Origin of the sequence: Dongia deserti, from assembly GCF_003574735.1 — a bacterium.
Lineage (GTDB): Bacteria > Pseudomonadota > Alphaproteobacteria > Dongiales > Dongiaceae > Dongia_A > Dongia_A deserti.
Genome location: NZ_QORW01000024.1, coordinates 1 through 56,525, shown reverse-complemented (window position 1 = coordinate 56,525; position 56,525 = coordinate 1). Strand labels below are relative to the sequence as shown.

The 56,525-nt window shown below is 64.2% G+C and carries 54 protein-coding genes and 1 riboswitch (1 of these 55 running past the window's edge); of the genes, 31 read left to right on the top strand and 23 right to left on the bottom strand.

The features are described from left to right. Both DTX69_RS26480 and DTX69_RS26475 read left to right on the top strand, forming a co-directional pair. Positions 1 to 161, top strand: the 3' end of a protein-coding gene (locus tag DTX69_RS26480) for a response regulator (RefSeq protein ID WP_119304594.1). 445 nt of this gene lie to the left of the window's left edge; only the last 161 of its 606 coding nucleotides appear in the window; its start codon lies off the left edge, out of view; the stop codon is at positions 159 to 161. After that, entirely contained in the window at positions 158 to 595 is a 438-nt protein-coding gene (locus DTX69_RS26475; protein WP_119304593.1) for a hypothetical protein, read from the top strand. Before DTX69_RS26480 ends, DTX69_RS26475 begins: the two co-directional genes overlap by 4 nt. A gap of 62 nt (positions 596 to 657) precedes the next feature. Here DTX69_RS26475 and DTX69_RS26470 read toward each other — a convergent pair whose 3' ends face one another. From DTX69_RS26470 to metC, 5 genes are all read right to left on the bottom strand, one after another. Continuing rightward, entirely contained in the window at positions 658 to 1,872 is a 1,215-nt protein-coding gene (locus DTX69_RS26470; protein ID WP_119304592.1) for an ABC transporter substrate-binding protein, read from the bottom strand. Positions 1,873 to 1,900: 28 nt separating this feature from the next. Next, on the bottom strand, positions 1,901 to 2,143 hold the full coding sequence (locus DTX69_RS26465) for an Lrp/AsnC ligand binding domain-containing protein (protein WP_119304591.1): 243 nt from the start codon (positions 2,141 to 2,143) through the stop codon (positions 1,901 to 1,903). Positions 2,144 to 2,231: 88 nt separating this feature from the next. Then, positions 2,232 to 3,470 (bottom strand): kynureninase, encoded by a 1,239-nt coding sequence (kynU, locus tag DTX69_RS26460; protein ID WP_284736090.1) that lies wholly within the window; start codon positions 3,468 to 3,470, stop codon positions 2,232 to 2,234. Further along, positions 3,467 to 3,862, bottom strand: coding sequence for a phosphoribosyl-AMP cyclohydrolase (hisI, locus tag DTX69_RS26455; RefSeq protein ID WP_119304590.1), 396 nt, complete (start codon positions 3,860 to 3,862; stop codon positions 3,467 to 3,469). Before hisI ends, kynU begins: the two co-directional genes overlap by 4 nt. Further along, positions 3,863 to 5,044, bottom strand: a complete 1,182-nt coding sequence (gene metC, locus DTX69_RS26450) for a cystathionine beta-lyase (protein ID WP_119304589.1) — start codon at positions 5,042 to 5,044, stop codon at positions 3,863 to 3,865. A 151-nt stretch (positions 5,045 to 5,195) separates the two neighbouring features. On the opposite strand from metC, the gene DTX69_RS26445 reads away from it, so the two are divergent. The 4 genes from DTX69_RS26445 to DTX69_RS26430 all read left to right on the top strand — a co-directional run bounded on the left by DTX69_RS26445 (position 5,196) and on the right by DTX69_RS26430 (position 9,460). Then, positions 5,196 to 6,236, top strand: a complete 1,041-nt coding sequence (locus DTX69_RS26445) for an amino acid ABC transporter substrate-binding protein (protein WP_119304588.1) — start codon at positions 5,196 to 5,198, stop codon at positions 6,234 to 6,236. An 85-nt stretch (positions 6,237 to 6,321) separates the two neighbouring features. Further along, a complete protein-coding gene (locus tag DTX69_RS26440; protein ID WP_284736089.1) occupies positions 6,322 to 7,512 on the top strand; it encodes an amino acid ABC transporter permease in 1,191 nt (396 codons plus the stop codon). 9 nt (positions 7,513 to 7,521) lie between these two features. After that, positions 7,522 to 8,658: an amino acid ABC transporter permease gene (locus DTX69_RS26435; RefSeq protein ID WP_119304587.1), complete on the top strand. Its 1,137-nt coding sequence runs from the start codon at positions 7,522 to 7,524 to the stop codon at positions 8,656 to 8,658. A 73-nt stretch (positions 8,659 to 8,731) separates the two neighbouring features. Beyond that, entirely contained in the window at positions 8,732 to 9,460 is a 729-nt protein-coding gene (locus DTX69_RS26430; protein ID WP_284736092.1) for an amino acid ABC transporter ATP-binding protein, read from the top strand. A 391-nt stretch (positions 9,461 to 9,851) separates the two neighbouring features. On the opposite strand, the gene DTX69_RS26425 is transcribed toward DTX69_RS26430, so the two are convergent. The 6 genes from DTX69_RS26425 to DTX69_RS26395 are packed head-to-tail and all read right to left on the bottom strand — an operon-like array spanning position 9,852 to position 15,357. Further along, entirely contained in the window at positions 9,852 to 11,141 is a 1,290-nt protein-coding gene (locus tag DTX69_RS26425; protein ID WP_284736088.1) for an NAD(P)/FAD-dependent oxidoreductase, read from the bottom strand. Then, complete coding sequence (locus tag DTX69_RS26420) at positions 11,138 to 12,523, bottom strand: FAD/NAD(P)-dependent oxidoreductase (protein ID WP_119304584.1); 1,386 nt, start codon at positions 12,521 to 12,523, stop codon at positions 11,138 to 11,140. The genes DTX69_RS26425 and DTX69_RS26420 overlap by 4 nt, the downstream gene beginning before the upstream one ends. After that, positions 12,496 to 12,798, bottom strand: a complete 303-nt coding sequence (locus DTX69_RS26415; protein ID WP_284736087.1) for a (2Fe-2S)-binding protein — start codon at positions 12,796 to 12,798, stop codon at positions 12,496 to 12,498. Before DTX69_RS26415 ends, DTX69_RS26420 begins: the two co-directional genes overlap by 28 nt. Next, positions 12,795 to 13,799, bottom strand: coding sequence for a GNAT family acetyltransferase (locus DTX69_RS30850; protein ID WP_284736086.1), 1,005 nt, complete (start codon positions 13,797 to 13,799; stop codon positions 12,795 to 12,797). The genes DTX69_RS26415 and DTX69_RS30850 overlap by 4 nt, the downstream gene beginning before the upstream one ends. After that, positions 13,799 to 14,644 carry a 3-mercaptopyruvate sulfurtransferase gene (gene sseA / locus DTX69_RS26400; RefSeq protein ID WP_119304583.1) on the bottom strand — a complete coding sequence of 282 codons (846 nt, stop codon included), beginning with the start codon at positions 14,642 to 14,644 and terminating at the stop codon, positions 13,799 to 13,801. Before sseA ends, DTX69_RS30850 begins: the two co-directional genes overlap by 1 nt. After that, positions 14,641 to 15,357, bottom strand: a complete 717-nt coding sequence (locus DTX69_RS26395) for an alanyl-tRNA editing protein (RefSeq protein WP_119304582.1) — start codon at positions 15,355 to 15,357, stop codon at positions 14,641 to 14,643. Before DTX69_RS26395 ends, sseA begins: the two co-directional genes overlap by 4 nt. A 107-nt stretch (positions 15,358 to 15,464) precedes the next feature. Between DTX69_RS26395 and DTX69_RS26390 the strand changes: the two genes are divergently transcribed. Beyond that, the gene (locus tag DTX69_RS26390) at positions 15,465 to 16,103 is read left to right on the top strand and encodes a glutathione S-transferase family protein (RefSeq protein ID WP_119304581.1); all 639 of its coding nucleotides are present in this window, start codon (positions 15,465 to 15,467) and stop codon (positions 16,101 to 16,103) included. Positions 16,104 to 16,110: 7 nt separating this feature from the next. Here DTX69_RS26390 and DTX69_RS26385 read toward each other — a convergent pair whose 3' ends face one another. From DTX69_RS26385 to DTX69_RS26375, 3 genes are all read right to left on the bottom strand, one after another. Continuing rightward, positions 16,111 to 16,395: a TonB C-terminal domain-containing protein gene (locus DTX69_RS26385; protein WP_162917581.1), complete on the bottom strand. Its 285-nt coding sequence runs from the start codon at positions 16,393 to 16,395 to the stop codon at positions 16,111 to 16,113. An 84-nt stretch (positions 16,396 to 16,479) separates the two neighbouring features. Then, positions 16,480 to 17,478: a cysteine synthase A gene (locus DTX69_RS26380; RefSeq protein WP_119304579.1), complete on the bottom strand. Its 999-nt coding sequence runs from the start codon at positions 17,476 to 17,478 to the stop codon at positions 16,480 to 16,482. 102 nt (positions 17,479 to 17,580) lie between these two features. Next, on the bottom strand, positions 17,581 to 19,044 hold the full coding sequence (locus DTX69_RS26375) for a M81 family metallopeptidase (protein ID WP_162917580.1): 1,464 nt from the start codon (positions 19,042 to 19,044) through the stop codon (positions 17,581 to 17,583). Between the two features lie 130 nt (positions 19,045 to 19,174). On the opposite strand from DTX69_RS26375, the gene DTX69_RS26370 reads away from it, so the two are divergent. Next, entirely contained in the window at positions 19,175 to 21,241 is a 2,067-nt protein-coding gene (locus tag DTX69_RS26370) for an oxidoreductase (protein WP_119304577.1), read from the top strand. A gap of 3 nt (positions 21,242 to 21,244) precedes the next feature. On the opposite strand, the gene DTX69_RS26365 is transcribed toward DTX69_RS26370, so the two are convergent. Genes DTX69_RS26365 through betI form a run of 3 tightly spaced genes read right to left on the bottom strand, consistent with a single transcriptional unit; the run spans position 21,245 to position 24,428 of the window. Further along, positions 21,245 to 22,519 (bottom strand): MFS transporter, encoded by a 1,275-nt coding sequence (locus DTX69_RS26365; RefSeq protein WP_119304576.1) that lies wholly within the window; start codon positions 22,517 to 22,519, stop codon positions 21,245 to 21,247. Between the two features lie 25 nt (positions 22,520 to 22,544). Continuing rightward, on the bottom strand, positions 22,545 to 23,720 hold the full coding sequence (locus DTX69_RS26360) for an acyl-CoA dehydrogenase family protein (RefSeq protein WP_119304575.1): 1,176 nt from the start codon (positions 23,718 to 23,720) through the stop codon (positions 22,545 to 22,547). A 60-nt stretch (positions 23,721 to 23,780) separates the two neighbouring features. Continuing rightward, positions 23,781 to 24,428 (bottom strand): transcriptional regulator BetI, encoded by a 648-nt coding sequence (gene betI / locus DTX69_RS26355; RefSeq protein WP_119304574.1) that lies wholly within the window; start codon positions 24,426 to 24,428, stop codon positions 23,781 to 23,783. A gap of 88 nt (positions 24,429 to 24,516) precedes the next feature. On the opposite strand from betI, the gene DTX69_RS26350 reads away from it, so the two are divergent. Further along, positions 24,517 to 25,359, top strand: coding sequence for an SDR family oxidoreductase (locus DTX69_RS26350; protein ID WP_119304573.1), 843 nt, complete (start codon positions 24,517 to 24,519; stop codon positions 25,357 to 25,359). Positions 25,360 to 25,362: 3 nt separating this feature from the next. Here DTX69_RS26350 and DTX69_RS26345 read toward each other — a convergent pair whose 3' ends face one another. Both DTX69_RS26345 and DTX69_RS26340 read right to left on the bottom strand, forming a co-directional pair. Next, positions 25,363 to 25,836: a hypothetical protein gene (locus DTX69_RS26345; RefSeq protein ID WP_162917579.1), complete on the bottom strand. Its 474-nt coding sequence runs from the start codon at positions 25,834 to 25,836 to the stop codon at positions 25,363 to 25,365. 146 nt (positions 25,837 to 25,982) lie between these two features. Continuing rightward, on the bottom strand, positions 25,983 to 26,876 hold the full coding sequence (locus DTX69_RS26340; RefSeq protein ID WP_119304571.1) for a GGDEF domain-containing protein: 894 nt from the start codon (positions 26,874 to 26,876) through the stop codon (positions 25,983 to 25,985). Here DTX69_RS26340 and DTX69_RS26335 point away from each other — a divergent pair. From DTX69_RS26335 to thiQ, 4 genes are all read left to right on the top strand, one after another. Beyond that, positions 26,827 to 27,837, top strand: coding sequence for a choline/ethanolamine kinase family protein (locus DTX69_RS26335; RefSeq protein WP_162917578.1), 1,011 nt, complete (start codon positions 26,827 to 26,829; stop codon positions 27,835 to 27,837). The two genes, DTX69_RS26340 and DTX69_RS26335, sit on opposite strands and share 50 nt — an antisense overlap. A 38-nt stretch (positions 27,838 to 27,875) precedes the next feature. Continuing rightward, a riboswitch (TPP riboswitch) is annotated at positions 27,876 to 27,983 on the top strand. Positions 27,984 to 28,027: 44 nt separating this feature from the next. After that, entirely contained in the window at positions 28,028 to 29,041 is a 1,014-nt protein-coding gene (gene thiB, locus DTX69_RS26330; protein ID WP_284736085.1) for a thiamine ABC transporter substrate binding subunit, read from the top strand. Then, a complete protein-coding gene (thiP, locus tag DTX69_RS26325) occupies positions 29,017 to 30,624 on the top strand; it encodes a thiamine/thiamine pyrophosphate ABC transporter permease (RefSeq protein WP_162917577.1) in 1,608 nt (535 codons plus the stop codon). Before thiB ends, thiP begins: the two co-directional genes overlap by 25 nt. Beyond that, positions 30,611 to 31,312, top strand: a complete 702-nt coding sequence (thiQ, locus tag DTX69_RS26320) for a thiamine ABC transporter ATP-binding protein (protein WP_284736084.1) — start codon at positions 30,611 to 30,613, stop codon at positions 31,310 to 31,312. Before thiP ends, thiQ begins: the two co-directional genes overlap by 14 nt. A 10-nt stretch (positions 31,313 to 31,322) precedes the next feature. Here thiQ and DTX69_RS26315 read toward each other — a convergent pair whose 3' ends face one another. Beyond that, entirely contained in the window at positions 31,323 to 32,630 is a 1,308-nt protein-coding gene (locus DTX69_RS26315; protein ID WP_119304568.1) for an aspartate aminotransferase family protein, read from the bottom strand. Between the two features lie 167 nt (positions 32,631 to 32,797). On the opposite strand from DTX69_RS26315, the gene DTX69_RS26310 reads away from it, so the two are divergent. The 8 genes from DTX69_RS26310 to DTX69_RS26275 all read left to right on the top strand — a co-directional run bounded on the left by DTX69_RS26310 (position 32,798) and on the right by DTX69_RS26275 (position 43,056). Next, positions 32,798 to 34,402, top strand: coding sequence for a peptide ABC transporter substrate-binding protein (locus DTX69_RS26310; protein ID WP_119304567.1), 1,605 nt, complete (start codon positions 32,798 to 32,800; stop codon positions 34,400 to 34,402). A gap of 53 nt (positions 34,403 to 34,455) precedes the next feature. Beyond that, entirely contained in the window at positions 34,456 to 35,376 is a 921-nt protein-coding gene (locus DTX69_RS26305) for an ABC transporter permease (protein ID WP_119304566.1), read from the top strand. Continuing rightward, on the top strand, positions 35,369 to 36,268 hold the full coding sequence (locus DTX69_RS26300) for an ABC transporter permease (RefSeq protein WP_284736083.1): 900 nt from the start codon (positions 35,369 to 35,371) through the stop codon (positions 36,266 to 36,268). Before DTX69_RS26305 ends, DTX69_RS26300 begins: the two co-directional genes overlap by 8 nt. Beyond that, complete coding sequence (locus DTX69_RS26295) at positions 36,243 to 37,256, top strand: ABC transporter ATP-binding protein (RefSeq protein ID WP_119304608.1); 1,014 nt, start codon at positions 36,243 to 36,245, stop codon at positions 37,254 to 37,256. The genes DTX69_RS26300 and DTX69_RS26295 overlap by 26 nt, the downstream gene beginning before the upstream one ends. Positions 37,257 to 37,262: 6 nt before the next feature. Further along, the gene (locus DTX69_RS26290) at positions 37,263 to 38,237 is read left to right on the top strand and encodes an ABC transporter ATP-binding protein (RefSeq protein WP_119304565.1); all 975 of its coding nucleotides are present in this window, start codon (positions 37,263 to 37,265) and stop codon (positions 38,235 to 38,237) included. A 12-nt stretch (positions 38,238 to 38,249) separates the two neighbouring features. Next, entirely contained in the window at positions 38,250 to 40,070 is a 1,821-nt protein-coding gene (locus tag DTX69_RS26285; protein WP_119304564.1) for a S9 family peptidase, read from the top strand. After that, positions 40,063 to 41,886: a S9 family peptidase gene (locus tag DTX69_RS26280; RefSeq protein ID WP_162917576.1), complete on the top strand. Its 1,824-nt coding sequence runs from the start codon at positions 40,063 to 40,065 to the stop codon at positions 41,884 to 41,886. The genes DTX69_RS26285 and DTX69_RS26280 overlap by 8 nt, the downstream gene beginning before the upstream one ends. Positions 41,887 to 42,060: 174 nt before the next feature. After that, a complete protein-coding gene (locus DTX69_RS26275; protein ID WP_119304562.1) occupies positions 42,061 to 43,056 on the top strand; it encodes an NAD-dependent epimerase/dehydratase family protein in 996 nt (331 codons plus the stop codon). A gap of 30 nt (positions 43,057 to 43,086) precedes the next feature. On the opposite strand, the gene DTX69_RS26270 is transcribed toward DTX69_RS26275, so the two are convergent. Both DTX69_RS26270 and DTX69_RS26265 read right to left on the bottom strand, forming a co-directional pair. After that, a complete protein-coding gene (locus tag DTX69_RS26270; protein WP_119304561.1) occupies positions 43,087 to 43,761 on the bottom strand; it encodes a Fe2+-dependent dioxygenase in 675 nt (224 codons plus the stop codon). Between the two features lie 73 nt (positions 43,762 to 43,834). Further along, the gene (locus DTX69_RS26265) at positions 43,835 to 45,070 is read right to left on the bottom strand and encodes an aminotransferase class V-fold PLP-dependent enzyme (protein WP_119304560.1); all 1,236 of its coding nucleotides are present in this window, start codon (positions 45,068 to 45,070) and stop codon (positions 43,835 to 43,837) included. 314 nt (positions 45,071 to 45,384) lie between these two features. On the opposite strand from DTX69_RS26265, the gene DTX69_RS26260 reads away from it, so the two are divergent. The 8 genes from DTX69_RS26260 to DTX69_RS26225 all read left to right on the top strand — a co-directional run bounded on the left by DTX69_RS26260 (position 45,385) and on the right by DTX69_RS26225 (position 53,589). Continuing rightward, positions 45,385 to 46,485, top strand: a complete 1,101-nt coding sequence (locus tag DTX69_RS26260; protein ID WP_119304559.1) for an ABC transporter substrate-binding protein — start codon at positions 45,385 to 45,387, stop codon at positions 46,483 to 46,485. Positions 46,486 to 46,578: 93 nt separating this feature from the next. Next, entirely contained in the window at positions 46,579 to 47,445 is an 867-nt protein-coding gene (locus DTX69_RS26255; protein ID WP_119304558.1) for an ABC transporter permease, read from the top strand. Next, positions 47,442 to 48,221, top strand: coding sequence for an ABC transporter permease (locus DTX69_RS26250; protein ID WP_119304557.1), 780 nt, complete (start codon positions 47,442 to 47,444; stop codon positions 48,219 to 48,221). Before DTX69_RS26255 ends, DTX69_RS26250 begins: the two co-directional genes overlap by 4 nt. After that, positions 48,218 to 49,285 carry an ABC transporter ATP-binding protein gene (locus DTX69_RS26245; RefSeq protein ID WP_119304556.1) on the top strand — a complete coding sequence of 356 codons (1,068 nt, stop codon included), beginning with the start codon at positions 48,218 to 48,220 and terminating at the stop codon, positions 49,283 to 49,285. The genes DTX69_RS26250 and DTX69_RS26245 overlap by 4 nt, the downstream gene beginning before the upstream one ends. Continuing rightward, positions 49,282 to 49,869, top strand: coding sequence for a cysteine hydrolase family protein (locus tag DTX69_RS26240; protein ID WP_284736082.1), 588 nt, complete (start codon positions 49,282 to 49,284; stop codon positions 49,867 to 49,869). The genes DTX69_RS26245 and DTX69_RS26240 overlap by 4 nt, the downstream gene beginning before the upstream one ends. Then, positions 49,866 to 52,121, top strand: a complete 2,256-nt coding sequence (locus DTX69_RS26235) for an MGH1-like glycoside hydrolase domain-containing protein (protein WP_119304554.1) — start codon at positions 49,866 to 49,868, stop codon at positions 52,119 to 52,121. Before DTX69_RS26240 ends, DTX69_RS26235 begins: the two co-directional genes overlap by 4 nt. Before the next feature lie 12 nt (positions 52,122 to 52,133). Further along, on the top strand, positions 52,134 to 53,060 hold the full coding sequence (locus tag DTX69_RS26230) for a ribokinase (protein ID WP_119304553.1): 927 nt from the start codon (positions 52,134 to 52,136) through the stop codon (positions 53,058 to 53,060). A 172-nt stretch (positions 53,061 to 53,232) separates the two neighbouring features. Continuing rightward, on the top strand, positions 53,233 to 53,589 hold the full coding sequence (locus DTX69_RS26225; protein WP_119304552.1) for a hypothetical protein: 357 nt from the start codon (positions 53,233 to 53,235) through the stop codon (positions 53,587 to 53,589). A 75-nt stretch (positions 53,590 to 53,664) separates the two neighbouring features. On the opposite strand, the gene DTX69_RS26220 is transcribed toward DTX69_RS26225, so the two are convergent. Then, positions 53,665 to 54,018 (bottom strand): hypothetical protein, encoded by a 354-nt coding sequence (locus DTX69_RS26220; RefSeq protein WP_119304551.1) that lies wholly within the window; start codon positions 54,016 to 54,018, stop codon positions 53,665 to 53,667. 127 nt (positions 54,019 to 54,145) lie between these two features. On the opposite strand from DTX69_RS26220, the gene DTX69_RS26215 reads away from it, so the two are divergent. Beyond that, positions 54,146 to 54,829 carry a ribbon-helix-helix domain-containing protein gene (locus DTX69_RS26215; RefSeq protein WP_119304550.1) on the top strand — a complete coding sequence of 228 codons (684 nt, stop codon included), beginning with the start codon at positions 54,146 to 54,148 and terminating at the stop codon, positions 54,827 to 54,829. A 542-nt stretch (positions 54,830 to 55,371) separates the two neighbouring features. Next, positions 55,372 to 56,525 (top strand): hypothetical protein (locus DTX69_RS26210; protein ID WP_284736081.1); only part of this gene is annotated, 1,154 nt, incomplete at its 3' end.

Genomic DNA, 56,525 nt, shown 5'->3' with positions numbered 1-56,525 from the left:
AGCCGCTCACCTTTCGGCGCCTGTACGAGGGGCTGGTGCGTGTCATCATGGACGAGCGCGCGTTCGTCGAGGGCGATGTCTATGTCGGCCCCGACCGGCGCGTACTGGTCGGCATGGCTGGCTATGACGGCGTCGAACGCCGCAAGGATCCCCAACTATGAGCCGAGCACTGCGCGACAAGGTGCGCGTCATGCCGCACGAACGTCTGCGTCGCATGGAAGCGGTGGCCAGCGTCGCAATGCTCGAGCTCAGCACCTCGTTCCGCCGTCACGTCAACCGGACGCTACGCGACATGTTCGTGCTGATGTCCGCGCCGCGGCACGATGACAACGTGTGGCGCTCCAAGCTCCACGACCTGGCGCGCGACCTGCAGAGCGTCGGCGGCTCATTCGATTACGGCCTGCTCACCACCATCGGCGAAGCCATGTGCCGCACCATCAAGGACGAAGCGTTGCCGACCGAGAGCAGCCTGCAACGCAAGCTCGCCGCCTACGCCGCCGCCTTGGACGCCATCATCCGCATCGATCTCAAGGGGGATGGCGGGGATGATGGAAGGGAGCTGCTTTCAGTTCTGAGAATCAAGCCGGCGGCTTAATGTTCAAAGAAAAAGGGCCCGGATTGGGACCGAGCCCTTTATCATCGCTCATTCACTGCTCATCAAGGCGTAACCAATCCGACTTCCTTGTAGCCAGTGCCCTCGACCACAAAGTGGCCGATCACGCCTGCGACGTCGCCTTTGTCGTCGAAGTCCATCGAGCCGGTGGCGCCTGTGTAGTCGATGTCGGTGCCGGCCTTGATGAGCTCGAGCGCCTTGGCCCAGTCGCCGGGGCCGACCGACTCGCCCGGGGGATTGGCGACCTCGCGCAGGGCGTCGCGCACCTTCTCGCGATCGGTGCCGCCGGCCTGCTGTATGGCGAGCGCGGCGAGGATCACCGAGTCATAGACCTGGCCGATGAAGATCTTGTCCTTGGTACTCTGGAACTTTGCGGCATAGAGCTGCTGGAACTTGTCTGCCGCCTCGCTCTTCGGCGAGGAGGGCGAGGTGAAGAACGAGTCCTTGAGATGCTCCGCGCCGATCTTCTCGATCAGCAGATTGTCGCGCAGACCGTCCGTGCCGATGAAGCGCTTGAACAGGCCGTTCTCGAGCGCCTCCTTCACCAGCGTCAGGCCGGAATCGCCCGCATAGGCGATGATCACAAGCGCCTCGGGTCCGCCCTTCGACAAGGTCGCCAGCTCCGTGGTGTAGGAGGGCTGCTTCTCCTCATGCTTCACCTCGGCGGTGATGGTGCCGCCGAGCGACTTGTAGTGATCGGCGAACGCCTTGGCGAGCGGCGCGGCATAGTCGTTGTTGGCGTAGGTCAGCGCGACTTTCTTCACCCCCTGGTCCATGGTCAGCTTCGCCAGCACCTGGCCCTGGTAGGCGTCCGACGGGACAACGCGAAACACCCAATCGTTGTCGGCGAAGTTGGTCATTTCGGGCGAGGTCGCGGTCGGCGAGATCTGCATGATGCCGGTCGGCACGATCACGCTGTTGGCCGCCGCGATCGTCGTGCCGGACATCAGCGCGCCGACAATGGCGGCCGCGTTCTCGATGTTCACCAGCTTGTTCGCGGCGTCGACGGCGCCTTGCGACGATCCGGTGGTGTCGCCGATCACGCTCACCATCCTGCCGCCGAGAAGGCCGCCGCCGGCATTGACCTCCTCAGTCGCCAATGTGACGGAATCGAGCATCGGCGGAATGAAGTTCGCGATCGGGCCGGTGACGTCGAAGAGGATGCCGACCTTCACGTCCGCTGCGTTGGCCGTGGAGGCTGCCATGGCGGCAGCCAGGATGGAAGTGGCGCCCAGCAGCGCCTGTTTGCGGAAACTCATGTGCCCTCCCCATTGAGATTTTTTGGGTTCAAGTGAATGCGTTGAAGGTGATGATGGTCAACGTGTCCTTGACGTTCGGCAGCGTTTGCAGCCGCCCGGTGACGAAGCGGCCGACATCCATGTCGCTCTGCAGGTTGCACTTGACCAGCAAGTCGTAGGTGCCGGAGATCGAATAGAGCTCGCTCACTTCCTCGATGGTATCGAGCGCGCGCGCGGCCACGTCATAAGCCGTGCCCGGATCGCATTTGACCATCACGAAAATCGGCCGCATGGCAAGCTCGCTTCAATTCACACTGATAACTGGCGGCATGTTGCCCCGCTTGGCGGGGAAAATCCAGCCCCGGCGGTGTTCCGAACCGTCAGGTGACAGCTGCGCGGCGGCGGAATTCCGGCCTTTGCCACTCCATTCCGGCCATTACAGCCTTGAGCTGCGCCACCGCATCCCAGATATCGACAAAGGACACGTAGAGGGGGGCGAAGCCGAAGCGCAGGATGTCCGGCGCCCGAAAGTCGCCGATCACACCGCGGGCGATCAGCGCCTGCATGATGGGATAGCCTTCCGGATGCCGAAAGGACACCTGACTACCGCGCTCGGCCGCACTGCGCGGCGAGGCAAGGACGAGGCCGCTGTCCGGCAGCTCCTGCTCCACCAACGCGATGAAGAGGTCACCCAGCGCGCCGGATTTGCGGCGCAGGGACCCAAGCTCGACATCGGCGAACAGATCGAGCCCAGCCTCCAAGGCGGTGAGGCTGAGAATCGGCGGCGTGCCGACCAGGAAGCGATCGATGCCGGGCCGCGGCCGGTAATCCAGATCGAATGCAAAGGGCGCGTCGTGGCCCATCCAGCCGAACAAGGGCTGTTCCGCGCGCTCGTGCCAGCGCTCGGCCACGAAGATGAAGGCCGGAGCACCGGGCCCGCCATTCAAATACTTGTAGCCGCAGCCGACCGCGAAATCCGCGCCGCAGCCGTTGAGATCGACCGGAAAGGCGCCAGCGGAATGCGCCAGGTCCCAAAGGGTGAGGGCGCCCGTGTCGTGTGCTGCCTTGGTAAGCGCTGCCATGTCGTGCAGCTGGCCGGTGCGGTAATCCACCTCAGTGAGCATCAGCACGGCAACGTCTTTGGTCAGCGATGCCGTGATCTGGTCGGATGAAACGATTTTGAGCTCGTGCTTGGCGCCGAGCAGTTTCGCCAGTCCCTGGGCCATGTAGAGATCGGTCGGAAAGTTCCCGTCATCGGACAGGATGATGTGCCGATCGGGCCGCAGGCGCAGGACGGCGTCCAGCGCTTTGAAGACGTTGAGCGAGGTCGAATCCGCGACCACCACTTCGTGCGGCTGGGCGCCGATCAGCCGCGCAATCTTCGCACCGACACGCTGCGGTGCGCCGATCCAATCATGTAGGTTCCAACTCTTGATCAGGTCCTGGCCCCATTGCCGGGCCATGACATCGCGCACGCGCTGCTCCGCCTGCTTGGGTAGTGCGCCCAGCGAATTGCCATCGAGATAGACGATCCGTTCCGGCAGCGCGAAGGCGTCGCGGTACCGCGCCAGCGGGTCGGCCGTATCCATCTCCCGGCAGTGCTGCAGCGAAATGCTCATGGCTTGTCGTAGAGCTTTTCCGGTGCGATCTGGACATCGGCGATGATTGTGCGCGCGCCGTCGCGGATCGCAGTGAAGAAGCAAGAGCGCCGGCCGGTGTGGCAGGCAACACCCGTCTGGTCGACCAGCAGCAGCAGGCAATCATTGTCGCAGTCGATGCGCAGCTCGATCAGCCGCTGCACCTGGCCCGAGCTCTCGCCCTTGCGCCACAGTTTGGCGCGCGAGCGCGACCAGTAGCAGACGCGGCCGGTCTCAAGCGTCTCTTTGATCGCAGCGCGGTTCATCCAGGCCATCATCAGCACTTCGCCGGTGTCGTGCTGCTGCGCGATCGCCGGCACCAGGCCGTTGGCATCGAAGGCGACGCTGTCCAGGAAGCCCTGCGGCGCACCCATTCACTCACCCCTGTAGCGCGCCAGACCATCCTCGAGATCGGCGATCAGATCCTCGGGATCCTCGAGGCCGGCATGGATGCGCAGTGTGCGGCCGACCGCGTGCCAGGGCTTGGCGGTGCGGCAGGTCTTGAGATCAGCCCGGATCATCAGGCTTTCAAAGCCGCCCCAGCTATAACCCATGCCGAACAGGCGCATGCTATCCAGCATACGCTCCACCTGCTCCGGTTTGCAGGGCTTCAGCACCACCGCGAACAGGCCGGAAGCGCCCGTGTAGTCGCGCCTCCAGAACTCATGTCCCGGCGTGCCGGGCAAGGCGGGATGCAGGACCTGCTCCACCTCGGGCCGATCGGCCAGCCAGCGCGCGAGGATCAACGCCGTCTCCTGATGCTGCACCAGGCGCGCATGCAGCGTCCGCATTCCGCGCAGTGCGTTATAGGCATCATCAGCCGAGACGGCATGGCCTATGTAGCCATGCGCCATCTTGGCGGCTGTCTTGTGCAGCGCCGCGGGGCAGGTGAGGATCCCCATCATCATGTCGGAATGCCCGCCGATATACTTGGAGGCGGAGTAGACGCCGATGTCGATGCCGTGAGCCGGCGGCTTGAAGAACAGCGGCGTGGCCCAGGTATTGTCGAGGATGGTGCGGCAGCCCGCTTGCCTGGCCGCCGCGACAATCGCCGGTATATCCTGCGTTTCGAAGGTCAGCGAGCCGGGGCTCTCCAGATAGATCGCCTTGGTGTTCGGCCGGATCAGCCCGGCGATCCCGGCGCCGATCATCGGGTCATAATAGGTGGTCTCGACCCCGATCCTGGCGAGCAGTCCATCGCAGATCTCGCGCGTCGGCTCATAGGCGCTGTCGACCATCAGCAGGCTGTCGCCTGGGCTGAGACTGATGAGCAGGGCCGTGGAAACGGCCGCTACGCCGGACGGCAGGATGATGGCCCGTTCCGACCCTTCGAGGGCCGTGAAAGCCTCCGCCAGCAGCCGGTGAGTCTGCGTGCCGTCACGGCCGTAGGTGACGGTTTCATATTTGTGCCTGTAGCGCTCGCGCAGGTCCTGGACGGACCGGAACAGGACCGTCGAAGCCCGGTAGACCGGCGGGTTAACCACTCCCTGGTGCTCGTGCGGATGGCTGCCGGCGTGGGTGGCGACCGTGCGGTCCTTTTTACCCTGTTGGGCCATGCTCTTAGGTCCCGGTTTATACGAGTAGATGCTTGTAGCACCCGGCTGGAATGTGTAAAAGTCCGGAAGGTTACGCCCGCAATGGTCGCTAACCACTGCGCGGCGAGAACAAAGAAGACTGCGCTAAAAATCAGGGAAGGACGTTACTCAAATGAAGCATGTAAAGACTTTGGTCGCCGGCATCGCTCTCGTTGCGGGCATGTCAACAGCGGCCCAGGCGGCTTCGACGCTGGAGAGCGTGAAGGCGGCGGGAAAGTTGAAGTGCGGCGTGAACACCGGCTTGGCCGGCTTCGCGGCGCCGAACGATCAGGGCGTGTGGGCAGGCCTTGACGTGGATCTGTGCAAGGCGATCGCTGCGGCCGTGCTGGGCGACTCCAGCAAGGTGGAATACAAGCCGACGAACGCGGAACAGCGTTTCCCGGCCCTGCAGTCGGGCGAGGTCGACCTGCTGTCCCGCAATACGACCTGGACGCTGTCGCGCGACAGCCAGCTTGGCTTCGACTTCCGGGCGGTCAACTACTATGACGGCCAGGGCTTCATGGTGCGCAAGGACCTTGGTGTCACGAGCGCGAAGGAGCTGAAGGGCGCCACCGTGTGCGTGCAGGAAGGCACCACGACCGAGAAGAACCTCGGCGACTTCGACAAGCAGAACAACCTCGGCACGCAGCCGGTGAAGTTCAAGGAGAGCGATCAGGCCCGCTCCGCCTACGATGAAGGCCGTTGCGACGCCTACACGACGGATGCATCCGGCTTGGCGGCAGAGCGTACGGGCCTCAAGAATCCGGCCGACCACGTCATTCTGCCGGAGATCATCTCCAAGGAGCCGCTGGGTCCGGCCGTGCGCGCCGGTGACAGCCAGTGGGGCGACATCATCTCGTGGACCCACTATGCGATGCTCATTGCCGAGGAGAAGGGCATCACCTCCGCCAACGTGGACGAGGTGAAGTCCAAGAACGCCGAGGGCACTCCTGGCGCAGATGCGGAAGTGCAGCGCCTGCTCGGCATCACCGACAAGCTTGGTCCGGGTCTGGGCCTCAGCAACGACTGGGCCTACAACGTCATCAAGCAGGTCGGCAATTACGGCGAATCCTTCGAGCGCAATGTCGGCAAGAACACGCCGCTGGGGCTCGAGCGAGGCTTGAACGCCCTTTGGACACAAGGCGGTCTGCAATACGCGCCGCCGGCCCGCTAACGGCAAGCTGAAACGACGAACGCCCGGCAACAATCGCCGGGCGTTCCCGCTTTGGGTTCCACCTCAGTCCAGGGGGAGGTGAGACGTGGCAGACATCAGCGTAGGCCGCAGGAGCCAGCGGTCATCCGTTGCGTGGTGGCGCGACGAGCGCAAGCGCGGCCTGATCTGGCAGATCCTCGTGGTGGCCGTTCTCGGCCTGGGGATCTGGCTCGTCATCCAGAACATGGTTGCGAACCTGCGCGCGATGGGAGTGCCGCTGGGCTTTGGCTTCCTTGATGCGCCGGCAGGGTTCGCGATCAGCTTCTCGCTTATCCCCACCAATCTGAACTCGAGTATCGGCCGGCTGATCTTCGCCGGTATGCTCAATACGCTGATGGCTTCCGCAATCTCGATCGTGATCGCGACCATCATCGGTGTCGTCATCGGCATCTGCCGCTTGTCGAAGAACTATCTCATCTCGCGCCTCGCCACCGCCTATGTCGAGGCGGTGCGCAACGTCCCCCTGCTGGTGCAGCTGCTCTTCTGGTACGAAGCGACCATTCAGCTGTTCCCGAACGTTCGACAGGCGGCCAGCCTGCTGGATCTCGTCTTCCTCAGCAACCGTGGCGTCTACATGCCGCGGCCGCTGCCGCAGGAGGATTTCGGCATCGTTCTGATGGCGCTGCTGGTCGGCCTCGTCATCGCCTTCATTATCGCATACTGGGCGCGCAGGCGGCAGGAAGCGACCGGCCAGCAATTCCCCAAGGTGCGGGTCGGAATCGGCATCGTGATCGGCCTGCCGCTGCTCGTCAGCTTGCTGCTCGGCAACCCTGTCGAATGGCAGATACCGGAGTTGAAGGGCTTCAACTTCCAGGGCGGCCTCGTGGTGCAGCCCGAGCTCGCCGCGCTCGTGCTCGGCATGAGCACCTACACCGCGGCCTTCATTGCGGAGATCGTGCGCGGCGGCATTCTGGCCATCAGCCACGGCCAGACCGAGGCGTCCTACGCGCTCGGCCTCAGGCCGGGCACGACGCTGCGCCTGGTCATCATTCCGCAGTCGCTGCGCATCATCGTGCCGCCGATGACCAGCCAGTATCTGAACGTCGTGAAGAACACGACACTGGCTGGCGCCATCGCATATCCGGACCTGTTCTCGATCATCGGCACCTCGCTCAATCAGACCGGGCGCGCTGTCGAGAACATCGCGATCATGATGGTCTTCTTCCTGATCATCAGCCTGCTGATCTCGCTGTTCATGAACTGGTACAACAAGCGCATTGCGCTGGTAGAGCGATAGGGGGCGGGGATGACAGAAGAGACCGTCACCGTAGCACCCAAGCCGGACTTGCCGCCGCCGAGCGCAGCGACGGGGCCGGTGGCGTGGCTGAAGGAGAACCTGTTCTCGTCTCCTCTCAACATCGCGCTCACGATCATTTCGCTCCTGCTGCTCTACCTCATCGTTCCGCCGCTGCTGAACTGGATCATCGTGGGGGCGACGTGGGTCTTCCCGACGGAGGTCATCATCGGGGACCGCTCGCCCCGATACGCCGATTGCGGGCCGGACGGAGCTTGCTGGCTGTTCGTGCGCACGCGCATCGAGCAGTTCATCTTCGGCTTCTATCCGGAGACCGAGCGCTGGCGCGTCATCCTCTCCTTCATTCTGGGAGCCGTCGGCATCTATGGACTGCTGGGCGGGCCGGAGCGCTTCCGCAGGCAGGCGGCGATCGGGTTCTTCGTCGTATTCCCGATCCTGTCATTCTGGCTGCTGCGGGGCGGGCTCGGCCTATTGCCAGTTCCGACCTCGCAGTGGGGCGGCTTCATGCTGACGCTGGTGATCGCGCTGGTCGGCATCGTGCTGTCGCTGCCGTTTGGCATCCTGCTGGCGCTGGGGCGGCGGTCCAATCTGCCGATCGTTCATCTGCTGTGCGTGATCTTCATCGAGTTCGTGCGCGGCGTGCCGCTGATCACGGTCATTTTCATGGCCAACATCATGCTGCCGCTGTTCCTGCCGCCGGGTTATGATGTCAACGTGCTGCTGCGCGTGCTGGTCGGCACGACGGCTTTCGTCTCCGCCTACATGGCGGAGGTTGTGCGTGGCGGCCTGCAGGCCATTCCCAAGGGCCAGTTCGAGGGCGCGATGGCGCTTGGCCTCGGCTACTGGCAGATGATGCGCCTGATCATCCTCCCACAGGCGCTGCGCGTATCCATCCCGAGCATCGTCAACACCTTCATTGGGTTCTTCAAGGACACCACCCTGGTTTCGATGGTCGGGCTCTACGACTTCCTGAACATGGTCAAGGCCGGTTCGAAGGACGCCAACTGGATCGGCGCCGACCTGACGGGCTATACGTTCTGCGCCATCGTCTACTGGGTGTGCTGCTTCTCCATGTCGCGCTACAGCATGCATCTGGAGCGCAAGCTGCATACCGGTCACAAGCGCTAGGCAGAAGAGGGATCAGATCATGTCCGCAGTACAGTCCAAGACGGCGAGCCAGTTCGAAGTTGGCACCGACGTGATGGTCGAGCTTAGCGGCGTCAACAAGTGGTACGGCCAGTTCCACGTCCTCAAGGACATCAACCTCACGGTCTATCGCGGCGAGCGCATCGTGGTCTGCGGACCCTCGGGCTCCGGTAAGTCCACCATGATCCGCTGCATCAACCGGCTCGAGGAACATCAACGCGGTAAGATTGTGGTCGACGGCGTGGAGCTGAGCCATGATCTTAAAAACATCGATCGGGTGCGACGCGAGGTTGGAATGGTATTCCAGCACTTCAATCTGTTCCCGCACCTGACCGTGCTGGAGAACCTGACCCTGGCGCCGATTTGGGTGCGCAAGATGCCGAAGAAGGAGGCGGAAGAGGTGGCGACGCACTACCTCGAACGTGTGAAGATCCCGGAGCAGGCACACAAGTATCCGGGCCAGCTGTCGGGCGGCCAGCAGCAGCGCGTCGCGATCGCCCGCTCCCTCTGCATGAACCCGAAGGTCATGCTGTTCGACGAGCCGACGTCCGCCCTCGATCCGGAGATGATCAAGGAAGTGCTGGAAGTGATGGTCGAGCTGGCGCGTTCCGGCATGACCATGCTGTGCGTGACGCACGAGATGGGCTTCGCACGCACCGTCGCCAACCGCGTCATATTCATGGATTTCGGCGAGATCATCGAGCAGAACACGCCGGAAGAGTTCTTCAATAACCCGAAGTCGGACCGCACCAAGCTGTTCCTGAGCCAGATCCTGCATCACTGACGCAGGCTGTCGGGGCGGGGGCGACATGGGATATTTCGACGGTCTGACGGCTGCGTCCTTCAAGAAGGATGCGGAGGGACGGGAGCTCTTCTTCCTTTGGGGCAAGCTCGGTAAAGGCCGGATCATCCCGAGCGAAGCCGATGGCGCCTGGATTCGCCACTATCTCAATATCTACTACATCTGCGTGCTCGTCGCGATCGTGCCGATGCTGATGATCAGCGGGGAGCCCTTCCGGCCGCGCTGGCTGCTGACGATCGGCATTTTCATGGCTCTGGCGCTCGTGGCGCTGACGCCGCTGTGGGCGCGCGTGCGAGCATGGTCGCTGGCGGGCGAGCGGCTGACCTATGGCGAGGCGATCTCCGCTTCCGCCAAAGCGCATGGCGCCGTCAGCCTATCGATCCTGATCGCGCTCAGCGGCGTCCTGACTATCGGCAGCCTGTTTGTGCTGGTCTACACCGACGGGACAATGGTCGGTGCTTTGGGCACCATTTTCTTCGGCGCTTGCCTCGGTCTCTTCATCTGGATGTTGGGCGCGCGCCGGCGCGGCTGATGCCTTGCGGCGTGGCCGGAAGCGGTCGATCGCCAGACCGCTGATGTCCGTTGACGTGCCGCCGTCCAGGATCAGCTCGGTCACCACCGCGCCAACCGCGGGGCCAAGCAGGAAGCCGTGGCCATTGAACCCGAAGGCATGGAACAGCCCGGGATGCGTCTCGCTGGGGCCGACAACGCAGACGCCGTCCGAGGTGTCGCCGTCGACGCCGGTCCAGGTCCGGATGATCGGCACATGGGCGAGATCGGGGATGAAGTCGATTGCGATCTGCGCACCGCGCTTCATGCTCTCCGGCAACGGCTGGCTGCGCAGAGCGTCCGCCGTCGCGCGGCCCTGGCCGGAGCCGAACAGGATGTTGCCGCGCAAGGTCTGGCGCAGATAGAAATCGCCGCCGACAAAGCCGAGGACGGGCTCGATGCGGTACGGCAGTGGCTCCGTCACCTGCACTTGGGGGATCTCGGGCACCAACGTCACCGGCTCGTCGAACCAGCCCGCGATCTTGCCGGCCCAGGCGCCCGCGCAGTTCACCAGGACGGGAGCCGCGAACGTGCGATTGTCCAAGGCCCGCAGCTGGAACGTGGCGTTGGCGTACCACCCTTCGGTGATCTCCGCATGTTCGATGATGGTCGCGCCGGATTCCTGCGCGGCGAAGGCGAAAGCGGGACCGACCAGGCGGGGATTGGCGTGGCCATCGTTCGGGCAAAGCACGCCGCGCAGTGGTTTGCCCGACAGCCAGGGGTAGCGCGCTCGTAATTCGGCGCGCTCCAGCCACACCAAGCCGAGCCCTTGCTTTGTTGCCGCGGTGAAGAAATTGTCGAGCTGTACTGCGCGGTCTTCGTCTGAAACAAGGCGCAGATTGCCGGTGGCTCGAAACTCGCCATCGAAGCCGATCAGGCTGGGCAGTTCGTCCCACATGGCGCGGGCGCGCATGGCAATGGGGAGCTCGCGCAGATCGCGGCCGTTCTGGCGCACGCCGCCGAAATTGACGCCGCTGGCGCGCACGCCGGCTTGGTCGCGCTCCAGCAGCGTAACCTTCCAGCCGCGGCGCGCGAGCTGCAGCGCGGTGGCACAGCCAGCAATGCCGCCGCCGATCACCAGCACATCGCTCTTGAGGCTCATGCGTGCGCTCATGCCTTGCGCTCCGCGACGGTGCCCACGGACACCGGCTTTATGGGTGGCTGGCCGCGCAGGCGGCCCACGCTGTCTAGGCTGACGCCGAGTTTGTCCGCCAGGATTTCCGCCGCCGCGTGGCCGCACATGCGGCCCTGGCAGCGTCCCATGCCGATGCGCGAGTAGGACTTGGCGCGGTTCATCTCCCGCGCCCCCATCAGACCGGCGATGGCGCGCAGTTCCCCGGCCGGTACCTGTTCGCAGCGGCACAGGATGGTTTCGTCCGAGACGGCGGCAAAGAAATCGGCGGGCAGATCGAAGGCGGCGCGCAGCGATGCCTGCAGCTGCGTGGCGCGCGCGATCGTCTCCAGGTCCGCTTTCGGACGATAGGTCACGTGCGAGATGTCGAGATCGGTCATCAGCGCATGCGCCGCCAGGCGCCCGCGCGCCTCCGCCGCATCGGCGCCCAGCATGCCGGCGCCATCGCCGGCGAGGTACACATCCTTGCGACCGGTCGCACGGCCCAGCGGATCGGATTCCGGAAGCCACTGGCGGCGCGCTGGGTCGAACGCGAACCTGATCCCGGTCAGATCGGCGAGCTGCGTCTCGGACTGCAGTCCGTAGCCGATCGCCACGGCATCGCACACGATCGCGCGCTCCGCACCGCGCCGGCGTACAGTGATGCCGGTCACCGTCTCCTCGCCAAGCACCTGCGCCAGGCGATGGCCGAACAGGATCGGCACGCCACGCCGCTTCAGATCCAGCAGCCAATGCAGGCCCAACGAGAACTCGCGCGGCATCTGCAGCAAGCGCAGGCCTGCGGCGGCAAAGGAGCGGAAGCGCGAGGGCACCACCACCGCCACCGGCGCCACGCCTGCCTTGGCGTACTGATGAGCGGCCAGGAACATCAGCGGACCGATCCCGACGAACGCCACGCGCTTGCCGATCGTTGCGCCCTGGTGCTTCAACGCGATCTGGGCGGCGCCTACAGTATAGACGCCGGGCAAGGTCCAGCCTGGTGCCGGCACAATGCGATCCATCGCGCCGGTCGCGAGGATCAAGGCGTCGAAGGGGACCTCCTCGCTCTTGCCCTCGCTGGCGACAATGACGCGATTGTCGATCAGGTCATAGACCAGCGAACTTGGGCGGTAATCGATCCGGTTTCGGATCCGATCGAACGTAACGAACAGGTCGCGCGCGCGTTCGGCAGCCGCGCCATAGAGCTCCGCCGCGGTGCGGGTGAAGCCAGGCACGCGCGGCGGCTGGCGATAGATCTGCCCGCCGATCCGCGGCGCCTCATCGATCAGGGTTGGGGAACAGCCGGCCTCCGCCAGCATCTCGGCGGCGCGCAGCCCGGCCGGGCCGGCGCCGATGATTAGGATGCGAGCAGATGATCTGGCCATGTGGTCCGAATACGCATGCCAGGCTCGGCATAGGTCGAGCAGGCGCGGATGCGCCGCCCGTCCTCCTGCCACACCCAACAGTCCTGGCATGCCCCCATGAGACAAAAGCCGGCCCCCACCGGCTCCCCCGGCGCGTCGCGCAAAAGCTGGCGCTGCGCCAGGATCGCGACCAGCACAGTGTCGCCTTCCATCGCGCTCATCGCCCAGCCGTCGACGATGATCTCGATCAGGCGCCGGTCCTGATCCTTAACGCGTTGCAGGCGCGCTTCGCTCACGATGCGCCCGCCGGCGGCGCGAGGCGCGGCTGCACGTCGGCCGGCACCATCCCTTCGAGGCGCGGATCGAGGATCTTGCCCCGCGTCTGCTGATAGGGGCGGAAGCCGGCCCTCTGGTAGTTCGCGAAGGCGCGCGGATGATCGAACGACCAGGTGTTGACCAGCAGGCGCTCGGGCCCATAGGTCCAGGCCTGGTCGATCGCCCAATTGAGCAGATAGCGACCGAGGCCGCGCCCAATGTAGGAGGGCGCCAGGCCGAAATAGGCGATGCGGATGTCGGGCTTCGGGCGGTGATCCAGCTCGACGTAGCCGGCCGGCTCGCCGCCGGCATAGAGCACGTAGATCTCCACGCCCTCGGCATTGATCTCGGCATCCAGCGCGTCATCGCTTAGCTTGCGCCGGTCGCTCCACATCCAGCGCTCGCCGACCAGATTGTATAGATAGCGATAGAAATGAACCGAGGGCCGCTCCAATCGCAGCACCGCGTATTGCCCGGGCGGGCAGGGCACAGTCGGGCGCGTCGGCCGCTCCGTCATCTCGAGATACGTGGTGATGACGTCGAACTCGGCTGGGCTCATATCGATCACGTCCGGCTTGAGCCAGCGTTCCATCACGGTGCGCTCGGCCACCGTGTAGCCCAGACGCTGATAGAATTCGCGAACCTTGACGTTGGTGTCTCGGATCATCAGGTTCACTTTCGGCATGCCGCGGGCGACCAGCCAGCGCTCCGCCTGGCGCACCAGATCGCGACCGTAGCCCTTGCCCTGGAACTCCGGCAGCACCGCCAGCTTGTAGAGCCAGCCGCGGTGGCCTTCATGGCCGACCATGATGGAGGCCATCACGCGATCCTCGAGGACGCCGACATAAAGCTGGCAATTGTGCGTCGCCAGCATGCGCGGGATGTCCTTCGTGGGATCGTTGTAGTGGATCGAAATGCCCGTCGCGTCCCATAAGGCCGTGACGGCCGCAAAATCGTTCGCGACGTACGGCCGGATGAGCATCAGGTCTCGACCGGCGTGTCGCCGGGCAGGCCCCATTCGGCCCAGGATCCGTCATAGACCGCGACGTCACGGTGACCGATCAGGTGCAGCCCGAACGCCAGCGAGCACGCCGTGATGCCGGAGCCGCAGGACGCGACGACCGGCTTCTTGAGGTCGATGCCGGCGCCTTCATAGAGCCCGCGCAGCGTGTCGTCGTCCTTGATCGTGCCGTCGGCATTGAACAGCTGGTTGTAGGGTAGGTTGCGCGCGCCAGGAATGTGACCGGCGCGACGCCCGGGCCATACCTCGGGCTCTTTCGCATGGAAGCGGCCGGCCGCGCGCGCATCCAGTGCCTGCTCGCGCTTCGTGTCGATATTGCGCAGCATCTGCTCCTTGCTGCGGACCTGCGTGTTGTCGAGGCGCGCGGTGAAATGGCGCTCCTGCAGCTTCATCTCGCCATCCTCGACCGGACGGTCTTCCGACAGCCATTTTGTGAGGCCGCCATCCAGGATCGCGACCTCGCGCGCGCCGAAGATGCGGAACATCCACCAGACGCGCGCCGCGCCCATGTTGTTCGCGTCATAGACCACGATGCGATTGCCGTCGCCGATGCCGAGCCTGCGGACGCGGGATGCGAACTTCTCCGGCGGCGGCAGCATGTGGGGCAGGGACGATGTGGTGTCGGAGATGTCGTCAATGTCGAAGAACACCGCGCCGGGAATATGGCGCTGCAGATACTCAGCCTTCGCGTCCTTGCCTTGCATCGGCAGGTACCAGGTCGCGTCGACGATGCGCAGGTCCGGCTGCTGCAGGTTGGTAGCCAGCCACGCGGTGGAGACGAGACTCTGTGGATTTGTGTAGCTCATTGTGCGGCGCCGGCGAGGGCGAGATTCACGCGGCGGTTCATCTTGCCCTTGTTCTCGATCTTGATGACCTCGATCGGCCCGATCTCACCGGTGCGCGCGACATGAGTGCCGCCGCACGGCTGCAGATCCACACCGTCGATGTCGAGCAGGCGCACCTTGCCGGTGCCCATCGGCGGCTTCACCGGCATGGTGCGCACCAGCTCCGGCTGAGCCGCCAGCTCCTCGTCGGTGATCCAGCGCGGGTTGACCGGGTGGTCCTCCTGGATCAGGCGGTTGATTTCCCGCGCGATCAGGTCCTTGTCCAAGCTCTGGTCCGGCAGGTTGAAATCAAGCCGGCCCTTCCCGTCGCCCACCTGGCCGCCTGTCACGTCGCCTTTGATGACGGCGGAGAGCAGGTGCAGGCACGTATGCATGCGCATCAGGCGGTGGCGGCGGTCCCAGTCGATCTCCGCGCGCACCTTGGTCCCAGGTGCCAGCGACGGCGAGCCGGGCTTCGGCACATGGACCACATCCTCGTGGTTGGCGCCCTTCACCGTATCGACGATCTCGATCACGCCGCCGTCAGGCAGGGCAAGGCGCCCGACGTCACCAGGCTGCCCGCCACCCATGGGATAGAACACGGTGCGATCCAGCCGGATGCCCTTCTCGTCGACGCCGACCACCGCAGCGTCGCAGGATTTGAGATAGGCGTCCTGGCGGAACAGCAAGTCCATCGCGGCGAATCCTCCCGGTTTCCTGAGCGGGCATCATGCGAGGGGCCACCTTGACGGTCAAGGACCGCGGCGCTTAGCTCCAGTCGCGCGCAAAACGGGAGAGAAGCATGGGCAAGCCGATCCTGTATGGCCCGACCTACAGCACCTACACGCGCTCCATGCGCATGGTGCTGGCGGAGAAGGGCGTCGACTACGAACTGGTGGATGTGGATATGATCGGCGGGGCGCACCACCGGCCGGACTGGATTCAGCGTCACCCGTTCGAGAGGGTGCCGGCCTTCGAGCACAACGGCTTCGCGATCTACGAGACCAACGCCATCGCGCACTACATCGACGATGCATTCCCCGGCCGCCGCCTTGCGCACCCGCACATCCACCGGCGCACCCGCGACCAGCAGATCGTCGAGGTGATCAACGCCTATGGCTACAAGCGGATCATCGGCGACATCGTGCTGCGCTACTCCTTCGCCGACGAGACGAAGGGATCGGACACAGCCGCGATCGCCACCGCCGCGCCGGCCGCCGAGCACGCGCTGAATGCGATCCAGAACCTGATGCTCGGCTCCGATCCGTACCTCGTTGGCCGCGACGTCAGCTTCTCGGACCTCTTTCTCGCGCCCATCATCGGCTACTTCATGCAATTCCCCGAAGGCACCCGCGCGATGACCAAGCTGTCACGTCTGTCGAATTGGTGGCTCGCGATGCAACAGCGCCCGAGCTTCATGGCGACGGCGCCGAAAATGTAAGCGCAGTCTACTGGAGCTTGGTGTGGTCAAAGCTCAGTGTAAGGTCGGTCAGGCCTTGGGGCACTGGTAGCGGGCTTGACAGCCATATAGCGCGCTCGGCGACGACTGCGGCTTGCTTGCAAGATGCATCAAGTGGTTCGGGCTCGACCAGCACAACTTCCTTCACTGTACCGTCGGTTTCGAGATGCACGCGAAGAACCATTACGCGAGTGCAGTCGCTTTCCAGCACCGGCGCCACGTTCCAGTTGCTCTCGATCTTACGGCGAAAGGCATTTTCGTCAGGTGTCGTCATGACGGGAAGGCTCTCCTCTGCATGCGCCGCAGCGCAACAAAGGAAGACACCGAGGCTGATGAGCGATCCCTTCACCTGCAATGCCTACAGCCAATCCGGCGTCGGCAGTCCCTTGGAGCGCAGGAACTCCGGGTTGAACAGCCTGCTCTGGTACCGCGTGCCGAAGTCGGCGAGGATGGTGACGATGGTGTGGCCGGGGCCCAGCTCCTTCGCCAGGCGGATGGCGCCGGCGACGTTGATGCCGGTGGAGCCGCCCATGCACAGGCCTTCATCCTTCAACAGGTCGAAGATAATGGGCAGGGCTTCGCTGTCGGGAATGCGATAGGCGAAGTCGACCGGCGTGCCGTCGACGTTCTTGGTGACGCGGCCCTGGCCGATGCCTTCCGTGATGGACGTGCCTTCCGCCTTCAGCTCGCCGGTGGCGAAGTAGGAATACATCGCCGCGCCCTCGGGATCGGCGACGGCGATCTTGACGTTCTTGTTGCGCTCCTTGAGCGCCATCGCGACGCCGCAAAGCGTGCCGCCGGTGCCGATCGCACAGGTGAAGCCGTCGACCTTGCCGTCCGTCTGGGCCCAGATCTCCGGCCCGGTGGTGCGGTAGTGGCCTTGGCGGTTGGCGACATTGTCGAACTGGTTGGCCCAGATCACGCCGTTCGGGTTGCTGGGCTTCAGTTCCTCGGCCAGGCGGCCGGAAACCTTCACGTAGTTGCCGGGATCCTTGTAGGGAACGGCGGGCACCTCCTTCAGCTCCGCGCCCGCGAGGCGGAGCATGTCCTTCTTCTCCTGGGACTGGGTGTCCGGGATCACGATCAGGGTCTTGTAGCCGCGCGCATTGCCGACCAGTGCCAGGCCGATGCCGGTATTGCCGGCCGTCCCTTCGACGATCAGGCCGCCCTTGCGGAGCTCGCCCTTCTGTTCGGCATCCTCGATGATGAAGAGGGCGGCCCGATCCTTGACCGACCCGCCGGGATTGAGGAATTCGGCCTTGCCCAGGATGGTGCAGCCGGTCAGCTCGGAGGCCTTCTTGAGCTTGATGAGCGGGGTGTTGCCGATCGCGCCGATGAACCCGTCGCGGATATCCATGCCAGCTCCGTGGGTGAGAGAGGGGCCAAAGCGCCAAGTTAGCGACCAGCTGCCATCGGGATCAAGCTGCCAGCCGACGCAAATTGTCCTGCCAGATATGCCTTACCAGATGTGCTGGGGGGCGTGGTGGAATTTGTAATGGAACAATCCGGCGGAGGCGGGGCCGGGGCAGTCCACGTCGATCAGGCAGCGCGCCATATCGGCAAAGGCGGCGCGGAAGTGGTTCTTGGCCTTGACGCAAAGCAGAGGCACCGATTCCGGGTCGATCCCGTGCAGCCGGAAATAGGCCGGGTCATTCGGGGTCTGGCAGCGTTCCGTCACGATCACCCGGACCGTGCCGACGTCCAGCAGGGCCGTCCGGCCCACATCGACGGCCAGATTGTGCTCATACGGCCCTTCGTTGCGGAACTTGCCGTCGGTGAGTTTCAGGATCCTGGCCCGGATGGGCACGGACAAGCCGAAGTCCAGCGTTACGCGTCCGCCGAGCTTGGCATCGACCGTGGTGCCGAGTCCCGCCTGGTGGCAGACTTCGACCAGCGGCGGGTCCCAGAAGAACGCGAACACCGAGCCGGCCGGCGGCTTGGCCTCGAGCAGGGCCTGGAACAAAGCTGGCGTGTCGCCGATGCCGCCGGACAGCGGGTTGTCCGCCGGGTCGAGCACGATGGCCGGTCCTTTGCCCTCGGCCTTGAGCGCCTGCCGAAGGCCATCGGCGGCGCGGGGCAGGCGGATAAAGAACTGCTGCTTGCGCTTCAGGAACTCTGAGGCGAGCTGGTTGGCGCAGCGCTGGGCGAGCTTCTGGTCCTTTTCCGCGACCGCGACGACGCTCGGACCCGCGAACGGCGAATCGCCATAGGCGAAGCCGCCATAGATCGTCACATCCAGCATGCCGCGCTGGCGCCGCCACATGCCGGCCAGCTGCTGCAGTTCCGCCATCGGACCGTCGGCCGTGCGCATGTTGAAACTCGGCATGATCGACGGCACCTTGGCAACCGCGACCTTCGGATTCGCGCGGCCTTCCGCCTTCGCGAGCAGCAGCGCCAGCGTGCGCCTTGCCGCTTCGTCCATGTCGATATGCGGATAGGTGTGGTAGCCGGAGGTGGCATCGAGCAACGCGGCCATCTCCGCGCTCAGATGTCCGTGCAGGTCGAAACTAGCGGCGAGCGGCGTCGGCCCGATCGTCTCGCGAATGGCCTGCAGCAAATGGAACTCCGGCGTCGGGTCATCGACAGTCGCCATCGCGCCATGCAGCGACAGATAGACCGCATCCCATCTTTGCTCGCCGAGGCCGCCGAGAATGCGCTCGCTGACTGCGGCGAAGGCGGCGGATTCCACCAATCCGCCCGGCGGCGCGGCGGCGCAATGGAGGTAGTGGAACTCCCAGTCCGGGTGATCGGGCTCGACGGCCAGCACGCCGCCGATCTCGGTCGCCGTTCCGGCATAGAAGGCGCGCGCCGCCGCGCCGCTCACCCACTCGCGCGCCTGGAAGGCGGCGAGATTGGTGCGCAGCGGCGAAAAGCTGTTGGCCTCGTACCAGAGGCGCGCGATGGCGAGTTTGTGCTTTGCCACGCCTATTTCCCCCTCATTGGCCCGGGAACTTAGCAATGCCGCGACCGAATGCCTAGCCGGTTGCCGGTGGGGCGAAATCGGCTACAGTGCCGGCCGATTTGCTTGGTTACGTAGCGTTTCTGGGGGCATCATGGCGCGCGATCCGCGTTACGACATCCTTTTCGAGCCTGTCCGCATCGGGCCGGTCACCGCGAAGAACCGGTTCTTCCAGGTGCCGCATTGCAACGGCATGGGGCACGGCCATCCGCACGCCCATGCCGCCATGCGCGGCATGAAGGCGGAAGGCGGCTGGGCCGTCGTATCGACCGAGGAATGCGAGATCCATCCCACCAGCGATGTGTCCCCGTTCGTCGAGGCGCGGCTGTGGGACGATCACGACATCCCCCACAACGCGCTGATGTGCGAGGCGGTGCATTGCCATGGCGCGCTGGCGGCGGTCGAACTCAATCACAACGGCCCATCGGCCTCCAACTTCTACAGCCGCGAGGTGCCGATCGGGCCCGTCCATCAGATCACGCGCTATTACCCGTTCCAGGCGCGCGCCATGGACCGCGAGGACATCCGCAATTTCCGCCGCTGGCACCGCGAGGCCGCGATCCGCGCCAGGAAGGCCGGCTTCGACATCGTCTACGTCTATGCCGGCCACGATCTCTCGCTGCCGATGCACTTTCTGCAGCGCCGGCGCAACACGCGCACCGACGAATATGGCGGGAGCCTCGAGAACCGTGTGCGCCTGCTCCGCGAAGTGATCGAGGATACCAAGGATGCCGTCGGCGAAGCCTGCGCTGTCGCGGTGCGCTTTGCGACCGACGAGATGATGGGGCCGGACGGCATCACGGCACAGGGCGAGGCACGCGATGTCGTCGCCATGCTGGCGGAGCTGCCGGACTTGTGGGACGTCAATATCAGCGATTGGAAATTCGATTCCTACTCGTCGCGTTTCGCCGAAGAGGGATATCAGGAGCCGTTCACCGCCTTTGTGAAGAAGCTGACTACCAAGCCCGTCGTGGGTGTGGGCCGCTTCACCTCGCCGGACACGATGGTCTCGCAGATCAAGCGCGGCGTGCTCGACATGATCGGCGCCGCGCGGCCTTCGATTGCGGATCCGTTTCTGCCCAGGAAGATCGAGGAAGGCCGACTCGAAGACATCCGCGAATGCATCGGCTGCAATATCTGCATCAGCGGTGACAATACCATCACGCCAATGCGCTGCACCCAGAACCCGACGATGGGCGAGGAATGGCGCAAGGGCTGGCACCCGGAGATCATCGGCGAGCGTGGATCGAACGACCGCGTGCTGATCGTCGGCGCCGGCCCGGCGGGCTTGGAGGCAGCGCGTGCCTTGGGCCGGCGCGGTTACGAAGTGCATCTGGCCGAGGCGACCACCGAGCTCGGCGGGCGCGTGATTAGGGAATCGCGCTTGCCTGGGCTCTCGGCATGGGCGCGCGTGCGCGACCACCGCATGCTGCAGATCGAGAAGATGCCGCATGTCACGATCTACTATGACAGCAAGCTCACCGCGGAGAACGCGCTGGAGTTCGGCTTCGAGCGCGTGGTGCTGGCAACCGGCGCGACGTGGCGGCGCGACGGCTATGGCCGCAGCCACTGGCTGCCCATTCCGGGCCTGGAGCAGGCAAAGGTCTTCACGCCCGACGACATCATGGCGGACAGACTGCCAGCGTCAGGTCCGGTGGTCGTTTACGATACCGAGGAGTTCTACATCGGCGGTGTCGTGGCGGAGAAGTTGCGCAAGGCCGGCCATGACGTGACGCTCGTGACGCCGGGTGACATCGCTTCCGCCTGGGCCGGCAACACCATTGAAGCAGTGCATATCAACAAGCAGCTGCGCAGGCTCGGAATCGATGTCGTGACCCATCACGACGTGACGGCGGTGGCGAAGGATTACGTCGAGATCACCTGCGCCTACGCCGCCAGCAAGGAGCAGATCGAAGCGGCGGCCGTGGTGCTGGTGACCTCGCGCCTGCCCAACGAGGAACTCTATCTCGCGCTCGCCGCCGATCCGGAGGCGGTGAAAGCGGCCGGCATCAAATCCGTCACCCGCATCGGCGACTGCCTCGCGCCAGGCTTCATCGCCCACGCGGTCTATCACGGCCATCGCTACGCGCGCGAGCTGGATGCACCAGGCCAGGGCGAGGTGCCATTCAAGCGGCACTTGCCGCTGGTGACGGTGCCGTAGCGGCTACGCCTCGAAACCTGTCCCGATGCGCGAGCGTGCGGATTGCTGGAACTCGCCGCGCGGGTCGAGCTCGGGGGCGCCGTAGACGGCCTGGATGTTGGGCACCGGGACATAATCGCTCTGCTCCTTCGGCGTCTTGGCGCGGCGGCGGAACACGCGATAGAGCGCGAACAGCGCGACGAGGCCGTAGCCGATCCCGACATAATAGAACAGGCCGGTCTCGCCGATCGCATCCATGACCAGGCCAACCAGCGTCGGCCCGACGCTGGCGCCAAGGCCCCAGACGAACAATAGCCCAGCGGCGGCGCGCACGAAGTCCTTGCGGTCGACATAATCGTTGGTCTGCCCCACGCCCAGGGCATAAAGCGGCGATTGGAACATCGTCATGGCGAAGAACAGCACCAGCAGCCCGGTGAAGGTGAGGGAAGGCGCCATGGCGATCGCCAGCGCCAGTGCGCCTGCCAGCGCATTCGTTCCGATGATGACCGGTCGCCGTCCGTAATGGTCGGCGACGTAGCCGACCGGCAACTGGACGATGAGTGCTGCGGCCGTGCCGACGGCGATCAGGATCGACAGCTCACGCGCCCCGAACCCGACCGCCTCCGTATAAGCGGGCAAGAGGGAATAGAGCGAGCCGGTGAATAGTCCGGAGGCGAAGCAGCAGACGACGCCGGTCGGCGAGGCCTGGATCAGCTTCCGGACGCCGAAGCTCTGCTTGTGGCCAACTTCGGGATTGCCGATCTTGGTCAGCGCCAGGGGAATCATCGATGCCGCCATCAGAATGGTGCAGACCTTGAACAGGAAATCGCCCTCGATAGGCGCGATGTTCAACGTCAGCGGCGATAGACCGCCGGCGCCCCAGGTCACCACCATGTAGACGGCGAAGATGCGGCCGCGATTGAGCTCGGTCGCCTTATCGTTCAGCCAGGATTCGATGACGATGAAGCCGCCGGCCAGCGCATAGCCGGACAGCCCCTTGAATAACGTCCAGGCATAGACGTCGGTGGTGAGCGCGAACAGCAGCGTGGCAATGGCGGCACTGACCGCGAACACGCCGAACGCGCGGATATGGCCAACATTATTGATCATCCGCTCGCAGGTGAGGGTGCCGAGCAGGAAGCCGACATTGTAGGCAGAGAAGACGACGCCGATCAGAGACGCCGATACATCGCGATCCGCGAGTTGCACGCCGATCAGCGTGCCGGTGATCCCGAGCGCCGCCTCGATCAGGATGATTCCCAGCAGGACCGGGACCACCGGCTGCACAGCTTTCCACATGACAGTGTCCCCCGAACGGCAGCCGCTACTCGACCAGCGGCGCCTGGCCACGCTTCAGAAGGCCGTTGGCGATGATAAGGCGTTGGATCTCGCTGGTGCCTTCCCAGATGCGCTCGACGCGCAGCTCGCGATAGAAGCGCTCGGCCACGTTCTCGCGCATGTAGCCGCGGCCGCCAAAGATCTGCACGGCGCGGTCGGCTACGCGGTTTGCCATCTCGGAAGCGTAGAGCTTGACCATCGAGCTTTGGGCATGGCTCACCTTCACGTCCTCGCCGGCATCGATCGCTTCTGCGGTGCGATAGACCATCAGGCGCGCGGCCCACAATTCGGTCAGGCTGTCGGCCAGCACGAACTGGATCGCCTGCTTGTCGGCGAGCGCGTCTCCGAACACGACGCGCTGCTTGGCAAATGCGGTCGTTTCGTCGATCAGCCGCGCGGCGGCGCCGCAGCAGCGTGCGCCGATCATCAGCCGCTCGTAGCGAAACCAGTCGCGCGTGAAGCTCATGCCGTCGCCTTCCTCGCCGATGCGGTTGGCGACCGGCACGCGCACGTCCTTGAAGCGAAAGATCGGGTGATGCGCGGCGAAGGTGTGCGAATAGGCCGGCGATCGCACCATCTCGATGCCCGGTGTGTCGCTGTCGACGAAGAACAGGCAATGGGCGCCGGCGTTTGGCCCATCCGCAAGCTTGGCCTGGAAGATCATCACGTCGGCGAGGTTGCCGGAGGTGACGTGCCACTTCTCACCGTTCAGCACGTAGTGCTCGCCGTCGCGGCGCGCGGTCGCCTGGATAGCATCGACGTCGGATCCGGCTTCGGCTTCGGTGATCGCGTAACATTCATGGCGCTGATCGGCAATCACCGGCTTGACCCAAGTTTCGATCTGATACGACGAGCAGGCGCTCACCATCCAACGCTGTACATTCGAGAAACGCCAGCCGAGCGCGTTGGTGACGCGGCCGATTTGCTCCTGCGCGATCGCCTGCAGCAGCATCGAGGCACCGCCGCCACCGAGCTCTTTGGGCGCGTCCATGGAATTGAGGCCGAGATCGCGCGCAGCCTTCTTCTGCCGCGCCAGGATCTCGGGCGGCACTTCCCCCTGGTTCATCTCGGCATGCACTTCCCAGGGAATGAGCTCTTCATCGACATAGCGGCGAACAGCGGCTTGGAGGGCGCGCGCCTCCACGGGCAGGGGATAAGGCATGACGACCAACCTGTTGAACGCAAGAGTACGCGGAATGCGGCCCGAATGGGGCGCGTGACGTCAGGCGGTGGCGGCCTTGGCGGCGACGCCACCGGTGCTTTGTCGGCCGAACTCGTTGGGGAAGATGCCGGCGAGATAGGTGCGCACGACCAGCTTGGCTGCGTCGCGGTCGACGGCCTTCGGGTTGATTAGCATGTCGAGCCAGAGGCCGTCGATCATGGCATCGAAACCGCGCGTGACCAGATCGGCATCGACATTCTGATAGCCGCCCTCGGCGGCCAGGCGCGCGAAGATCTCGCATGTCTCGGCGTGGAAGGCATCGGAGTGTTGCTGACAGATCTTGAGGAATTCCGGCCGCCAGCGCGTCTCACCCCAGAATGCGTACCAGACTGTCACTTTCTTGCGGTTTGCGATGGTACGATGAAAATCGGACTCGATCATCGCTTCGATCTGCGCTGCAGCGCTCGGCCCGGCTTTGCGGACATTTTCGTTGGTCTGCTGGATGTACTCGCCGACCAGATGCCGCAGCGTCTCGATCAGCAGCACGTCCTTGCTGCGAAAATAGAAGTTGACGATGCCGACGCTAAGGCCGGCCGCCCTCGCCACATCGGCCAGGGTCAGGTCGGCAAAACCGCGCGCGGCGATGCAGTCGATGGTGGCTTCCATCAACTGGATCTTGCGAGCTTCCTTGAGTGCATCGCGCGCCATGGCTCGCTTTCTTACACGTTCAAGGCTGGCATGGCAATCAAGGGGCGGCGATAATGCCCGGCAAACACAGCTCAGTGGGGCGTGAAGGATGTTCGAAACAGGTCTGTTGCGCGACAAGCGAATCCTCGTCACCGGCGGCGGTACCGGCCTTGGCTTCGCGATGGGAAAGCGCTTCCTGGAGCTCGGCGCCAGCCTGGCGATCTGCGGGCGGCGCGAAGAGGTGCTGAAGCAGGCGACCTTGGAGTTGGAGCAGATCGCGCCTGGGCGCGTGGCGTGGCACCGCTGCGACATCCGCGATGCGGCAGCCGTGGATGCAATGCTGAATGCGCTGTGGGCGGATCGGCCGCTCGATGCGCTGGTCAACAATGCCGCCGGCAATTTCATCGCCAAGACCGAGGAGCTGTCGCCGCGCGCCATCGACGCCGTTCTCGGCATCGTGCTGCACGGCTCTGCATACGTGACGGTCGGATGCGGCCGGCGCTGGCTGGCCGAGAAGCGCCCAGCGAGCGTGCTGTCCATCATCACGTCCTATGCCTGGACCGGCTCGGCCTATGTCGTGCCATCGGCCATGGCAAAGGCAGGCGTGCTCGCCATGACCCGCAGCCTGGCGGTGGAATGGGGCGGGCAGGGTGTTCGCCTCAACGCAATCGCACCGGGACCCTTTCCGACACCAGGCGCGTGGGAGCGGCTGGTGCCGCGTCCCGATCTGGCGAAGACGTTCGAGACCAACAATCCCCTCGGCCGTGCCGGCCGCCATGAGGAGTTGGCGAACCTTGCTGCATTTCTGTTGTCGGATGGCGCCGCGTACATCAACGGCGAGGCCGTCACCATCGACGGTGGCGAATGGCTGCAAGGCGCCGGTCAGTTCAACTTCCTGCGTGAACTGACCGACGCCGATTGGGATGAGGTTCGAAAGAAAAAGGGGAAGTAAGCTCTATTCCCCCCGTACGCCGTCGAGCTCGAGATCACCCATTTCGACCGCCTCGCGCAGGCGGGTTAGGCCGAGTTCGACTTCCTCATACATCTCGCGGACGCGGCGCAGCTCTCGCACTTCGGATTCACCGACCGGCCCCTTCGCTGCGTTGCCGAGGTCCATCAACGTGGCCAGATAGCGGCCCTTAAGCTTGGCCACGATGCGCGCGACCCGTTGGATCTCGCCCGGCGTTGCACCGATCACGGCATTCACTGTCTCGGCGCGCACGTAGCTCTTCAGATCATGCTGCAGGTGATGGAGGTACTGGCCGACATTGGGCGTGCGGGTGGCATTGCGGGCAGCCGGCTTGGGGTTGGCATTGGCCGTAGCGACGGGCTGCTCGCGCAGCAGACGCAAGGGCTCAGGTGACGCCTTGGCGGGGGCGGTTGCCTTGGCCGGGGCAGGCGTCTCCGCGCGGGAGAACATATTCAGCATGATGGACCTCTCGAACTGTTGTGGTTCGGACGCCCAAGGCGAAGCAATCGCCATGCCGGCCATGACGTCGGCGAATAGATTGAAATTGCGGCTTTTTTGAGCGCGCGGGACCTTCAAAGATTGCGCGCGCGGCAGAATCTGCCGGGTCAGCCGAAGGCGAAGCGGTTGGTGCTGCGCTCCATGGAGGTGGCGAGCGCGTCGCCCGCCCTGACCATCAGATCCTCCGGCGTGGTGCCGCTGGTCGGGTAGATGGCGATGCCGATGGCGGCTTTGACCGTCACGTAGCGATCGCGATAGGCGCTGGGGGCGGTGATGTCACTGAGGATCTTGGCGGCAACCACCTGGACGTCCTCGACACGCGGCATGGATTCCGCGAGCACGACGATCTGGGATTTGTCGAACTTCGCGACCGTGTCGCTGGCCCGCATCACAGCCTTGATGCGCTCCGCAAAACGCTTGAAGAGCATGGGGACAGCCTGATCGGCAATGTCGGAGGGCAGATCGCTCCAGTCGAAATCGATCAGCAGGACGGAGAAGAAGTCCCGGTTCCGCTGACCGCGCCGAACGGCGAGTCCGAGAATCTCCCAGAACATCGACTGGGTCATCAGGCCGGAAACCGGATCGAAGGGCGTCAGTCGTGCGAGCTTGCGCCGCATCGCGTGCCGGTCCAGGGCGTAACGCAGCGCGCGCCGGAGGGTGCCGTAATTCAGCTGCGTTGCCGGCAGGACTTCGGCGGCGCCGGCCTGCATCATCTCCAACTCCACATCAGGCGAGAAATCGCGGGTCAGGACGATCACCGGCGCGACCGCATCCTCGCTCACGAACTGGCGCAGGTACTCGGCGGTGGGTGCTGAGCCTTCGCAATCGAGCACGACGACCACGCCATCGAGGTCGGAGATGTACTGCTGCGCCGCGCCGGCATCGGCAGCGGCGGCGAACTGGATCGCGCTGCTGGCGCCATTGGCGCACGCGTTGCGAACAAGGTCGATGATGGCAGGCGAAGCCGAAACCAGGACGACCGATAAAGCCTCGGGGTACATAGATCTAGACGGTTGCTTTCAGTGGCTGCATAGGAAACTGTGTCATGGCCCGGTTAAGAACAGTTTAACTAAATTGAACCGTTTGTCCTTCGACCTGGATCTTCTGGAGCGCGTTCCTTTCCTATCCGGCCGCAACCGCGCGGACTGGCGGGTCGAGCCCATCGGCAGCGTGACCAATCAGACGTTTCGCGCCACGGCCGGCGCGGACTCTTATGTCGTCCGTATCGCGGGACCGACCACCCAATACCTGGACCGCGACGTGGAGACGCACAATGCGGCGATCGCCGCAGAACTTGGCCTGGCGCCGCCGATCTTGTTCCTGGATGAAAGGTTGCTGGTGACGCGCTTCGTGACCGGGGCGCGGCCTTTGACCGCAGCCGATCTGAACGATCCGGCGATGTTGCAGAAGGTGGCGGCGCTGCTGTCACGCCTGCAGCGCAGTAAGCGGCCGTTTCGGGGAGAGCGCCATCCCTTCGGTGAGATCGACCGCTATCTCGGGCAATATGCCCACCCGCGCGCCATGACGCTGCGGCAGGCGGCGCAGCCGATCGAAGCGGCATTGGCGCGCTCGCCACGGGCGCTGGTGCCGGCCCATGTCGATGCCAGCATGGCCAACTTCCTGCTCGGCGCAGACGGCAGGCTGTGGCTCGTGGATTGGGAATTCTCGTCTATGGCAGACCCGGCCTGGGATCCGGCTTCGGTCTTGATGCACCGCCCGGTGGATGACGATGAGCCGGCGCGCCGCTTCGTGGCCACCATCTTCGGCAACGCAAGCGAACAAACTTTAGCGCGGATTGGCCTGTTCAAGGCCGCCATCGCCCTGGTGGCGGGCAGCTGGTGCGCCATGGAGGCCGCAGCGCGTGGAGAGGCGGCGCTGATGCAAACGGCGGAGAGCTACCTCGACGCCTGCGCGGTCTTTCTGGCTGATTCCCGCATGACACATTGGCTCAAAGCGGTGTGACAGATGCTTGACAATGCCCATCGCGGTTCCCATGGTGGTCGCGCTCAACGGGGTGCCCCATGCCGGGCTGAGAGATGCGATGCCGCATCAACCCGAGGAACCTGATCCGGATAATGCCGGCGGAGGGATCTGAGTTAAGCGAGATTTGAGCATCGCCCTCGATTTCCTCCGCCGCTTGGTGGAGGACGAGATGACTCTGCGTCGTTGTGCTCTGCTGGCGGCGGTGATTGCAACCAGTACAGCCGCGTCAGCACCCCTGCGGGCCGATGTGCCCACTTTGACCATCTACACTTACAACTCTTTCGTCTCGGAGTGGGGGCCTGGCCCCGCCTTGCAGAAGGAGTTCGAAGGCACGTGCGGCTGCAGGATCGACTGGGTCGCACTGGAGGATGGCGCAGCCTTGCTTTCGCGCTTGAAGCTGGAAGGCGAGGAGACCGACGCCGACATCGTGCTCGGTATCGACACGAACCTGACGGCCGAGACCAAGGCGACCGGACTCGTCTTGCCGCATGACGTTGACCTCTCCGCGGTGAAGCTGCCGATCGCGTGGAACGATGCCGACTTCGTGCCGTACGATTACGGCTACTTCGCATTCGTCTACGACAGCGAGAAGCTGCCCGATCCGCCGCAGAGCCTTGCGGAGCTCGCCAGGGCAGGCGATACACCGAAGCTGATCTATATGGATCCGCGCACCTCGACGCCCGGTCTTGGCCTGTTGCTCTGGGTCAGGGAAGTGCTAGGCAACGAGGCGGCCGGTGCCTGGAAGAATATCGCCAAGAAGACGCTGACGGTCACAAAAGGCTGGAGCGAAGGATACGGCTTGTTCCTGAAAGGCGAAGCGCCGCTGGTGCTGAGCTACACGACCTCTCCTGCCTATCACCAGATGGTGGAAAACACCGATCGCTACAAAGCGGTGAACTTCGCCGAAGGAAACTATCTGCAGGTCGAAGTTGCCGCGCGCCTCAACACATCGGACCAGCCGGAGCTGGCGCAGAAATTCCTGGCCTTCCTCATCTCGCGCCCGGCGCAGGAGAAGATCCCGACCACCAACTGGATGTATCCCGCCATCGATCTCGGCGATGCCCTGCCGGAGGCCTTCCGCAAGCTGCCGGTTCCGGCCAAGAGCCTGCTGATGCCGCAGGACAAGGTCGCGGCGAACCGCAGCGCGTGGATCGACGAGTGGCTGAACAGCGCCGGCCAATAATCGGCGCTGATGCGCTCGGCATGAGCGTCGCGCTGCTGCTGGCCTTCCTGGTCGGCGCAGCGCTGCTCATGTTGTTTGCGCAAGCCGGCGAAGCGCAGATAGGCACGCTGCTCGGCAGTGCGTACGTCTGGCACATCCTGCGCTTCACACTGACGCAGGCTCTCCTCTCCACAGTAATGTCGGCCGCCTTCGGCGTCCTGGTCGCACGCGCTTTCGCTCGGGAGACGAACTTCCCCGGCCGGCGTGCGTTGCTTGGGCTGATGTCGCTGCCGATCGTGCTGCCCTCTCTGGTGGCGGTGTTCGGCATCATTGCTGTCTATGGCCAGAACGGCTGGCTGGCACGGGCGCTCGGCGCGGCGGGGCTGGAGGCGAGGCCGGATATCTATGGCCTCGGCGGCGTCGTGCTGGCGCATGTGTTCTTCAATCTGCCGCTGGCGGTGCGTCTGCTGCTGCCGGGCTGGCATTCGATCCCGGTCGAGACCTGGCGGCTCTCGGCCCAGCTCGGCATGTCGAGCTGGTCGATTTTTCGCTTGATCGAATGGCCGATGCTGCGGCGCTATCTGCCGCATGCGGCGGCAACCATTTTCATGCTCTGTGTTGGCAGCTTCGCAATCGTACTGGCACTGGGCGGCGGGCCGGGCGCAGCAACGTTCGAAGTGGCGGTGTTCGAGGCCATCCGCTTCGAGTTCGACCCGCCGAAAGCGGCGACGCTGGCACTGGGTGGCCTTGCGCTCAATCTCGCGTGCCTCGCGCTGGCGCAGGGCGCCGTGGGCGATGCCGTGATCGGCAGCGGCTGGCGCACGCGGGAGCAGGATTGGGGGCAGCGCCCGATGGCAGCGCGCGTGCTCGATGGCGTGCTGATCGGTGCTGCCGCGGTTCTGCTGATCGGCCCCGTGACGGCGACGTTGGTGGACGGCTTCACCGGCCTCGTGAACGCTTCGCTGAACTGGAGCTTGGTCGGGCGGGCAACGTTGATCAGCATCGGCCTGGCCGTGCCTGCGGCGCTGCTGACCCTGCTGCTTGCCTTGCCGATGGTGCTGGCCGAAGGCGGCGCACGATCGAGCAAGCCGGCCCATGCGGCCATCTTGCGCGCTGCGCTCATCCTGCCGATCGCCGTTTCTCCAATGGCGCTCGGCCTGGGTTGCTTCCTGATCCTGCGTCTGTCGCTGGACGGCATGCCACGCGCGATCGTCGGGATCGTCCTGTTGAATGCCATCATGATCGTGCCGTTTGCGGCAGCAATCCTGCGTCCCGCCGTGGAGCGCGCGCGGGCGCGGCACGATCATCTGTGCCGGGCCCTTGGGATCACCGGCTGGTCGCGCTGGCGGTTGATCGACTGGCCGATCCTGAGGCCGAGCATCGGTACGGCGCTGGCGCTGGCGGCCGCGATGGCTCTGGGCGATCTGATCGGCATCGGGCTGTTCGGCGACGCCAAGCTGCGCAATCTGACACTGCTGCTCTATGACCAGCTCGGCGCCTATCGCATGGGCGGCGCAGCGGTGACGGCCGCGCTGCTGATGCTGCTGATCTTCGTGCTCTACCAAGTCGTCGAACGTCTGGTGGGTGGCCGTGCTGCACCTTGAGGTCAGGAACCTTGCGTTCCGCTACGAGGACATGGAAATGCAGTTCGACCTTGCGGTCGAGCGTGGCGCGCTCCTGTCGATCGTCGGCCCGTCCGGCGCGGGCAAGAGCACGCTGCTGTCGTTGATCGGCGGCTTCGAGCAGCCGCTGAGCGGGCAAGTGCTGGTGGACGGCTACGACATCACGGTGCTGCCGCCGGCCAAGCGGCCCTGCACGACCTTGTTCCAGGATCACAATCTGTTTGCGCATCTCAGCGTCGAGAAGAACGTGGGGCTCGGCATCGACCCTAATCTGCGACTGGACACAGCGCAGAAGACGGAGGTCCGGCAGTCGCTCGCCGATGTTGGCCTCGCCGGCATGGAGCATCGCTTGCCGGGCCAGCTCTCCGGTGGCGAGCGCCAGCGGGTTGCCATCGCGCGCTGCCTAGTGCGGCATCGCCCAATCCTGCTGCTGGACGAGCCGTTCGCCGCAGTCGGACCGGGATTGCGGCGCGAGATGCTGGATCTGGTGCGCGCGCTGCAAGGGCGGCTAGGCCTGACGGTGATCATGGTCACGCATGACCCCGGCGACGCGCGCCACGCCGGCGGCCGCACCGCCTTCGTCCACGCCGGCCGCGTGGTACTGGTGGACGAGACGGAGCGCGTGCTCGGTTCGACGATGCCGGAGGTGCGGGCTTATTTGGGGAACTGACGACCGCCTCTCACCCCAGCAGCGATTTGCGCGAGGTAACGAACTCTTCCACCGCGCCAGCGAACGTGTCGATCTCCGCATCCGTGATCGGCAGCATCAGGGCGATGAAGCCGCGCCGCGCGTAGAACTGGCCGGCTGCGATCAGATCAAGGTGCATCAGGTTTTGCAGCTTGGTGCGCCGGTCCGCCCCGGCCGGGTCGAGATCGCCGGGCCGCTTGATGTCGTTGCGGCTGAAGTGAATCCCGACGAAGGAGCCGGCGCCGGTCGCCTTCAGCGCGATGTCGTGACGCTCGGCCACGTCGTTGATCGCCTGCCGCAGCCTGTCGCCCTTGCGGTTGAGCATGTTGAGCGCAGGCGCGTTCAGCAGCGTCTTGAGGCCGGCCAGGCCGGCCGCCATCGATAGCACGTTGTTGTTGAAGGTGCCGGCATGAGGCCAGGCGTCTGCGCGCTCGGGATCGAAGCGCGACATCAGGTCTGTGCGTCCTCCGAACGCGCCGAAACTCATGCCGCCGCCCAGATACTTGCCGAGCGTGGTCATGTCCGGTGTGACGCCCACCATTGCCTGATAGCCCCCGGTCGAGAGGCGCGAGGTCATGACCTCGTCGAAGACCAGGATGACATTGCACTCGGTGCAGGCGCGGCGCAGGGCCACCAAGAAATCGCGATCCGCCGGAATGCATCCGCCGCCGCCCATCATCGGTTCCACGATCACGGCCGCGAGCTCGTGGGCATGTGCCCGGATCATGGCTTCCGCGCCATCCGGGTCGTTGTAGGTCGCGGTCAGAGTTGGAATCGGCAGGTTGAGCGGTGCGCCGCCGTTGCGGAAATAGAGCACGCCGCCGTGATAGCCGCCTTCGAAGGCGAGGATGGCCGGCTTCCCGGTCGCTGCGCGCGCCGTCTGGATCGCGAACACATTCGCCTCGGTCCCGGAGTTGCAGAACCGCAGGAGCTGGATCGATGGGAAGCGATCGCGGATCGTCGCCGCGAGCTCGGCTTCGTACTGGTTGGGTCCGCCGAGCACGATCCCGCCTTCCAATGCAACGCGGACTGCATCCAGGATCAGCGGGTTGGAGTGGCCGTAGAGCCCGGCCGAATATTCGCCGAGGAAGTCGGTGTAATGGTGCCCGTCGAGGTCCGTCAGATGTGCGCCGTCTCCCTTAGCCCAGGCGAGGGGGAAGGGTGAATAGTGCAGCACCGTCCGCGTATTGCCGCCGGGCATCGAGGAGGAGGCCGAGGAGTGGCGCGCGGCGCTCTTCGGGTTGGCGGCTACATAGCGGTTCTCGGCCTCTTCAAGGGCACTGTCTAAGCTGACGTTCATGGAAGTTAGTCCTGTCTAGGAATGGTCTTGCCGCCGGCGCGGGCCATGCGTTAGGGTCAAACCTGTATACAGCTCCGCACTTGATCCGGGGGAGCTTGGCCGGAAAAACGAACAGGAGCAACATAAGCTCAACCGGCAAGAGACTGGAACCACAGGGAGAGACAACCATGGGAACTCTGTTTGCGCGCGGGCTCGGCGCCGTGCTGCTGAGCGCGGTGATCCTTGCCACGGCTACTGTCGCCACGCCGGCCTCGGCGGAGATGGTCATCAATCGCGGATTCGGCTCGTCGCCGGATACACTCGATCCGCACCTCAATTTCGGCGCGCGCGAAGGATGGATCCAGGACGACATGTATGAAGGCCTGGTCGCCTCCGATGCGAAGGCGGAGATCGGCCCAGGCGCGGCCGAGAAATGGGAGGTCAGCGACGATGGCCTGACTTGGACGTTCCATCTGCGGGACGGATTGAAATGGTCGAATGGCGACCCCCTTGTCGCGCAGGACTTTGTCAACGGCGTCATCCGCCAGCTCGATCCCAAGACCGCGTCACCGCGCGCATATTACTATTATTCGACCGTGAAAGTGGCCGGCGCCGCGGAGTTCAACGAGGCAGAGGGCGGCGACCCAAAGAGCGTCGGCATCAGTGCGCCGGACGAGAAGACCGTGGTGATCAAGCTGCTGGCACCGCAGCCGAACATGCTCTATCTCATGGGCTCCTACCACATCCCACCGCTGCACACACCGAGCTTCGAGAAGGTCGGCGGCGACTTCATCAAGCCGGAGAATATCGTCAACAACGGCCCCTACATGATGAAGGAGAACGTGCCGCAGTCCCACGTGACGCTGGTCAAGAACCCCAATTACTGGGACGCGGCGAACGTCAAGGCCGACAAGGTGGTCTATCACGTCACCGAGGACGACCAGACGGAGCTGAAGCGCTTCAAGGCCGGCGAGCTTCATGTCACGAACGAGGTGCCGAGCGACCAGCTCGAGCAGCTGAAGAAGGAATATGGCGAGCAGCTGCGCATTACCACCTATGTCGAGGCGCAGTATCTCAGTTTCAACATCACCAAGGCGCCGTTCGACGACATTCGCGTGCGCAAGGCGCTGGCCTATGCGATCGACCGCGACGTTCTGCAGAACAAGATCCTGAAGGCCGGCTACCAGCCGAACTGCGGCTACTCGCCGCCGAACGATCCGCGCTATCCGCAGCCGCATGTCGAAGAGTGCGACATGCCGAAGGAGGAGCGCATCGCCAAGGCCAAGGCGTTGCTTCAGGAGGCCGGTTTCGGTCCCGACAAGCCGCTGAAGGTCACGATCGATAGCACGACCGACAATACTGCCAAGCGGCAGGCCGAGGGTGTCGCGCTGATGTGGAAGCAGATCGGCGTCGACGCCAAGGTGAATGCGCAGGAGTTCCAGGCCTGGATGGATACCTTCTACAATGGCGGCTGGGAGGTCCTGAACGACAACCTGGTTGCCGACATGCCTGGACCGGAGTCGCATGTCGTCTACATGCAGCCGAGCGCCGAATCCGGCTATAACTGGAAGAACGACGATTACGAGGCGGCGATGGAAAAGGCCTCGCAGCAATCCGATATCGCGGAGCGCTACAAGTACCTCGCCGAGGCGGAGAAGATCCTTCTCGACTATTATCTGACCGTGCCGCTGAACGTGACGACGTCGCGACATCTGGTCAGCCCGAAGCTCAAGGGGTGGGAAGACAACATGCTCGACGTCCACCCGTCGAAATACATGTGGATCGAAGGATAGCGATAGTGAGCGGCCCGGCGGCATAGTGCGCCGGGCCGCGTTGCTTCGATCAGATGCTCGCATTTTCCATCAGGCGCATCATTGGCGCGATCCCGACCTTGTTCGTGTTGATCGCGATTTCGTTTTTTGTCATGCGGCTGGCGCCGGGCGGTCCGTTCTCCGCCAACCGCAAGCTGACCGAAGCCATCATCGCCAATCTCAACAAGGCCTATCACCTGGACGAGCCGGTCTGGATGCAGTTCGGCCGCTATCTGTGGGGCCTGCTTCACTTCGATTTCGGGCCATCGATGAAGTATCGCGACTTCTCCGTCACGGAGCTCATCGTGCACGGCTTCCCCGTTTCCCTTGAGGTCGGTTTCTGGGCCATGATCCTGGCGACCGTGGTGGGCATCGCGCTCGGCATTGCCGGCGCGCTGCGGCGGAACGGCGCGACGGACTTCTCGGCCGGCGCCATCGCCATGATCGGCATCGCCATTCCGACCTTCGTCATCGGTCCCTTGCTCCAGATATTCTTCGGACTCAAGCTCGGCTGGCTTCCGGTCGCCGGATGGGACGGCTCACTCAATGCCAAGATCCTGCCCATCGTCGTACTGGCGCTGCCCAACATTGCCTACATCTCGCGCCTGACGCGCGGCAGCATGATCGAGACATTGCGCACGAATTACGTGCGCACCGCGCGTGCGAAGGGTATCGGCGCACGCCGCGTGATCTGGAAGCAGGCGTTGACGGGCGCGATGCTGCCGGTCGTCGCCTATCTGGGGCCGGCGACCGCCATCACGGTGACCGGCTCCGTGATCGTGGAGCAGATCTTCGGCATTCCCGGCATCGGCCGCTACTTTGTCGAGGGTGCCGCCAATCGCGACTATCCCTTGGTCATGGGTGTCACGATCCTCTATGGCGGAATCGTGATTCTGGCCAACATCGTCACCGACGTGGCGCGCGGCATCATCGACCCGAAGGTGAGCTATGAGTGAGCTGCTTGCCGGCACTGCGCAGCCGCTGGAAACGGTGGCGAGCATGGGGGTAAGCCCGTTCCGGGCCTCCTGGCGCCGGTTCAGCCGCAACAAGCTTGCTGTCGGCAGTATGATCATCCTGACGCTGATTACACTGCTGTGCCTCGCGGGGCCGCTCTTCTATCCGTTTGATCCGGAAGACGCCGATTTCGACAACATCGCCGCGCCGATCGACTTGTTCTCGCTGCATCCCTTCGGCACGGACGAATTCGGACGTGATCTGCTGGCGCGCGTGCTGACGGGCGGGCAGGTTTCGCTGGCCGTCGGGTTCGTCGGCGCACTGGCGGCGGTATTCATCGGCGTGGTCTATGGCGCAACGGCCGGCTATATCGGCGGCCGCCTGGACAATTTCCTGATGCGTACGGTCGACGTGCTCTACGGCATTCCCTATTTCTTCCTGGTCGTGCTGATCAACCTGCTGGTAGGGCGGACCATCATGGGTCTGTTCGTTTCGATCGTGGTCGTGCTCTGGTTGACTCCGGCGGTGATTGCGCGCGGGCAGGCCCTATCGCTCCGCCACCGCGAGTTCGTGGACGCCGCGCGGGCCGGCGGCATGACGGAATGGCAGATCATCCGGCAGCATATCGTGCCGAATTCGCTCAACGTCGTGATCGTCTATTCGAGCCTGTTGGTGCTGGAGGTCATCATCACGGAATCCTTCCTGAGCTTCCTCGGCCTCGGCATCCAGCCGCCGGCCAGTTCCTGGGGCTCCTTGATCGATACCGGCGCGCGCGCGATCGAGACCGATCTGCGCCTGCTGCTGCTGCCGGGTGGCTTCCTGGCCGCGACCTTGTTCTGTCTCAACTTCATAGCCGATGGGCTGCGCGATGCCTTCGACCCGAACGAGCGCTGAAACGGCGGCGCGGCAGGCGGCGGCGCCGATCCTCTCGGCGCGCGAGCTCTGCGTCGACTTCAAGCTGGAGCAGGGTTGGGTGCGCGCGGTCGACGGCGTCAGCTTCGACGTGCGGCGCGGCGAGGTGCTGGGCATCGTCGGCGAATCCGGCTCGGGCAAGAGCCAGATCCTGATGGCGGCGATGGGCCTAACGGCGGCGAACGGCCGCTGCTCGGGCAGTGTGACGTTTGAGGGGGAGGAGGTTCTGAACGCAACACCGGACCGGCTGGACAGGATCCGCGGCTCATCCATGTCGATGATATTCCAGGACCCGATGACCTCGCTCAATCCCTACATGCGCGTCGTCGACCAGTTGACGGAGGTGCTGGTCGCACATCAAGGGAAGAGCCGGGCGGAAGCGGTGAATATCGCGGTCGAGATGCTGGAGCGTGTGCGGATCCCCGACGCGCGGCGGCGCATTTCGCTCTATCCGCACGAATTCTCCGGCGGCATGCGCCAGCGTGTGATGATCGCGATGGCGCTGCTGTGCCGGCCGGCGCTGCTGTTCGCCGACGAGCCGACCACCGCGCTGGACGTCACGGTGCAGGCGCAGATCCTTGATCTGTTAAATGGCCTGGTTCATGAGTTGAATGCGGCGGTGGTGATCGTGACCCACGATCTGGGCGTCATCGCGCGGCTGTGCGATCGGGTAATCGTGCTCTATGGCGGGCGGATCATGGAGGAGGCGGCGATCGGGGACTTGTTCACGACGCCGCATCATCCCTATACGCAAGGCCTGCTGGCGGCGACACCGCGCCTCGACGACGACACCGCACATGACCTCCGCACCATTCCGGGCACGCCGCGTGCCTTGGCGGGGCAAATCAGCGGCTGCCCCTTCGCGCCGCGCTGCGAGCGGCGCATGGAGCGCTGCACGGTCGAGACGCCGACCTTGCGTCGCACGACGAATGGCAAGCGCGCGGCCGCGTGCCATCTGGTCACGGCGTAGTCGGAAATGCCGGAAGCCCTGCTCAGTGTCCGCGACCTCAAGGTCCATTTCCCGATCGGGAAGGGGTTGCTGGCCGGCGCCAAGGGCGCGGTGAAGGCGGTTGATGGGGTCTCTTTCGATCTGCAGCCCGGGGAGACCCTCGGCATCGTCGGCGAATCCGGTTGCGGCAAGTCGACCCTCGGCCGCGCCATCCTGCGGCTGACCAAGCCGACCGCCGGTACAGTCGTGTGGCTGGGCCAGGATTTCTTCGGCCTCGACAAGGCTGGCCTGCGCAAGGCGCGGCGCGAGCTGCAGATCATTTTCCAGGACCCGTTGGCATCGCTCGATCCGCGCATGACGGTGGGGGAGATCATCGCGCGTCCGCTCAAGACCTTTCACCCCGAACTGAAGAAGGCCGAGGTCGAGGCGCGCGTGCGCGAGGCAATGGCGCAGGTTGGCTTGGCGCCGGAGATGATGCGCCGCTATCCGCATGAATTCTCCGGCGGCCAGTGCCAGCGCATCGGCATCGCTCGCGCCATGATCCTCCGGCCCAAGCTGATCGTGTGCGATGAGCCGGTCTCCGCGCTCGACGTCTCGATCCAGGCGCAGATTATCAATCTGCTGCGCAAGCTGCAGCGCGAGCTTGGCCTGTCGCTGCTGTTCATCTCGCACAACCTGTCAGTCGTGCGACACATCAGCCATCGGGTGATGGTACTCTATCTCGGCAAGATCATGGAAATCGCCGAGCGCGATGCGTTCTATGCCAATCCCATGCACCCCTATTCGAGAGCGCTGATTTCCGCCATCCCGCTGCCAGACCCTAAAGCCGAGCGCGCGCGCGAACGCGTCATGCTGCAGGGCGATCTGCCGTCGCCGCTCAATCCGCCGGCCGGCTGCCGGTTCTGCACACGTTGCCCGATGGCGACCGATCTGTGCCATAGTAGCGAGCCCGCTTTGGCGCCGCGCGCCGACGGGCGTCTCGTCGCCTGCCATTTCGTTTGAAGCCATACTCCGATGACCGACTTCGATACCCTTGAGCCGTTCCTGGACCGGCTATTCCGCGTCAGTGAGCCCTGGGGCGCACGCCTGTCGCCGGATGGGCGTTATCTTGCCTGGATCGCCGGCAATCTCGGCGACGCGACGCAGCTCTGGCGCGCGCCCGCCGACGGCAGCGCGCCGCCGCAAAGGTGGATTGCCAATGATCGCGATTGTGACTGGTTCTTCTGGGCACCGGGCTCCGCCTCCGTCATCCTCGGCCAGTCGCGTGATGGCGACGAGCGCGTAGGGCTCAGCCAGATCGCGCTCGATGGCACGACGCGCGCGCTGACCGAGGAGCGGCCGGACTTCTACATTCAGGGCGGCCAGATCGATCCCTCGGGCCGATTTCTCGTCTATGCGGCGAACCGCGACCCGGCGACGGGCCGGGAGATCGAGACCAATGTCATTTACCGCCACGAGATCGCGACCGGCGAACGCGTCGCGTTGGCGCGGCTTCAGCGGGCGGCCTATGTGACGCCACGGCTGTCGCCGGAGGGCAAGCAGGTTCTCTATTATCGCAAGGACCGCGATCCAGCCGGCGAGCAGCTCTGGCTGGTCGGCATGGACGGGTCGAGAGACCGCGAGATCCTGAACGAAGGCGACAAGCGCAAGGTGGAAGGTCTGTGGGCTCCCGACAGTCGGCAGATCGTAGTGACGGCGGAAGCGGAGGCTCACCAGCGGGTCGGCGTGCTGGATAGCGCGACCGATCAGGTGCAGTGGCTGATCGACGATCCTGCCTTGATGATTTCCGGCGCGCATTGGCCGAAGCGATCCGACAGAATCGTCGTGACGGAGACAAGGGGCGCACGCGACCTGGCCTATCTGGTCGATCCCGCCAGTGGGCAGCGCACGCTGTTCCCCGGGTTGGAGGGCGCCTTCCTGCCGGTCGGACCGGCGGCGGACGGCGCGTGGATCGGCTATCACTACGATGCGCGCCATCCGACGCGCCTGGTGCGCCAAAGCGGCGACGCGACAGTTTCGCTTTCGGACATTCCGGATCGGCGCATAGCGGCAGCGGAACTGGCGGCGGCAGAAGACTTCCGCTGGCAATCGGGCGATGGCGTCGAAATCCAGGGCTGGCTCTGTCGACCGAAAGGCACGGTCCGCGGCGCCATTATTCTGGTGCATGGTGGCCCGACCGCGCATTCGGAGGACGCCTTCGATCCGGAACTTCAGTATCTGGTCGCGGCCGGATTCGCCGTCTTGCAGCCGAACTATCGCGGCTCGACCGGCTTCGGCTTGCTGTTCCAGGAGTCCATCAAGCAGGAAGGGTGGGGCGGCCGTGAGCAGGACGATATCGCCTGCGGTGCCAAAGCGCTGATCGCGCGCGGTGTTGCGGCGGCCGGCCGCATCGGAGTCACCGGCACCTCTTATGGCGGCTATTCCTCCTGGTGCCAGATCACGCGCACACCGCCGGACATCATCAAGGCCGCCGCGCCGATCTGCGGCATGACCGACCTGGTGGTGGATTACGAGACCACGCGGCCCGACTTGCGTCCCTATTCCGAAGAGATGATAGGCGGGTCGCCTGCGCAGGTGCTGGAGCGCTATCGCGAGCGCTCACCGATCCATTTCGTCGAGCGCATCCGCGGTCGCCTCATGATCGTGCAGGGTCTGAACGATCCCAACGTCACGCCGCAGAACGTTACCGACGTGCGGCGGCGACTGGATGCAGCCGGCATCCCTTACGAACTGCTGCTGTTCGAGGATGAGGGCCACGGCATTTCCAAGCCGGAGAACCGCAAGCATCTGTGCCGCCGTCTGGCGCGCTTTTTTGCCGACGCGTTCGATGCCTGATATCGGGCAATTGGCGCATGACTGGGCGCGCGATCCGATCTTTTGGGAGCCGAAGCTCTCGAAGGACGGCCGCCATGCTGGCTGGACCTGGACCGGCCCGACCGAGGCCGGCAGCGTCTGGCTGGCGCCCACCGATGGATCAGCGGCACCGCGGCGCGTGACGGACGAACCCGACCACACGTACGTCCGGTCCTTCTCGCCGGACGGCAGGCGCCTGCTGCTGGCGCAATCGGAAGGTTCGTCAGAGCATGATCATCTCTTCCTGCTCGATCTGGGGAGTGGCGCCAAGCAGCCGGTGACACTGCAGCAGAACGATCACTACGTGTTCGGCGGGCGTTTCACCCGCGACGGCAGGAGAATCCTCTACACAGCGAGCTGGGATGATCGCCTGGGACAGGCGATCGAAGGCCAGTGCATCTATCTCCACGACCTTGCCGCGGGCGAACGGCGGATCGTGAGCTCGTCCGAGAGCCTCAGCCAACGACCGGCGGAATTCTGCGAGGACGACCGGCTCGTGCTCTATCACCGGCACGAGCGCCATCCGAGCGGCAGCCAGATCTGGCTCCTGGATCTCCACACTGGGGAGGATCGCGAAATCCTCAACGTCGGGGATGCACGCAAGGCGCAGGGCTCCTGGATCGATCGGAGCCGGATCCTGGTCTGGGCGGAGACCGACAGCCACGATCGCGTCGGCATCCTGACGCTGCCCGGTCTCGAGCTGCATTGGCTGATCGACGATCCAAGCCGATCGGTCGACAATGCTATTGCGGGCGTTGATGGCAAGAGCGCCGCTGTCATCGAGTTCCGGCAGGGCGTGCTGCACGCGACATCGTTGGATGTGGCGAGCGGCGAGGAACGACGGATCGAAGCGCAGGGCCACAGCTTGCTCCCAATCGAACAGCTCCCGTCCGGTTCATGGCTGTGCGAACGCTATTCCTCGCGCGCGCCGCACGAGCTCGTGCGCTTCGACCCTGCGACGGGTGCGTTGAACGAGGTTTCGCGAACGTCGGCGCATTTCGCGGGCACCAGCATGCGCCGCACGCCCGCTCGGCCCCATCGCTGGCGTTCGACCGATGGACTGGAAATCGCCGGCTGGCTCTACGAGCCGGACGGGCCAAGCAAGGGTCTGATCGCGTACGTCCACGGCGGACCGACTTGGCATAGCGAGGATTGGATCAACAACACAATCCAGTTCCTGGTCGCGGTCGGCTTTACCGTGCTCGATCCGAATTATCGAGGCTCGACCGGCTATGGCCGTGCATTCCGCGAAGCGATCAAGGAAGACGGCTGGGGCGGGCGGGAGCAGGACGACATCTGCACCGGCCTGGAGAGCCTGATCGCGGCGGGCAAGGGCAAGCGCGGGCGCATCGGCATCATCGGCTTGTCCTACGGCGGCTACTCCTCCTGGTGCCAGATCACCAAATCGTCCGACCTGGTGAACGCCGCCGTGCCGATCTGCGGCATGTATCAACTGGCGATCGATTACAACGAGACCGGCATGCCGCATGGCCGCGCCTACAGCGAGGAGATGATGGGTGGCACGCCATCCGCGCAACCGGAGCGCTATTTCAACGCCTCGCCCGCGAACTTCATTGACCACATCAAGGGGCGGCTGATGATCGTGCACGGCCTCAAGGATTCGAACGTCTCGCCCGCGAACACGCACGCCGCCATTCGCGATCTCGATCGCGGCGGGATTCGCTACACGCTGCTGACCTTCGACAACGAAGGCCACGGGATCTATCGCTCGAGCAACCGCGAGATTTTATTCAGGCGTGTCGCCGCATTTTTCGAGGAGGCCTTCGCCGGTCGTTAGACTAGGGCGTGGACTCAATAACGCAGAGCCATGGCCGCATCGACGCGAGCTGGATAAATCCTCATTGAGAATTCCACCCCAAACTACGAAATCTGATACGGTAACTATCAAATTCCGGCCCGCTCCCTCGGGCTCGATCCAATATCATCGCTTCGGCGGCGGGGTAGGGGCTTCATGCGGCTGTTGATTCTAGGCGGCACCCAGTTTCTTGGCCGCGCCATTGCTGCCCATGCCTGCGTTGCCGGCCATGATGTGACCTGCGCCGCACGGGGGCTCGCGGGTCCGATTGCATCTGGCGCCCGGTTCGTGCGCGTTGATCGCGACGCTTCGAATGGGCTTGAGCCGCTTGCGGGCCAGAAGTTCGACGCTGTCGTGGACGTATCACGTCATCCCGGCCAGGTGCGCGGGGCAGTCGTCGCACTCAAACGGCAGACCGGGCATTGGACATTCATCTCAACAATAAGTGTCTATGCGGACAATCACACGCCCGGGCAGCGGTCGGACACAGCGCCATTGCTGGCACCCACCGCACCGGAGATCAAGCATAGTACTGAAGAAACTTATGGTGCTGCCAAGGTCGCGTGCGAACAGGCTGTGGGTGAGAGCGCCCTTATTTGCAGGGCAGGTCTTATTGTCGGACCGGAGGATCCGACGGGGCGGTTCACCTATTGGCCAGCCCGGCTTGCAAGGGGAGGCGAAGTGCTTGCGCCTGGAACGCCGAATGATCCCGTTCAGTTCATAGATGTGCGCGACCTCGCCCAATGGATCGTTGATGCTGCGCAGACCCGCCTTACTGGTATCTATGATGGAATCGGGCCAACGCTCACCCGCGGCCAATTGCTGGCCGAGTGCGCGGCAGCGCTGGGCTCGTCCTGCACGTTTACTTGGGTCAATCGTGCATTCCTCGAGGAGCACAACGTGAAATCTTGGGCCGGCCCGCGTTCCCTCCCATTGTGGCTGCCGTTGCCGGACTACGCTGGTTTCGCTACTCGCGACGCGACCCCGGCGCGAAACGCCGGACTCAAACTGCGGGCGCTTTCGGAGACCACGCTTGATATTCTTGGCTGGTTACGCGCCAGCAACGGTCCAGTTGCTGGACTGACCATCGAAGAAGAGAGGGAAGTGCTTGCCGCATGGCATGCGAGGCGCCGAGATCCGGGCGACCAATGACGGCATAACAACCTCTATGAGCAGGCCTAGCTAGGTCTCCGCCCACATGCGCAGCAGGTTGGTGTAGGCGTGGTGGACGAGATCCGTCTCCTCCGCATCGGGCATGGCGTCGTTCATCTTGTCCTTCACCTGCGCGAGGTGCGCCAGGATTTCGCGCTGACTTTCGTCGCGCACATAGGATTGCGCCCAGGTCACCGCCACCAGCCGTTCGCCGCGCGTGACTGCGGCGACCTCGTGCAGGCTGGAGGAGGGGTAGGCCACCGCAGAACCGCTTGGCAGCTTTACTTCCTGGACGCCGAACGCGCTGTGGATGACGAGCTCGCCGCCGTCATATTCGTCGATGTCGCTGATGAAGACGGTGACGGAAACGTCGGACCGTTCGCGCCCCATCTTGGGGCCCATCAGCGCATTGTCGACGTGCTTGCCATACGCCATGCCCTCGCGATAGCGGCTGATGAGCGGTGGGCGGACGCGCTTCGGCAAGGCAGCGCGCTGGAATTCCTTGCTGCGCATGAGCGCGCCGACGACGATCTCGTGCAGCGGCTTCCGCTCTTCCGCCTTCTGAGAGACCTGTTCGTTGTTCTTGACGCGCCGCGCCCGGCCGCCGGCCGTCTCGAGGCCCGGGACGAAGGGCAGAAGGGCTGCCTCGGCGCGGAGCTTCTTGATTTCGTCCGCCGTCAGGACGTCCGGTATGCAAACAATCATATCAAGCCTCGATACAAACTTCCCGCGATGTTTGTGCCGCGAAGCGGACGCCTATTCAAGGGGCACTGGACGCTCAGCGTGCGAGGATTTGCCGCGCCGCCACCAGCGCATCCGCCAGCCGGTCTATATCGGCCGCATCATTGTGAACACCAAAGGAGGCGCGAATGGTGCCAGGCAGCCCGAGATGATCCATCAACGGCTGCGCGCAGTGATGGCCCGTGCGTACGCAGACCCCGCGCTCGCCCAGCAGCGAGCCCACATCGTGCGGATGCACGCCATCCAGCGTGAAGGACACGATCCCGATCCGCTCCTGTGGCGCGCCGATAAGGCGGATGCCGGGTATGTCCTGCAACCGCTCCAAGGCGTAGCCCGTCAGAGCCTTGTCATGCGCTTCAACCCGATCCCACCCCACGGCTTCGATAAAGTCGATCGCTGTCGCCAGGCCCACCGCAGGGCCAATGGGCGGCGTGCCCGCTTCGAAACGCTGCGGCGGGTCGGCGAACTCGGTATGTGCGAAGCTGACGGTGCGGATCATGTCGCCGCCGCCCTGCCACGGCGGCATGGAGGCCAGCAGCTCCGGCTTGCCATAGAGCACACCAATGCCGTCGGGGCCGTACAGTTTGTGCCCGGTGAAGACCAGGAAGTCGCAATCCCAATCGATGGCGTCGATCCCGCCGTGCGGGGCGGCCTGCGCGGCGTCGACCATCACGGCTGCTCCGACGCGATGTGCGCCGGCGACCACATCCTTGATCGGCGTGCGGGTGCCAAGCGCATTGCTGGCCGCCGTGACGGCGACCAGCTTCGGCCCCTGCGCCAGCTGGCGATCCATGGCCTCCAGATCGAGATTGCCGGCGCCATCGATCGGCGCGACCAGCAGTTCGAGCCCGAGCCGGTCGCGCAGCAGCTGCCAGGGCACGATATTGGCGTGGTGCTCCAGCATTGTGACCAGAATCCGATCGCCTTGCTTCAGCCGCGGTCCACCGAAGGAATGGGCAATGAGATTGATGGCCTCGGTGGCATTCTGCGTGAAGACGATGCTCTCCGAAGATGGCGCCTTGAGGAACCTGGCAACGCGCGTGCGGGCGCTTTCATAGACTTCCGTCGCTGCCTCGCTCAGCGGATAGACCGCGCGATGGATGTTGGCGTAGCTGGTCTCGTAGAACTGCCGCATCCGATCCAGCACAACCTTGGGCTTCTGTGCGCTGGCGGCGCTGTCGAGATAGGCGATGTCGCGCGCCATCAGGAGCGGAAAGGCAGTGCGCGGGACCAAAGGTCCGGACAGTTGGCTCGATCTGCTTCGCTCGACCATGCTGACTAGCAATCCAAAGGTCCGGGAATAGCGGAGCTTCCTGACCGACAAGTCAAGAGTCGAAGAAAGAGGAAGCCTGACGCAGACTTGACTTGCGGTGGCGGGCGCGGCGGACTTCTCTCACCACGACAGCGGCGTTGATCCGAACCGCGGGAGCGTTGACTCTGCCCGCGGGTGGTGCAGAATGGCTAGATCGTTCGTATACGAACGATCCTCCGGCTGGTGGGCCCGTTCGGTCGCGCTGGGGATGGCGCTGGCAGTGTCTGGGAGCAATCAATCGGCCCGCCAAAGGGCCGTTACATGGAGGGAGCCTGATGTCTAAGTCGAATTCACGGATCACCCGCCGGCGCTTTGTCGCCGGGGCCGGTGCCATCGGTCTTGGAGCGGCCGCGGGTGTGATCGGAGCGCCGCGCATCCTGAGCGCGGCGGGCAAGATCACGGTGCTGAACTGGCAGGGCTATGGCACGGATGAGGCATGGGCGGTCGAGGCCTTCAAGAAAGCGACCGGCGTCGAGGTGGTGCACGACTACTTCAACTCCGAACCGGAGATGATCACCAAGCTGCGCACCAATCCGGGCGCCTATGACGTCGTCCTGACCAACTCCGCCTGGAACGGCATCGCCTCAGGCGAAGGGTTGATCCAGGCGGTCGACACCGCGCAGATCTCGCATTTCGACGACCTCAATCCGTCGCTGCGCGATTCCGCGCTGCTCAGCAAGGACGGCAAGGTCTATGGCGTGTCCTGGGTGTGGGGCATGACGGCGATTGCCTACAACACGGAAAAGGTGAAGCCCGCGCCGGAGTCGGTCGAGGTGCTGTGGGACCCGAAGTTCGCTAAGCGTGTCTCGGTGCGCGACGATGCGATCGAGGCGGTGTCCTACGGCGCAATCGCGACCGGCCAGGACATGAACCACCCGAAAGACCTGGACAAGGTGAAGGCGAAGCTGCTGGGCCTGAAGCCGCAGATTGCGACCCTGTGGTCGTCGGAGGACGAGTGGAACAAGTTGTTCCAATCCGGCACGTTCGACGTCTCCGTCTATTGGAGCGGCTCGGCCGCAAGGTCCAAGACCAACTTCAAGCTGCCCGTCGGCTACATGGTGCCGAAGGAAGGCGGCATCGGTTGGTTCGACGGACTCGCCGTTGCGGCGAACGCGCCCAACATCGAGGGCGCGCACAAGTTCATCAATTACATGGTCGACCCGACCTTCTACGTAGAGTGGGCAACTACGGTCGGCGCGCCGGCCTCCGCCAATACGAAGGCGAACGAGCAATTGCCGGCGGACGATGTGGGGCGGCAGATCCACAGTGACCAGGCGGCGATCAAGCGCTTGCAATTCATGGCGCCACTCAGCGACGACGAACGCCAGACCTACTCCGACCTGTGGACCGAGGTGAAGACGGAGTTCGCAAAGTAGCGCGCGTCTTTCAGGCGACGCGACAATGCGCCACCGGTGCCTGGACCACCGGTGGCGCCTTCCTTGCGTGAATTGAGTTGATGGGAACAGGGGATGGCCGTCGCCGACCAACGGAATAGGGGAACGATCCTGGCTTTGACCGGGCCGGCTTATCTGTGGCTGACGGTAACCATCTTCCTGCCGCTGTCGGCGATGCTCTATTGCAGCTTCCTCGACAAATCGCCGCTGGTGCCGCAGCCGGCCAGCCTCACTCTGAAGCATTACGCAGCCTTCATCGAGAGGCCGGTCTATCAGCAACTCATGCTCTGGTCGCTCGAGCTGGGCGCGGTCGTGACGATCTGCTGTCTGATCATCGGCTATCCGGCAGCGCTCGCCCTGGCCAAGGTGATCAAGGGGCGTTGGCGCGAGGCGATGTTCCTGATGGTCGTGCTGCCGTTCTGGAGCAACGCATTGGTGCGCACCTTCTCCTGGACGATGGTGCTGCGGCCCGGCGGTCTGGCTGATCAGGCGATCCATGTGGTCGCCCCCGACGCGCCAGCGCTGAATTTGCTCTATTCCTATCCCGCGGTCGTCGTCGGCCTGGTTCACTCCTATCTGCCGTACATGATCCTCACCTGCTACATCTCGCTGCAGGCGATCGATGATTCCGTGATCGAAGCGGCGCGCAGCCTGGGTGCGCGCTCCGGTGCCCTGTTCCGCCGCGTGGTGTTTCCGATGAGCCTGCCCGGCGTGCTGGCGGGCTCCGCATTGATCTTCGTGCCGGCCGTCGGCTCCTTTATGGAACCGCGCATCCTGGGTGGCGCGAAGGGTGCCACCCTTGGCATGGCGGTCGAGGAGCAATTCACGGTCACCGCCAACTGGCCGTTCGGCGCGGCGTTGTCCTTCCTGATGCTCGGCGCGGTGCTGCTGATCTGCCTGGCGCTCTATCCGGCGGCCCGCAAGCGCATGGAGGGGCTATGAAGCTCGGCTCCACGCTTCTGACCGCGCATCTCTGGCTGGTGCTCGCGTTCCTCTACGTGCCGATCGTGGTGATGGCCGTGCTCGGCTTCAATGCCTCGCCGCTCTATGCGCTGCCGTTCGAGTTCGACCCGGTGTGGTACCGCGCGCTCACCAGCAACACCAAGCTGATCGATGCTGGCATCCACAGCGTCGGCATCGCCATCGTGAACACCATCATTGCGACGACGCTCGGCACCATGGCGGCGCTCGCCTTCGCGCGCTACAGCTTCCGCGGTAAGACGATCATGCAGCTGCTGCTGTTCCCGCCAATTGCCATCCCTTGGCTCGTGATTGGCACGGCCATGCTGGTGTTCTTCTTCTGGATCGACATCAAGCGCGGCCTGTTCGCGATCCTGCTGGGTCACGTCGCTTTGTCCTTGCCCTATGTAATCGTCGTGGTCGGCGCGCGCCTTGCGACCTTCCCGCACGCGGTCGAGGAAGCAGCGGCGACATTGGGTGCCACCCCGTGGCAAACCTTCCGGCGCGTGACGGCGCCGCTGCTGGCGCCGGGCGTGATCGGCGGAGGCCTGTTCGCCTTCGCGGTCTCGTTCGACCAGTTCGTCATCTCCTATTTCTTGGCGCCGGCGGGGGTCACCACCTTGCCGGTGGAAATCTATGGCGCCATTCGCAAGGGCTTCACGCCGGAGATCAATGCCATCTCCACCATCATTATCGTGGTCTCGATGGGCGTGCTGCTGTTGACCGCGCGTTTCTATCGCTTCGGTGGAGAACGATGAGCACGGTTACTGTCACTGACGCGGTCAAGAAGTACGACGCGGTCGCTGCCTTGGATAGCGTCACCATGACATTCCGCGAGGGCGAACTCTTCGGCCTTCTGGGGCCAAGCGGCAGCGGCAAGACGACCTTGTTGCGTGCCATTGCCGGCTTCGTGTCGTTGGACCGCGGGCAGGTCCTCATCGACGGGCAGAATGTCGGCGGCGTGCCGGTCCATGCCCGCAACATCGGCATGATGTTCCAGAACTACGCGCTCTTTCCCCACATGTCGGTGGCGGAGAATGTCGCTTTCGGCCTGGAAGTGCGCGGCCGGCCGCGCGAGGAGGTCGCGCGGCGCGTCAACGAAGCGCTCGCCATGGTGCGCCTCGGCGGCTTGGAGCAGCGCAAGCCGAAGCAGCTGTCGGGCGGGCAGCAGCAGCGCGTGGCGCTGGCGCGCGCGCTGGTCACACGGCCCAAAGTGCTGCTGCTCGACGAGCCGCTGGGTGCGCTCGACAAACATCTGCGCCAGGAGATGCAGGTGGAGCTGCGCCGCATCCAGCGCCAGGTCGGCATCACCACGATTTTCGTGACGCATGACCAAGAAGAGGCGCTGACCCTGTCCGACCGCATCGCGATCTTCAATTTCGGCCGCATCATCCAGGAAGGCGCGCCGATGGAGGTCTATGAGCGTCCAGTGACGAAATTCGCCGCCGGCTTCCTCGGCGAAGCGAATTTCCTGCAAGGCCGCGTGACGGCGATCGAGCCGAATGGCCTGGCGCGCGTCGCCTTGGACCTCGGCGGCGAGGCATTGTGCCGGTTGATCGGCGGGCAGGCGGGTCAAACGGTCTTGCTGGCGCTGCGGCCGGAGAAGATCAAGTTGAGCACGGACTCTCAGGCAGGCACTAACGCCGTGCGCGGCAAGGTGCTGGACGTCGTCTTCTCCGGCAACAGCACGACCTATCGGGTCAGAGTCGGCAACCAAGTCATCACGTTGTTCCGGCAGAATCTGGCCCAAGGAACAGTCGCGCCAGGCTCCGAGGTCGTGTTGTCCTGGTCCCCTGATCACCTCGTACAGGTCACGCCGTGAATCGACTGTTCGGCCCAATCCCTCCCTCGGCATTGCACATTGTCGTCGATATGCAGGAGCTGTTCCGGTCCCATCCGGAATGGGGCACGCAATCGCTGACGGGTATTATTCCGCCGACCCAGCGCTTGCTGACGGCGCGGCCGGATAGCGCTTATTTCAGCCGCTTCATTCCTGCGCAGAGCGCGGCACAAGCCAACGGCACCTGGCAACGCTTCTATCGACGCTGGTCTAGCGTGACCTTGGATCGGCTCGAACCGGCCCAGATCGAGATTGTGCAGGAACTGCGCCCATGGGCGAGGCGGGTGGCCGACAAGCAGGTCTATTCGGCCTGGGCGTGCGCGGAGCTAAGAGACGCTGCCATTGCGGCGCAGACCGTGATCCTCACCGGTGCCGAAACCGACGTTTGCGTGCTGTCGACTGCTATGGATGCGCTGCAGGCTGGTTTGCGAGTGATCCTGGCCACTGATGCGCTGACCAGTTCATCGCAAGCGTGCCATATGAAGGCGCTCGAGATCCTGTATCAGCGCCTGGACGAGCAGGTCGAAGCGGCGACCGTCGATCAGATTCTGGCAGCCTGGCAATGACCGATATTCTGACAAAATTGCAGCAATCCGGCCGCGGCTGGAACAGCTGGGTCAGCGAATGGCCGGCGCAGGCCAGTCATCTGCCGCGCGGCCTTACACTCGCGCCTGTTGCCTATGCAGCCAGCAAGAACGCCTTCACCGACTTCCCGGCGCAGAGCGGAGGCGTGCGCTACGGACCGCGCTCGGTGCGCGGCGAGCAGATGGCCCTGCGCTTATCGCAGACGGGCACGACTTTCGATCTGCACTATGATCGGCCCGAGCAGGATACCCTGCGCGCGGCCTGGTCCACCGTCAAACTGGGCGAGTGGGGTCTGCGCTTCTGGCTGTGCTGGTGCTTACGTTGGCAGCCTGATCCGAATGAGCCGCCCATCGACTGGACCTACGATGAGACGACCGGTGATCTCCTCGCGTCTCACCCGCGACATGGTACCGTCGCGCTGGTGGCACAAGCGCCGGCGCTGATGGCAACCTTCCATGCCGATATGGCGGCATTGCGCGCGGAGTTCGAACAGCAGGGCTATTTCCATCTCGCATCCAGGGGGACGCGCGGCAGCTTTCCTTGCCTGCGCTACAATTTCGAAGAGACGCCGCGTTTGTCCGTCGCCATCGCCTTCGGGACAACGCAGAAAGAGGCGTCGGATAGAGCTCGTCGCGCCCTTGCTACAGAAACCGTCACACTGCCCAAGCTGCAAACCGGGCGCGGCGGTCATGCGCTCGACGCAGTGCGCGATGTCGTCGGCTGGAATTCGGTGTGGGACGCCATCAACACGCGGCCTTACACATCGCTATCGCGCGCCTGGGTAGCGCAGAAATTCGGCGGCTTCGGGCTTTGGCTGGACGACATCTTTTATCATGCCTGGATGGCAGCCTTGTTCGACCGCGACATCGCGGTCGAGAACCTGGAAGCCTTGCTCAGCAACGCGCAACCAGCGGGCAACCTGCCATGCCTGATGACCGGGCGCGATTCCTGGGTCGACCGATCGCAGCCGCCGATCGGCAGCCTCGCGACCTGGATGATCGCCGCGCATAGCGGTGACTCGTTCATTGTCGATCTCGCTTATTCGAAGCTGCTAGCCAATCATGATTGGTGGTTCAGCCATCGCGACGGCAACGGCGATGGCCTGATGGGGTGGGGTACTTCGCCGGGCGTCGGCGACGGGCTCTATCGCGGCACCAAGCTTGGCGCGCGCAATGAATCGAGCATGGACAATTCGCCGATCCACGACGAGACCGATCTGGATCGTGCCAGCGGCAATCTGACCGCCGCCGATGTCGGATTGAATTCTTTGCTGGTGCTGGATGCGGAAATTCTGAGCCGATGGGCGGAGGAACGCGGCGACACGGCGGCCGCCCAGCGCTTGCGCCAGCGCGGCGAAGCATTGGCGGTCCGGGTGCGTGACCGGCTGTGGGATGATGAGCGCAAGGTGTTCGCCAATCGTTTGTGGGACGGGCGCTTCGTGCGCTCGATCGCGCCGACCAGCTTCTATCCGCTGCTGGCCGGCGTTGCGACACCGGAGCAGACGCAGCATCTGCTCAACTGGCTGGACAATCCGCGCAAGTTCGGTGGCTTCTGGCGCCTGCCGTCGGTGACGCGCGACGATCCGGCTTATCGTGACAACGTCTATTGGCGCGGCCGAATCTGGCCGCCGCTCAATCTGCTCACGTATCTCGGCCTACGGCGCGCCGGACAGGATGAAGCCGCGGGTCGGCTCGCGGCGGACAGCTATCGGCTGTTCGAGCAGGCGTGGCGCAAGGGTCAGTGCCCGGAGAATTTCAACGCTGAAAGCGGCCTTGCCGACGATCAGCCGGACACCGATCTGTTCTATGGCTGGGGCGGCCTGATGCCGCTGATTGCAACGCTGGAAGTCTCGCGCCTGACGCCCTGGGCGGGCTGGGAGATCGACCTCAAGACCGGCAAGTGGAGCCTTGGTCCATTGCGCGTCGCGGGGCACGAAATCGTGGTGAAAGCAGCTGACGGCTGGGTCTTGTTGCTTCGTGACGACGTCGAGATCGCCGCGACCGATATGCGGGGCACCTGGTCGCGGCTGGCGATCGCGGAGGACGCATTGTCGTGCCGCACAACTGGCGGTGGCCGGGTGCGCATTCCGCGCGCCTCAATCGACCGGTTGCTCGAAGCCCGTTATGATGGTCAACTCTTGCAGTGCGAGGTTGCTTCGGCGGGCCGCTTCATTGAATGCGCGGTGCCGGCCAAGCAGGGCGGCGGCGATCTCGTCTTGCGCTGGCGGAACTGAGAGGAGCGCTCCGTGATCGTCGTCTTCGGCTCGCTCAATGTCGACCTGACCGTGCCTGTCACGACCCTGCCGAAGCCGGGCGAGACTGTGCTTGGCCCCGGCTACCAGATGGTGCCGGGCGGCAAGGGTGCGAACCAGGCGCTGGCAGCGGCGCGCGCTGGTGCCAAGGTGGCGATGGTCGGCCGAGTGGGCCGTGACGGCTTTGCAGATGTGGCGCTGTCGGAGTTGCGCGCCGGCGGGGTCGACATCACCCATGTCGAGCGCGATGAGCACCCAACCGGCTGCGCCTTCATCTGTGTGGATTCCAGCGGCCAGAACCAGATCGTGCTGGCAACCGGCGCGAATGCGACGGCGCTGGAGCGCCAAGTGCCCGATGAATGGCTGACGCCCGAGACCGTCATTCTGATGCAGATGGAAGTCTGGCCGGCGCAGAACTGGGCGCTGGTGGCACGCGCATCCGCCCGTGGTGCACGGATCCTGCTCAACGCCGCGCCGGCCGGCCCGATCCCTGGCATCGCTCTCGCCGCACTCGACTGGCTCATCGTGAACGAGACGGAGGCGGTGGCAGTGGCCGCGGGCCTCGGCCTCGGCCGGCTGGAGGCGCGCGCGGCTGCCGCTGCGATTGCGGGGGCGGCGGACATCACCTGCATCGTCACCCTGGGCGGCGAGGGGGTCCTGGCGTTCGAGCCGAAACTGTCCTGGCAGGTTGGGGCGATGGATATTTCACCGATCGACACGACCGCAGCCGGCGATGCGTTCGTGGGCGCCTTTGCGGCCGCGCTCGTCTCCGGGGCGGAACTGCCCGAGGCGCTGCACCGGGCCTCCGTCGCGGGCGGTTTGTCCTGCCTGACCCGCGGCGCGCAGACCAGCCTGCCGCAAAAATCTGCCATCGAGGCGAAACTTTCCGAAATTGCGCGGCCGCGGCAGCTGGAATATTAGGAACGCATTTGATCGGCATATTGTTTTAGGATCAACGCGATCGGGAGGATCGCGATATTCGGTTGAGCCGCAGACCCCAGTGTGTGGCATAAGATTGCGATTAGCTCAAATCTGAACTAAATTGTATTGGGGATAGAGAGGGCAATCACGGATGACCATAGATCCGAGGGACATGATTGTGGACGACGGGACCGAACTGCCGATGCCTGACGGGACGCAGGCCGGGGCAGATCTTGACTTTGGAGCGGTCGAAGGCAGCGGGTTGAACAGCTCGCTGGACCAGACCGTGACCTTGACCCTGGGCGAATTGCTCCCGGATTCGAATGGCGAGATCGTGATCGTGAACGCCGGGGACGATCCGCAGCTGCAGATCGTGACCGAGCTGAAGCTGCTCGAGTCCGGTGTTGCGAATGATCATCTGACCGAAAGCGGGCTGCAGGTCGGCGGCTTCAATTACTGGGTGTTCGAGGACGGCACCAAGCTGTTCTATGCGCCGGGTATGTCGGTCGAGCTGCAGCACCACGGCTGACGCCACCCTCACTCGGAAGGGCGAAGGGCCGCTCTCGAGGCGGCCCTTGTTGATTCAGCGCTTGTGCTCGGTTCCTCAGGGCAGCACTTCCTCGTCGCCCTCGTCATCCTCGGGCGCAAGAACTTCAGTCAGCGAACTAAGAGAGCTGCGCAGGCGCTTGCGCCGCACCAGCTTTTCCTGGGCGGCGGATGGGAAATCGGTCAGAACGACAATCCGCTTGCTGATGAGGATATCGATCAAATCCTCATAAACCCGGATCATTTCCAGGTCGGACTGGAGCATGTTGGAGTGCTCGCCGCGCACACCCTCGTATCCGGCAAAATCCGCAATTTCCGGATGGCCCGCCGCGAGGTATTCGCTCGCTTCGTCGCTTCGCTCGCGATAGAGGGCGACGATACGCCCAGTCGCGTCGCGCTTCACGAATGGCATGGCCCACTTTCCCCGTCTAAGATCGAGGCCTCGGTTGCGATTGGGGATAGCTCACACCGCATGATTAGCATAGAATGACACTTCCTCAAGGAAAAACATCGACTAGACGACGTTCTTAGCATCAAGCATGAGCGCTGCGGATACCGCGATCTCCTCACAAACTGGCGCCCGGAGCCCCGCCGAGGGCGGGCCTGCGCGCGCGCCACAACTCAAGATCATCCACCGCATCGTCCAGCATCGTGGGCGACGCTATTCGCTCAAGCTCGGCGCGGACATCTGGGAAATCCTGGAGCGTTCCGCGCAGCGCCGTGGGAAGCGGCTCAATCGCTTGATTGGCGAGATTGCGGAGACCTGCCCGCCGGGCGCCAATCTGTCTGCGACGCTGCGCTCCTATTGCGTCGATGAACTGAAGCTCCAGGTCCACGATCTCGAGCAGAAGTTGCGCGAGCTTTCGATGAGTACGCAGGGGATCTCCGCTGCATCGGTGGCTGATGCGTGCCCTGCGCCATGCTTCCTGCTCAACGCACAGAACCTGGTGCTGAAGACCAACGCAGCCGCGCAGAAATGGCTTTCGATTGACGAAGCCTCGCTCCGCGACAAGCCGATCGACCGCTACATGCAGATCAAGGTGCCGGTGCCGCTGCCGCAGATCCTCGATCAGTACGCGCACGGCCGGTCGAACGTATTCCCGGCGCGCGTCATCTGCCTGCGGCCCGGTCGGCTGATCATGGCCAAGGGCAGCATCTGCCCCGCGGTCGTGCGGTCGGAAAACGACCTGCTCTATTTTCTCATGATCGACGCGGCTGCCTAGCCTTCGTGCTCTAGCCCCTAGGTCGATTCTGTCCGGGCGATTCTGCGCGAATCTTCGGCTGAGCTGATCGTCAGCTGCCGAAAAAAGTAGGAATCGACATTTGCACCATACCGCCGTGTGAGTCAGCAGTCCTGCATTCATCTGGCGTTCATCTGCATTTTCGATAATTGCCCCTCGAAAGATACCATTTCTTAATTTTTTCGGCACCGGCGATGGGGATCGCTAAGGCGCTGAAATTCCAGAGGAATGGAAATGGAACGTGGGGAGGTCTCGACCGCCTAGGTCGCGATCTCGGCGTTGGGGCAGGGCAAGGGAGGAAATGCGGGTTCCGGTGGCGCAGAAGCGGGCTATCCGCGTCTGGGCGCCGGGCATTTGGGTCAAATGTCATCCGCATTTTTTCCTGCCCACGCATCCTCCGCACAACGTTCTTGGGGACTTCGGACGGTCTGAACGGCCGGCCAAATACCGTCGGGTACGGCGCTCGACGGCACACATGAGAGGGCTATCACATGGCGACCGATTCCACGCATCTGCCTGGCGAGATGAGCGTCGAGACCGACTCCGACATGGCCGCGAGCGGCTCGGATTTCGGCAGTGTGCAACTGGCGGCCGCGACCGATGCGCCCATCCCCGTGAATATTCCGCGGGGCCAGCAGATCGTGGTGATTCCGGTCAAGCCGGGCCAGACGATCGAACTGCCGACCGACTCTCCGGACGGCCTGCTCGCGAAGCTCGGCGCCGACGGCAACCTCGCCATCGTGATCGATGGCCGCACGATCATTCTGCAAGGCTATGTGGCCGCGAACGAGAAATCGCCGATCACGATCGTGACCAATGACGGCGATGTGGTGGACATCGTCGAAGTCCTCGCCGGCACCTTGCCCGATCTCGACATCCAGACCGCCGCCGGCCCCGCCGCAGCGGGCGCACAAGGCGCGGCCGGTGGTGATGGCGAGGGCAGCGGTATCTTCGTGCCGTTCGCAGCGGGGCCTCTGCTGGGCGGTCTCGATGCGGTCGGCGTGCTCGATCCCACGCTGCTGCAGTACAAGCTGATCGATGATGAGCGGGTCGAGTTTGTGAGAGAGGAGGAAGAAGAGACTCCTCCCAACCCGCCGACGATTGATTTCTTCCCGAACGATCCGCTCGTGAAGGATGGCAAAGCGGTTGTGTCCGACGAAGGTCTCCCTGGCGGAAACAAGGACAGTTCTCCAGCCGGCGACGATACCGACGACGCCGTTGCGTCCGGAACGTTCGTCGTGTCGGATCCCGATGTCGGCGACACGCTGACTGTGACGCTGCTGACCGATGGCTTGCCGACCACCTTCAACGGCCAGCCAGTGACCTGGATTCTGAGTCCTGACGGTCACACGCTGACCGGCCAGACGGCCGGCTCCGATGCAATCGTAATCAAGATCTCGACCGTAGATGGATTCCTGTACAACTACTCTGTTGAGCTCAAAAAGCCGTTCAACCACTCGGATCCATTGTCCGAGGACGAGTTCAACTTCAGTCTTGGTGTGAAGGTAACGGATTCCACTGGCCTGTCCGACACGGCGCATCTGGCGATTCAGATCGAGGACGACATCCCTGAGAACAATGAGGCGACGATCTCGAAGACGGTGTTCGAGGACGGTCTTGCGACGGGTCTGTCGACGGGGATCGGTGGCGGGGCGACGACGGCGGTGTTCACGGCTGC

Bases quoted from the DNA above. Each gene is read 5' to 3' on its own strand.
- DTX69_RS26475 (WP_119304593.1), top strand. From the start codon at position 158: ATGAGCCGAGCACTGCGCGACAAGGTGCGCGTCATGCCGCACGAACGT.
- DTX69_RS26470 (WP_119304592.1), bottom strand. From the start codon at position 1,872: ATGAGTTTCCGCAAACAGGCGCTGCTGGGCGCCACTTCCATCCTGGCT.
- DTX69_RS26465 (WP_119304591.1), bottom strand. From the start codon at position 2,143: ATGCGGCCGATTTTCGTGATGGTCAAATGCGATCCGGGCACGGCTTAT.
- kynU (WP_284736090.1), bottom strand. From the start codon at position 3,470: ATGAGCATTTCGCTGCAGCACTGCCGGGAGATGGATACGGCCGACCCG.
- hisI (WP_119304590.1), bottom strand. From the start codon at position 3,862: ATGGGTGCGCCGCAGGGCTTCCTGGACAGCGTCGCCTTCGATGCCAAC.
- metC (WP_119304589.1), bottom strand. From the start codon at position 5,044: ATGGCCCAACAGGGTAAAAAGGACCGCACGGTCGCCACCCACGCCGGC.
- DTX69_RS26445 (WP_119304588.1), top strand. From the start codon at position 5,196: ATGAAGCATGTAAAGACTTTGGTCGCCGGCATCGCTCTCGTTGCGGGC.
- DTX69_RS26435 (WP_119304587.1), top strand. From the start codon at position 7,522: ATGACAGAAGAGACCGTCACCGTAGCACCCAAGCCGGACTTGCCGCCG.
- DTX69_RS26430 (WP_284736092.1), top strand. From the start codon at position 8,732: ATGGTCGAGCTTAGCGGCGTCAACAAGTGGTACGGCCAGTTCCACGTC.
- DTX69_RS26425 (WP_284736088.1), bottom strand. From the start codon at position 11,141: ATGAGCGCACGCATGAGCCTCAAGAGCGATGTGCTGGTGATCGGCGGC.
- DTX69_RS26420 (WP_119304584.1), bottom strand. From the start codon at position 12,523: ATGGCCAGATCATCTGCTCGCATCCTAATCATCGGCGCCGGCCCGGCC.
- DTX69_RS30850 (WP_284736086.1), bottom strand. From the start codon at position 13,799: ATGCTCATCCGGCCGTACGTCGCGAACGATTTTGCGGCCGTCACGGCC.
- sseA (WP_119304583.1), bottom strand. From the start codon at position 14,644: ATGAGCTACACAAATCCACAGAGTCTCGTCTCCACCGCGTGGCTGGCT.
- DTX69_RS26395 (WP_119304582.1), bottom strand. From the start codon at position 15,357: ATGGACTTGCTGTTCCGCCAGGACGCCTATCTCAAATCCTGCGACGCT.
- DTX69_RS26390 (WP_119304581.1), top strand. From the start codon at position 15,465: ATGGGCAAGCCGATCCTGTATGGCCCGACCTACAGCACCTACACGCGC.
- DTX69_RS26385 (WP_162917581.1), bottom strand. From the start codon at position 16,395: ATGACGACACCTGACGAAAATGCCTTTCGCCGTAAGATCGAGAGCAAC.
- DTX69_RS26380 (WP_119304579.1), bottom strand. From the start codon at position 17,478: ATGGATATCCGCGACGGGTTCATCGGCGCGATCGGCAACACCCCGCTC.
- DTX69_RS26370 (WP_119304577.1), top strand. From the start codon at position 19,175: ATGGCGCGCGATCCGCGTTACGACATCCTTTTCGAGCCTGTCCGCATC.
- DTX69_RS26365 (WP_119304576.1), bottom strand. From the start codon at position 22,519: ATGTGGAAAGCTGTGCAGCCGGTGGTCCCGGTCCTGCTGGGAATCATC.
- DTX69_RS26360 (WP_119304575.1), bottom strand. From the start codon at position 23,720: ATGCCTTATCCCCTGCCCGTGGAGGCGCGCGCCCTCCAAGCCGCTGTT.
- betI (WP_119304574.1), bottom strand. From the start codon at position 24,428: ATGGCGCGCGATGCACTCAAGGAAGCTCGCAAGATCCAGTTGATGGAA.
- DTX69_RS26350 (WP_119304573.1), top strand. From the start codon at position 24,517: ATGTTCGAAACAGGTCTGTTGCGCGACAAGCGAATCCTCGTCACCGGC.
- DTX69_RS26345 (WP_162917579.1), bottom strand. From the start codon at position 25,836: ATGCTGAATATGTTCTCCCGCGCGGAGACGCCTGCCCCGGCCAAGGCA.
- DTX69_RS26335 (WP_162917578.1), top strand. From the start codon at position 26,827: ATGGCAGGCGAAGCCGAAACCAGGACGACCGATAAAGCCTCGGGGTAC.
- DTX69_RS26340 (WP_119304571.1), bottom strand. From the start codon at position 26,876: ATGTACCCCGAGGCTTTATCGGTCGTCCTGGTTTCGGCTTCGCCTGCC.
- thiB (WP_284736085.1), top strand. From the start codon at position 28,028: ATGACTCTGCGTCGTTGTGCTCTGCTGGCGGCGGTGATTGCAACCAGT.
- DTX69_RS26315 (WP_119304568.1), bottom strand. From the start codon at position 32,630: ATGAACGTCAGCTTAGACAGTGCCCTTGAAGAGGCCGAGAACCGCTAT.
- DTX69_RS26310 (WP_119304567.1), top strand. From the start codon at position 32,798: ATGGGAACTCTGTTTGCGCGCGGGCTCGGCGCCGTGCTGCTGAGCGCG.
- DTX69_RS26305 (WP_119304566.1), top strand. From the start codon at position 34,456: ATGCTCGCATTTTCCATCAGGCGCATCATTGGCGCGATCCCGACCTTG.
- DTX69_RS26300 (WP_284736083.1), top strand. From the start codon at position 35,369: ATGAGTGAGCTGCTTGCCGGCACTGCGCAGCCGCTGGAAACGGTGGCG.
- DTX69_RS26295 (WP_119304608.1), top strand. From the start codon at position 36,243: ATGCCTTCGACCCGAACGAGCGCTGAAACGGCGGCGCGGCAGGCGGCG.
- DTX69_RS26290 (WP_119304565.1), top strand. From the start codon at position 37,263: ATGCCGGAAGCCCTGCTCAGTGTCCGCGACCTCAAGGTCCATTTCCCG.
- DTX69_RS26285 (WP_119304564.1), top strand. From the start codon at position 38,250: ATGACCGACTTCGATACCCTTGAGCCGTTCCTGGACCGGCTATTCCGC.
- DTX69_RS26280 (WP_162917576.1), top strand. From the start codon at position 40,063: ATGCCTGATATCGGGCAATTGGCGCATGACTGGGCGCGCGATCCGATC.
- DTX69_RS26275 (WP_119304562.1), top strand. From the start codon at position 42,061: ATGCGGCTGTTGATTCTAGGCGGCACCCAGTTTCTTGGCCGCGCCATT.
- DTX69_RS26270 (WP_119304561.1), bottom strand. From the start codon at position 43,761: ATGATTGTTTGCATACCGGACGTCCTGACGGCGGACGAAATCAAGAAG.
- DTX69_RS26265 (WP_119304560.1), bottom strand. From the start codon at position 45,070: ATGGTCGAGCGAAGCAGATCGAGCCAACTGTCCGGACCTTTGGTCCCG.
- DTX69_RS26260 (WP_119304559.1), top strand. From the start codon at position 45,385: ATGTCTAAGTCGAATTCACGGATCACCCGCCGGCGCTTTGTCGCCGGG.
- DTX69_RS26255 (WP_119304558.1), top strand. From the start codon at position 46,579: ATGGCCGTCGCCGACCAACGGAATAGGGGAACGATCCTGGCTTTGACC.
- DTX69_RS26250 (WP_119304557.1), top strand. From the start codon at position 47,442: ATGAAGCTCGGCTCCACGCTTCTGACCGCGCATCTCTGGCTGGTGCTC.
- DTX69_RS26245 (WP_119304556.1), top strand. From the start codon at position 48,218: ATGAGCACGGTTACTGTCACTGACGCGGTCAAGAAGTACGACGCGGTC.
- DTX69_RS26235 (WP_119304554.1), top strand. From the start codon at position 49,866: ATGACCGATATTCTGACAAAATTGCAGCAATCCGGCCGCGGCTGGAAC.
- DTX69_RS26225 (WP_119304552.1), top strand. From the start codon at position 53,233: ATGATTGTGGACGACGGGACCGAACTGCCGATGCCTGACGGGACGCAG.
- DTX69_RS26220 (WP_119304551.1), bottom strand. From the start codon at position 54,018: ATGCCATTCGTGAAGCGCGACGCGACTGGGCGTATCGTCGCCCTCTAT.
- DTX69_RS26215 (WP_119304550.1), top strand. From the start codon at position 54,146: ATGAGCGCTGCGGATACCGCGATCTCCTCACAAACTGGCGCCCGGAGC.